The 55254-nt window shown below is 67.8% G+C and carries 56 protein-coding genes (1 of these 56 cut by a window edge); 37 read left to right on the top strand and 19 right to left on the bottom strand.

The window, feature by feature from the left end; genetic code table 11:
- The first annotated feature begins 99 nt into the window (after nt 1-99).
- The 5 genes from E3D03_RS08955 (at nt 100) to glmM (ending at nt 6647) form a co-directional block, all read left to right on the top strand.
- On the top strand, nt 100-2661 hold the full coding sequence (locus tag E3D03_RS08955; protein ID WP_263566673.1) for a pyruvate, phosphate dikinase: 2562 nt from the start codon (nt 100-102) through the stop codon (nt 2659-2661).
- Nucleotides 2662-2941: 280 nt separating this feature from the next.
- Nucleotides 2942-3415 carry a cell wall hydrolase gene (locus E3D03_RS08950; RefSeq protein ID WP_253879952.1) on the top strand — a complete coding sequence of 158 codons (474 nt, stop codon included), beginning with the start codon at nt 2942-2944 and terminating at the stop codon, nt 3413-3415.
- A 78-nt stretch (nt 3416-3493) separates the two neighbouring features.
- Nucleotides 3494-4276: a dihydroneopterin aldolase gene (locus E3D03_RS08945; RefSeq protein ID WP_263566672.1), complete on the top strand. Its 783-nt coding sequence runs from the start codon at nt 3494-3496 to the stop codon at nt 4274-4276.
- A gap of 59 nt (nt 4277-4335) precedes the next feature.
- Nucleotides 4336-5307 carry a dihydropteroate synthase gene (gene folP / locus E3D03_RS08940; protein WP_263566671.1) on the top strand — a complete coding sequence of 324 codons (972 nt, stop codon included), beginning with the start codon at nt 4336-4338 and terminating at the stop codon, nt 5305-5307.
- Nucleotides 5304-6647: a phosphoglucosamine mutase gene (gene glmM / locus E3D03_RS08935; RefSeq protein ID WP_263566670.1), complete on the top strand. Its 1344-nt coding sequence runs from the start codon at nt 5304-5306 to the stop codon at nt 6645-6647. The genes folP and glmM overlap by 4 nt, the downstream gene beginning before the upstream one ends.
- Before the next feature lie 141 nt (nt 6648-6788).
- Here glmM and E3D03_RS08930 read toward each other — a convergent pair whose 3' ends face one another.
- Genes E3D03_RS08930 through dksA form a run of 3 tightly spaced genes read right to left on the bottom strand, consistent with a single transcriptional unit; the run spans nt 6789 to nt 8930 of the window.
- Nucleotides 6789-7898 carry an FAD-dependent oxidoreductase gene (locus tag E3D03_RS08930; RefSeq protein WP_263566669.1) on the bottom strand — a complete coding sequence of 370 codons (1110 nt, stop codon included), beginning with the start codon at nt 7896-7898 and terminating at the stop codon, nt 6789-6791.
- The gene (locus E3D03_RS08925; protein WP_263566668.1) at nt 7895-8473 is read right to left on the bottom strand and encodes a DJ-1/PfpI family protein; all 579 of its coding nucleotides are present in this window, start codon (nt 8471-8473) and stop codon (nt 7895-7897) included. Before E3D03_RS08925 ends, E3D03_RS08930 begins: the two co-directional genes overlap by 4 nt.
- Before the next feature lie 34 nt (nt 8474-8507).
- On the bottom strand, nt 8508-8930 hold the full coding sequence (gene dksA, locus E3D03_RS08920) for an RNA polymerase-binding protein DksA (protein WP_017998592.1): 423 nt from the start codon (nt 8928-8930) through the stop codon (nt 8508-8510).
- A gap of 160 nt (nt 8931-9090) precedes the next feature.
- Between dksA and E3D03_RS08915 the strand changes: the two genes are divergently transcribed.
- Together E3D03_RS08915 and E3D03_RS08910 are read left to right on the top strand one after the other, a co-directional pair.
- On the top strand, nt 9091-9930 hold the full coding sequence (locus E3D03_RS08915) for an AAA family ATPase (RefSeq protein WP_263566667.1): 840 nt from the start codon (nt 9091-9093) through the stop codon (nt 9928-9930).
- Nucleotides 9931-9941: 11 nt separating this feature from the next.
- Nucleotides 9942-10385: a GNAT family N-acetyltransferase gene (locus E3D03_RS08910; RefSeq protein ID WP_263566666.1), complete on the top strand. Its 444-nt coding sequence runs from the start codon at nt 9942-9944 to the stop codon at nt 10383-10385.
- Nucleotides 10386-10406: 21 nt separating this feature from the next.
- On the opposite strand, the gene E3D03_RS08905 is transcribed toward E3D03_RS08910, so the two are convergent.
- A complete protein-coding gene (locus tag E3D03_RS08905) occupies nt 10407-11276 on the bottom strand; it encodes a LysR substrate-binding domain-containing protein (protein WP_263566665.1) in 870 nt (289 codons plus the stop codon).
- A 100-nt stretch (nt 11277-11376) separates the two neighbouring features.
- On the opposite strand from E3D03_RS08905, the gene E3D03_RS08900 reads away from it, so the two are divergent.
- A complete protein-coding gene (locus E3D03_RS08900; RefSeq protein ID WP_263566664.1) occupies nt 11377-11664 on the top strand; it encodes a DUF1127 domain-containing protein in 288 nt (95 codons plus the stop codon).
- A gap of 119 nt (nt 11665-11783) precedes the next feature.
- Here E3D03_RS08900 and E3D03_RS08895 read toward each other — a convergent pair whose 3' ends face one another.
- The 10 genes from E3D03_RS08895 to sucC form a co-directional block, all read right to left on the bottom strand.
- Nucleotides 11784-12278, bottom strand: a complete 495-nt coding sequence (locus E3D03_RS08895) for a lytic transglycosylase domain-containing protein (RefSeq protein ID WP_263566663.1) — start codon at nt 12276-12278, stop codon at nt 11784-11786.
- Nucleotides 12279-12422: 144 nt separating this feature from the next.
- Entirely contained in the window at nt 12423-13817 is a 1395-nt protein-coding gene (gene lpdA, locus E3D03_RS08890) for a dihydrolipoyl dehydrogenase (RefSeq protein WP_062561927.1), read from the bottom strand.
- A 42-nt stretch (nt 13818-13859) separates the two neighbouring features.
- A complete protein-coding gene (locus E3D03_RS08885) occupies nt 13860-14252 on the bottom strand; it encodes an MAPEG family protein (RefSeq protein ID WP_062561928.1) in 393 nt (130 codons plus the stop codon).
- The gene (locus tag E3D03_RS08880) at nt 14252-14509 is read right to left on the bottom strand and encodes a hypothetical protein (RefSeq protein WP_062561929.1); all 258 of its coding nucleotides are present in this window, start codon (nt 14507-14509) and stop codon (nt 14252-14254) included. Before E3D03_RS08880 ends, E3D03_RS08885 begins: the two co-directional genes overlap by 1 nt.
- A gap of 338 nt (nt 14510-14847) precedes the next feature.
- Complete coding sequence (gene odhB / locus E3D03_RS08875; protein WP_263566662.1) at nt 14848-16386, bottom strand: 2-oxoglutarate dehydrogenase complex dihydrolipoyllysine-residue succinyltransferase; 1539 nt, start codon at nt 16384-16386, stop codon at nt 14848-14850.
- Nucleotide 16387: 1 nt separating this feature from the next.
- On the bottom strand, nt 16388-19354 hold the full coding sequence (locus E3D03_RS08870) for a 2-oxoglutarate dehydrogenase E1 component (RefSeq protein ID WP_062561931.1): 2967 nt from the start codon (nt 19352-19354) through the stop codon (nt 16388-16390).
- A 20-nt stretch (nt 19355-19374) separates the two neighbouring features.
- Entirely contained in the window at nt 19375-20514 is a 1140-nt protein-coding gene (locus tag E3D03_RS08865; protein WP_263566661.1) for a glycosyltransferase family 2 protein, read from the bottom strand.
- 179 nt (nt 20515-20693) lie between these two features.
- Nucleotides 20694-21578, bottom strand: coding sequence for a succinate--CoA ligase subunit alpha (sucD, locus tag E3D03_RS08860; RefSeq protein ID WP_062561933.1), 885 nt, complete (start codon nt 21576-21578; stop codon nt 20694-20696).
- Between the two features lie 4 nt (nt 21579-21582).
- Nucleotides 21583-22104, bottom strand: coding sequence for a hypothetical protein (locus E3D03_RS08855; protein WP_263566660.1), 522 nt, complete (start codon nt 22102-22104; stop codon nt 21583-21585).
- A complete protein-coding gene (sucC, locus tag E3D03_RS08850) occupies nt 22104-23297 on the bottom strand; it encodes an ADP-forming succinate--CoA ligase subunit beta (RefSeq protein ID WP_263566659.1) in 1194 nt (397 codons plus the stop codon). The genes E3D03_RS08855 and sucC overlap by 1 nt, the downstream gene beginning before the upstream one ends.
- A 274-nt stretch (nt 23298-23571) precedes the next feature.
- On the opposite strand from sucC, the gene E3D03_RS08845 reads away from it, so the two are divergent.
- Nucleotides 23572-26031 carry a beta strand repeat-containing protein gene (locus tag E3D03_RS08845; protein ID WP_263566658.1) on the top strand — a complete coding sequence of 820 codons (2460 nt, stop codon included), beginning with the start codon at nt 23572-23574 and terminating at the stop codon, nt 26029-26031.
- Between the two features lie 60 nt (nt 26032-26091).
- On the opposite strand, the gene mdh is transcribed toward E3D03_RS08845, so the two are convergent.
- Entirely contained in the window at nt 26092-27054 is a 963-nt protein-coding gene (mdh, locus tag E3D03_RS08840; RefSeq protein WP_062561937.1) for a malate dehydrogenase, read from the bottom strand.
- 188 nt (nt 27055-27242) lie between these two features.
- Between mdh and E3D03_RS08835 the strand changes: the two genes are divergently transcribed.
- The 14 genes from E3D03_RS08835 (at nt 27243) to E3D03_RS08770 (ending at nt 36818) form a co-directional block, all read left to right on the top strand.
- Nucleotides 27243-27977, top strand: coding sequence for a sulfite exporter TauE/SafE family protein (locus E3D03_RS08835; protein ID WP_062561938.1), 735 nt, complete (start codon nt 27243-27245; stop codon nt 27975-27977).
- An 80-nt stretch (nt 27978-28057) separates the two neighbouring features.
- Nucleotides 28058-28897, top strand: coding sequence for an HpcH/HpaI aldolase/citrate lyase family protein (locus E3D03_RS08830; RefSeq protein WP_263566657.1), 840 nt, complete (start codon nt 28058-28060; stop codon nt 28895-28897).
- Nucleotides 28898-28938: 41 nt separating this feature from the next.
- Nucleotides 28939-29481 carry an NnrU family protein gene (locus tag E3D03_RS08825; RefSeq protein WP_263566656.1) on the top strand — a complete coding sequence of 181 codons (543 nt, stop codon included), beginning with the start codon at nt 28939-28941 and terminating at the stop codon, nt 29479-29481.
- Nucleotides 29482-29688: a DUF1737 domain-containing protein gene (locus E3D03_RS08820; protein ID WP_062561941.1), complete on the top strand. Its 207-nt coding sequence runs from the start codon at nt 29482-29484 to the stop codon at nt 29686-29688.
- Nucleotides 29685-30719 carry a MaoC family dehydratase gene (locus E3D03_RS08815; RefSeq protein WP_263566655.1) on the top strand — a complete coding sequence of 345 codons (1035 nt, stop codon included), beginning with the start codon at nt 29685-29687 and terminating at the stop codon, nt 30717-30719. The genes E3D03_RS08820 and E3D03_RS08815 overlap by 4 nt, the downstream gene beginning before the upstream one ends.
- A complete protein-coding gene (locus tag E3D03_RS08810; RefSeq protein WP_263566654.1) occupies nt 30716-31150 on the top strand; it encodes a hypothetical protein in 435 nt (144 codons plus the stop codon). Before E3D03_RS08815 ends, E3D03_RS08810 begins: the two co-directional genes overlap by 4 nt.
- Nucleotides 31151-31365: 215 nt before the next feature.
- Nucleotides 31366-31758 (top strand): succinate dehydrogenase, cytochrome b556 subunit, encoded by a 393-nt coding sequence (gene sdhC, locus E3D03_RS08805; RefSeq protein ID WP_017998571.1) that lies wholly within the window; start codon nt 31366-31368, stop codon nt 31756-31758.
- Between the two features lie 11 nt (nt 31759-31769).
- Entirely contained in the window at nt 31770-32159 is a 390-nt protein-coding gene (gene sdhD, locus E3D03_RS08800) for a succinate dehydrogenase, hydrophobic membrane anchor protein (protein ID WP_017998570.1), read from the top strand.
- 9 nt (nt 32160-32168) lie between these two features.
- On the top strand, nt 32169-33971 hold the full coding sequence (gene sdhA / locus E3D03_RS08795; RefSeq protein WP_263566653.1) for a succinate dehydrogenase flavoprotein subunit: 1803 nt from the start codon (nt 32169-32171) through the stop codon (nt 33969-33971).
- On the top strand, nt 33971-34324 hold the full coding sequence (locus E3D03_RS08790) for a hypothetical protein (RefSeq protein ID WP_062561946.1): 354 nt from the start codon (nt 33971-33973) through the stop codon (nt 34322-34324). The genes sdhA and E3D03_RS08790 overlap by 1 nt, the downstream gene beginning before the upstream one ends.
- Nucleotides 34324-34635, top strand: coding sequence for a hypothetical protein (locus E3D03_RS08785; protein WP_263566652.1), 312 nt, complete (start codon nt 34324-34326; stop codon nt 34633-34635). The genes E3D03_RS08790 and E3D03_RS08785 overlap by 1 nt, the downstream gene beginning before the upstream one ends.
- A 58-nt stretch (nt 34636-34693) precedes the next feature.
- Entirely contained in the window at nt 34694-35476 is a 783-nt protein-coding gene (locus E3D03_RS08780) for a succinate dehydrogenase iron-sulfur subunit (RefSeq protein ID WP_026155167.1), read from the top strand.
- 129 nt (nt 35477-35605) lie between these two features.
- Nucleotides 35606-35770 carry a hypothetical protein gene (locus tag E3D03_RS08775; protein ID WP_156429124.1) on the top strand — a complete coding sequence of 55 codons (165 nt, stop codon included), beginning with the start codon at nt 35606-35608 and terminating at the stop codon, nt 35768-35770.
- A 205-nt stretch (nt 35771-35975) separates the two neighbouring features.
- Nucleotides 35976-36818, top strand: coding sequence for an urea carboxylase-associated family protein (locus E3D03_RS08770; protein ID WP_263566651.1), 843 nt, complete (start codon nt 35976-35978; stop codon nt 36816-36818).
- On the opposite strand, the gene E3D03_RS08765 is transcribed toward E3D03_RS08770, so the two are convergent.
- Nucleotides 36808-37500 carry a metal-dependent hydrolase gene (locus E3D03_RS08765; RefSeq protein WP_263566650.1) on the bottom strand — a complete coding sequence of 231 codons (693 nt, stop codon included), beginning with the start codon at nt 37498-37500 and terminating at the stop codon, nt 36808-36810. The two genes, E3D03_RS08770 and E3D03_RS08765, sit on opposite strands and share 11 nt — an antisense overlap.
- Before the next feature lie 126 nt (nt 37501-37626).
- On the opposite strand from E3D03_RS08765, the gene gatC reads away from it, so the two are divergent.
- From gatC to E3D03_RS08745, 4 genes are read left to right on the top strand one after another with little or no spacing between them, the layout of a single operon-like run.
- Nucleotides 37627-37914: an Asp-tRNA(Asn)/Glu-tRNA(Gln) amidotransferase subunit GatC gene (gene gatC, locus E3D03_RS08760; protein WP_263566649.1), complete on the top strand. Its 288-nt coding sequence runs from the start codon at nt 37627-37629 to the stop codon at nt 37912-37914.
- Nucleotides 37911-39392, top strand: coding sequence for an Asp-tRNA(Asn)/Glu-tRNA(Gln) amidotransferase subunit GatA (gene gatA, locus E3D03_RS08755; RefSeq protein ID WP_263566648.1), 1482 nt, complete (start codon nt 37911-37913; stop codon nt 39390-39392). The genes gatC and gatA overlap by 4 nt, the downstream gene beginning before the upstream one ends.
- Before the next feature lie 23 nt (nt 39393-39415).
- Complete coding sequence (locus E3D03_RS08750) at nt 39416-39973, top strand: hypothetical protein (protein ID WP_263566647.1); 558 nt, start codon at nt 39416-39418, stop codon at nt 39971-39973.
- Complete coding sequence (locus E3D03_RS08745) at nt 39970-40668, top strand: N-acetylmuramoyl-L-alanine amidase (protein ID WP_263566646.1); 699 nt, start codon at nt 39970-39972, stop codon at nt 40666-40668. The genes E3D03_RS08750 and E3D03_RS08745 overlap by 4 nt, the downstream gene beginning before the upstream one ends.
- A 219-nt stretch (nt 40669-40887) precedes the next feature.
- Here the strand turns inward: E3D03_RS08745 and E3D03_RS08740 are convergent, their stop codons facing one another.
- A complete protein-coding gene (locus E3D03_RS08740; protein ID WP_263566645.1) occupies nt 40888-41664 on the bottom strand; it encodes a 23S rRNA (adenine(2030)-N(6))-methyltransferase RlmJ in 777 nt (258 codons plus the stop codon).
- 544 nt (nt 41665-42208) lie between these two features.
- Nucleotides 42209-42436 carry a DUF1127 domain-containing protein gene (locus E3D03_RS08735; RefSeq protein ID WP_062561955.1) on the bottom strand — a complete coding sequence of 76 codons (228 nt, stop codon included), beginning with the start codon at nt 42434-42436 and terminating at the stop codon, nt 42209-42211.
- Nucleotides 42437-42788: 352 nt separating this feature from the next.
- Here E3D03_RS08735 and E3D03_RS08730 point away from each other — a divergent pair, with 352 nt between their 5' ends.
- The 9 genes from E3D03_RS08730 to murD all read left to right on the top strand — a co-directional run bounded on the left by E3D03_RS08730 (nt 42789) and on the right by murD (nt 53642).
- Complete coding sequence (locus E3D03_RS08730) at nt 42789-43898, top strand: Mrp/NBP35 family ATP-binding protein (RefSeq protein ID WP_263566644.1); 1110 nt, start codon at nt 42789-42791, stop codon at nt 43896-43898.
- Nucleotides 43899-44538: 640 nt separating this feature from the next.
- On the top strand, nt 44539-45045 hold the full coding sequence (mraZ, locus tag E3D03_RS08725; RefSeq protein WP_062561957.1) for a division/cell wall cluster transcriptional repressor MraZ: 507 nt from the start codon (nt 44539-44541) through the stop codon (nt 45043-45045).
- On the top strand, nt 45046-46014 hold the full coding sequence (gene rsmH / locus E3D03_RS08720; protein WP_263566643.1) for a 16S rRNA (cytosine(1402)-N(4))-methyltransferase RsmH: 969 nt from the start codon (nt 45046-45048) through the stop codon (nt 46012-46014).
- Nucleotides 46014-46391 (top strand): cell division protein FtsL, encoded by a 378-nt coding sequence (locus E3D03_RS08715; RefSeq protein ID WP_263566642.1) that lies wholly within the window; start codon nt 46014-46016, stop codon nt 46389-46391. The genes rsmH and E3D03_RS08715 overlap by 1 nt, the downstream gene beginning before the upstream one ends.
- Entirely contained in the window at nt 46388-48199 is a 1812-nt protein-coding gene (locus E3D03_RS08710; protein WP_062561960.1) for a peptidoglycan D,D-transpeptidase FtsI family protein, read from the top strand. The genes E3D03_RS08715 and E3D03_RS08710 overlap by 4 nt, the downstream gene beginning before the upstream one ends.
- Before the next feature lie 29 nt (nt 48200-48228).
- Complete coding sequence (locus tag E3D03_RS08705; RefSeq protein WP_263566641.1) at nt 48229-49698, top strand: UDP-N-acetylmuramoyl-L-alanyl-D-glutamate--2,6-diaminopimelate ligase; 1470 nt, start codon at nt 48229-48231, stop codon at nt 49696-49698.
- Nucleotides 49695-51080 (top strand): UDP-N-acetylmuramoyl-tripeptide--D-alanyl-D-alanine ligase, encoded by a 1386-nt coding sequence (locus E3D03_RS08700; RefSeq protein WP_263566640.1) that lies wholly within the window; start codon nt 49695-49697, stop codon nt 51078-51080. Before E3D03_RS08705 ends, E3D03_RS08700 begins: the two co-directional genes overlap by 4 nt.
- Entirely contained in the window at nt 51080-52162 is a 1083-nt protein-coding gene (gene mraY, locus E3D03_RS08695; protein ID WP_263566639.1) for a phospho-N-acetylmuramoyl-pentapeptide-transferase, read from the top strand. The genes E3D03_RS08700 and mraY overlap by 1 nt, the downstream gene beginning before the upstream one ends.
- Nucleotides 52163-52241: 79 nt before the next feature.
- Nucleotides 52242-53642 (top strand): UDP-N-acetylmuramoyl-L-alanine--D-glutamate ligase, encoded by a 1401-nt coding sequence (murD, locus tag E3D03_RS08690; RefSeq protein WP_263566638.1) that lies wholly within the window; start codon nt 52242-52244, stop codon nt 53640-53642.
- Nucleotides 53643-53804: 162 nt separating this feature from the next.
- Here the strand turns inward: murD and E3D03_RS08685 are convergent, their stop codons facing one another.
- Nucleotides 53805-54965 carry an OmpP1/FadL family transporter gene (locus tag E3D03_RS08685; RefSeq protein WP_263566637.1) on the bottom strand — a complete coding sequence of 387 codons (1161 nt, stop codon included), beginning with the start codon at nt 54963-54965 and terminating at the stop codon, nt 53805-53807.
- Nucleotides 54966-55131: 166 nt separating this feature from the next.
- On the opposite strand from E3D03_RS08685, the gene E3D03_RS08680 reads away from it, so the two are divergent.
- A protein-coding gene (locus E3D03_RS08680) for a tellurium resistance protein (protein WP_263566636.1) crosses the window boundary here: on the top strand, nt 55132-55254 show its 5' portion. Its footprint extends 849 nt past the window's final position; 123 of the gene's 972 nt are visible here — the first part of the coding sequence; it begins with the start codon at nt 55132-55134; its stop codon lies off the right edge, out of view.

Raw genomic sequence — 55254 nt, 5'->3', positions numbered from 1 at the left:
CCCCATCGAGGGGCCGGCCAGGCGTGGGGGCAGCCCCCGGCCCTGCCCGCCGCTTCGCACTTGCAGCAAAGCCGGGGCCATGCCTAATGTGACGGCACCATGACCGCGCTGACCGACCCCGACTCCATCGTCGAAATCACCCCCTCGGCGGGGATCCAGACCGCGCGCCACGGCTGGCGCGCGAAATGCCTGCAGCGCCTGATCCGCATGGAGCTGCCGGTCCCGACCAGCTTTGCGCTCTCGGCCGATGCGGTGCGCGCCATCGCCGCCGGCCAGATGCCCGACCGCGGCCGGCTGGCGCAGATGATCGAGCGCGCCGACGGGCTGGTCAGCGTGCGGCCCTCGGCGCAGAACCCGGCCTGGGGCGGACCGGGCACGGTGCTGAACGTCGGCATCAACCACGCATGCCACGCCCGGCTGGCCGAAACCCGCGGCAAGGCCGCCGCCGACGCGCTGTATCTGGGCTTCGTGCAATCCTATGCCATCCATGTCGCGCGGCTCGATCCCGACATGTTCTCGGACGCGGACGAGGGGCTCGAAGCGGCGCTGCGTGCCTATGAGGCCGAGACCGACGAGGAGTTCCCGCAGGACCCGGCCCGGCAGCTGGCCGAGGTGCTGCGCAGCATGGCGCGGGCTTGGGACGGGCCGACGGCGCGGCTCTTGCGCCAGGCCAAGGGCGCGCCGCCCATGGCGCCGCTGGGGCTCGTGGTGCAGGACATGGCGCTGGCCATCGGGCCGGGCGTCACCGGCTCGGGCTCGATCCAGCTCGTGGACAACGTCACCGGCATGCCGCGCATCACCGGGCGTTTCCGCGGCCAGAGCCAGGGCCGCGCCCGGGGCGAGGGCGCCGAGACGCTGTATCTGACCCGCGACCCGCGCGGCCCCTCGCTGGAAGAGGCCGCGCCCGAGGTCTTTGCCGAGCTGATCCGCTTCGGCGTCGCGGCGCGCGAGCGGCTGCGCGAGGAGATGCAGATCGAATTCGTCGTCTCGGACAGCAGGCTCGCCATCATCGACGCGGTGCGGGTCAGCCGCAGTTCGCGTGCCAGCGTGCGCATCGCGGTCTCGCTGGCGCGCGACGGCATCATCCCGCCCGAGGAGGCGGTGATGCGGGTCGAGCCGCGGGCGCTGTCGGACCTGCTGCACCACCAGGTCGATCCGCGCGCGCCGCGCGACATCATCGCCCGCGGCATCAACGCCAGCCCCGGCGCCGCGACCGGCCGCATCGTCTTCACCGCCGCGAGCGCCCAGGACGCCGAGGCGCGGGGCGAGCGCGCGGTGCTGGTCCGGCGCGAGACCGTGCCGGAGGACATCCGCGGCATGCACGCCTCGGTCGCGGTGCTGACCGAGCGCGGCGGCATGACCAGCCATGCCGCGGTGATCGCCCGCGGCATCGGCCTGCCCTGCATCGTCGGCGCCAGCGGCATCTCGATCGACTCGCGCGCCCGCACCATGCAGGTCGGCCCCCGCACCTTCCGCGAGGGCGAGGAGATCACCATCGACGGCACCTCGGGCGAGGTGCTGGCCGGCGCGGCCGAGATGCTGGAACCGGCGCTGGACGACAGCTTCAGCCAGCTTCTGGAATGGGCCGACCAGCATTGCCGCATCAGGATCCGCGCCAATGCCGACACGCCCGAGGACGCCCGCACCGCGCGCATGTTCAACGCGCAGGGCATCGGGCTGTGCCGCACCGAGCATATGTTCTTCGACGACGAGCGCCTGCCGGCCATGCGCGAGATGATCTTCGCCGGAAAGCCCGAGGACCGCCGCCTGTCGCTGGAACGGCTGCTGCCGATGCAGCGCGGCGATTTCGCGGCGCTGTTCGAGATCATGGCCGGCCTGCCCGTCACCATCCGCCTGTTCGACCCGCCGCTGCACGAATTCCTGCCCCATGACCGCGAGGGCATGCGCGAGCTGGCCGAATCGCTGGACCTGCCGCTGTCGGACGTGACCCGGCGTGTCGAGGCGCTGTCCGAGTTCAATCCGATGCTGGGCATGCGCGGCGTGCGGCTGGGCATCACCGTGCCCGAGATCTATGACATGCAGGCCCGCGCCATCTTCGAGGCCACCATCGAGGCCAGCCGCAACGGCGCCCCGGTGGTGCCCGAGATCATGATCCCGCTGGTCAGCGCCCGGCGCGAGGTCGAGCTGGTCAAGACCCGCATCGACGCCGTCGCCGCCGCGGTCCGGAACGAGACCCGCCAGGACTTCGCCTATCGCCTGGGCGTGATGGTGGAAACGCCGCGCGCCGCGCTGCGCGCCGGCGACATCGCCGAACATGCCGCCTTCCTGTCCTTCGGCACCAACGACCTGACGCAGATGACCTATGGCCTGTCGCGCGACGACGCCGGCCGCTTCATGGGCATCTATGTCAACCAGGGCGTCTATGCCGAGGACCCCTTCCACATCCTGGACCAGGACGGCGTGGGCGAGTTGGTGGCCATCGGCGCCGAGCGCGCGCGCAGCCACAAGCCGGGCATCACCATCTCGGTCTGCGGCGAACATGGCGGCAACCCCGAATCAATCGCCTTTTGTCTGCGCGCCGGGGTGAACTACGTCTCGTGCTCGCCCTTCCGGGTGCCGGTGGCGCGGCTTGCGGCGGCGCAGGAGTCGATTCTGATGGCGCGCGAAACGGCCGAGTCGGAGTTCGATCGGCAGTCCTAAGACCGGCCGATTTTGGCCGGAATTCGCCCGTTAACCATTTTGCCGTCGGCGGGTTTCCGCCAAAATGCAGCAAATTCAATCGAATCTGCGCTGTCACGCGCATGTGGGCTTTCCCGCCCCGCCCGGTTTCGGGCCTTTGGCCGTCAGACACGGCCCCATCCCGGGGCCTCTCCGACGAAGCTGACCGGGCGCGGCCCGGACCGAAAACAGGACCAACATGTCGTTCAAAATGTCATGGCTGGCGCGCGTTTCCGTGTGTGTTGCCGTTCTTCTTTCGCCCGTGGCCGCCGTTCCGGCATTGGCCGACGCCCAGCACCAGGTCGCCTATGAGACCAAGACCGTGCGCACGGCCAGCGGCACCCATCAGATCAGCACCCGCGACCTGCAATGCCTGTCCGAGGCGCTGTATTTCGAGGCGCGCGGCGAAGGCACCGCCGGCCAGCAGGCCGTGGCCGAGGTGATCCTGAACCGCGTCGACCACCCGCGTTTCCCGAAATCGGTCTGCGGCGTGGTCAACCAGCGCGGCCAGTTCACCTATAACAAGAGCGCCCGCATCCGCGAGAAGGGCACCTTCGCCCGGGTCCAGAAGGTCGCCATGGCGGCCCTGGCCGGCGCGCCACGCACCCTGACCAACGGCGCGACCTATTTCCACGCCCGCGGCGTGCGCCCGTCCTGGACCAAGCGGTTCGAAAAGACCACGCGGATCGGCAGCCATACCTTCTATCGCTCGGATCGCCGGATGGCCTCGAACTGATACGCTGACGCGAATCTGCCACGCAAAGCGCGGCCCCGACCCTTGCGGCGGGGCCGTTTTCCTTTCATGGATAGGCGCATGGACCAGCCAGACCGCATCCACCTGCGCGATTACATCGTCTCGGCCGAGATCGGCGCCTTCCAGACCGAGCGCGGCCAGCGCCAGCGGCTGCGCTTCAACGTGGACGTGGACCTTGCCACCCATGTCGTGGGCGTGAACGACGAGGTCGACCGCATCCTCAGCTATGACATCCTGACCGGCGCGGTGGCGGCGGGGCTGGCGGACCGCCGCTATGACCTGCTGGAGACGCTGGCCGAAAAGATCGCGGCGCAGATCCTGGCGCATCCGCGCGCGGCGCAGGTCCGGGTCGCGGTGGAAAAGCTCGACCGCATCCCGGGCGCGCTGGGGGTGACGCTGGTGCGCCGCCAGGCCCGCGTCGCCGCCGAGGCGATCCAGGCGCCGATCCGCGTCATTTTCCACGGCGCCGAAGCGCCGCTGCCCGAGGGCGGCGTGGCGCTGGTGCCCGACGACCCCGGCCTGCCGCTGCCGCAGGGCGGCAATGCGCGCGAAATCGCGCTGCTGGCACTGGACCAGGCCGCCTGGGCGCTGGCGGGGCGGCTGGGGCTGACCGTGGCCGACAGCCGCACCGAGCTCGACTGGGCCGCGACCGAGGGCCGGGCCGTGGTCTGGGCGCCGGCGCGGATGCTGCGCGACGTGCCGGGCCTTGCGGCCGAACCCCAGGCCGCCGCGATCTGGCTGGCCGAGCGGCTGGGCGCCAGCCGGCTGGACTGGGCGCTGCCCGCGGGCACCGAGCCGCCGGCGCTGCCGGCCGGATTCGCCATCGCCTCGGGGCGGCTCTGACGCTTGGCGCTTGAATCGCCGCGACACCGGCGTAGGAACAGCGGCATGGGAACATGGGCATGAGCGACTATTTCCGACCGATCCCCTGCGAAACCGGGCGCTGGCCGCTGGCCGGCGGCTGGCTGCGCTTTTCGCAGTTCGAGCTTTTGCGCCGGGGTGCCGCGCCGCGCGTGGTGGACAGCGCGCCGCCCGAGGTGCTGGCCGCGCTGACCGCGCCGCGCGCCGATCTGCTGGGCCTGTCCCTGGACCGGCCGCGCATCATGGGCATCGTCAACGCGACGCCCGACAGTTTCTCGGACGGCGGCCGCTATGACGGGGCCGCGCAGGCCCGGCTGCTGGCCGAGCAGGGCGCCGAGATCCTGGACATCGGCGGCGAATCGACCCGCCCCGGCGCGCGCGAGGTGCCCGCGCGCGACGAGATCGCCCGGGTCGCGCCGGTGATCGCGGCGGCGCGCGGGCTGGCCGGGATCTCGGTCGATACACGGAAAGCGCGCGTGGCGCGGGCGGCCATCGCGGCGGGGGCGGGGCTGGTCAACGACGTCTCGGGCTTCGACTTCGACCCGGACATGGCGGCGGCGGTGGCCGAGGCCGGGGTGCCGGTCTGCATCATGCATGCCCAAGGCGTGCCCGAGACGATGCAGGACAATCCAACCTATGGCGATGTGCTGCTGGACGTCTATGACGCGCTCAGGGCACGGATCGCGCGGGCGCGCTCGGCGGGAATCCCCCTTGGCCGCATCGTGATCGATCCGGGCATTGGTTTCGGCAAGACCCAGGCGCATAATCTGGCCATCCTGCGGCGGATTTCCGTCTATCACGGCTTGGGTTGCGCCATTCTTCTGGGCGTCTCGCGCAAGCGCTTCATCGGCACGATCGGCGGGGCCGAGGTCGCGGCAGAGCGCATGCCCGGCACCTTGGCGGTGACGCTGGCCGGGGTCGCGCAGGGCATACAAATCCACCGCGTCCATGACGTGGCACAAACAAGGCAGGGCCTGGCGCTGTGGCGGGCCGTGACCGAGGGGGAAGCATGAGCAGGAAGCTTTTCGGCACCGACGGCGTCAGGGGCCGTGCCAATACCCATCCGATGACGGCCGAGATGGCGCTGCGCCTGGGCGCCGCCGCCGGCCGCTATTTCCGCCGCGGCGGGCAGGATCACCATCGCGTGGTCATCGGCAAGGACACCCGCCTGTCGAGCTATATGCTGGAGAACGCGCTGACCGCCGGGCTGACCAGCACGGGCATGAACGTGCTGCTGCTGGGCCCGGTGCCGACGCCGGCGGTGGGCTATCTGACGCGGTCGATGCGGGCGGACGTGGGCATCATGATCTCGGCCAGCCACAACCCGGCGCATGACAACGGCATCAAGTTCTTCGGCCCCGACGGCTTCAAGCTTTCCGACGAGGCCGAGGCCGAGATCGAGAGCATCGTCGCCGGCGAGATCGTCCCGGCGCAGCCGCAGAACATCGGCCGGGCCAAGCGCATCGACGACGGCCGCGGGCGCTATGTCGAATATGCCAAGACCACCTTCCCGGCCGGCCAGCGGCTGGAGGGGCTGAAGGTCGTGGTCGATTGCGCGCATGGCGCCGCCTATCGCGCCGCGCCGGACGTGCTGTGGGAACTGGGCGCCGAGGTGATCCCGCTGGGCGTGGCGCCCAACGGCCACAATATCAACGACGGCGTCGGCTCGACCCATCCCGAGGCGGCGGCGCGGGCGGTGCTGGAGCATGGCGCCGACATCGGCATCAGCCTGGACGGCGATGCCGACCGGGTGATGATCATCGACGAAAAGGGCCAGGTGGCCGATGGCGACCAGATCATGGCGCTGCTGGCCGGCCGCTGGGCCGAGCAGGGCCGGCTGCGCGGCGGCGCCCTGGTCGCGACGGTGATGTCGAACCTGGGGCTGGAGCGCTTCCTGCAGGGGCGCGGGTTGCGGCTGGAGCGCACCGCCGTCGGCGACCGCTATGTCGTCGAGCGCATGCGCGGCCAGGGTTTCAACCTGGGCGGCGAGCAGTCGGGCCATATCGTCATGACCGACTATGCCACCACCGGCGACGGGCTGATCGCCGGGCTGCAATTCCTGGCGGCGATGGCCGAAAGCGGCCGGCGGGCCTCGGACCTGGTGGCGCAGTTCGAGCCGGTGCCGCAGATGCTGAAGAACGTGCGCTATGCCGCCGGCGCCGATCCGCTGTCGGTCGAGGCGGTCCAGGCCGAGATCGCCCGCGCCGAGGCGCGGCTGGATGGCCAGGGCCGGGTGCTGATCCGCAAGTCCGGCACCGAGCCCTTGATCCGGGTCATGGCCGAGGCCGAGGACGAGACCGTGCTGCGCGAGGTCGTGGACGGCATCGTCGCAGCGGTCGAGAAGGCGGCCTGACGTCCCCATCCTGCGGCGGCGTCGCCCGTGGCATCGGCATTGGGTATTTGGAAAACAGAGAAGGCCGCGGTGGCGCGCGATCCGGGCCGTCGCGCGGGCGGCGGCCTTGCCTTTGGGTATTTGGACAACAAAGAAGACCGGTCAGAGCGCCGTCGGATCGTGGTCGTAGAGCCAGGCGAAACGCTCGATCAGCCGGGTCGGGGCCAGGCGGCTGACGGCGCGCAACCCGGCATGGGCCACGGCGCGGGTCGGGCCCTTGAGATGATAGTTGCGGGCATTGGCATTGGCGGCCTCGACGATGCGCTGGCAGCGCGGCTGGCGCAGCGCCTGGTAGCGGGCCAGCGCCGCTTGCTGGTCGGGGTCGGCGGCGAGGCAGGCGGCCAGGGTCCAGGCATCCTCGAGCGCCATGACCGCGCCCTGCGCCAGGAAGGGCAGCGTCGGGTGGGCGGCGTCGCCGATCAGCGCGCGGCTTCCGTCCTGCCAATGCGCCGCGACCGGATGGCGGAACAGGCCCCATTGCCCGACCTGCTCGACCCGCGCCAGCCAGCCCGGCACCGGGCCGCCGAAACGGGCGAAGGCGGCGCGCAGCTCGGCCGGGTCGCCGGGGATCGACCAGCCCTCGTCCTGCCAGTCGGGGCGCTCCAGCACCGCGACGATATTGCGCAGGCCCTGGCCCAGCGGATAGCTGACCAGATGCCGGCCCGGGCCCATGAAGACCTGCGCCATGGGCTGCGCATCGGCTTCGACCGGGATCAGCGCCCGCCATGCCGTCTGGCCGGTGAAGAAGGGCGTTTCGGGACCGTTCAGCAGCGGGCGCAGCCGGCTTTTCACCCCGTCGGCGCCGATCAGCAGCGCGGCGTCGGGCAGGGCGGTGACCTCGTGCCCCAGTTCGATACGGGCGCCGGCCTCGCGCGCGGCCTGTTCCAGCAGCTCGACCAGCCGGGCGCGGTGCACCAGGCGGAAACAGTCCTGCGGCCGATGGCGCGCCAGCTCCAGCCGCGCCACCGGGCGGCCGGTCGAATCGTTCAACTCGACCCGATCGGAGCGGGTCGAGATCGCCTCGAACCGCGGCCAGAGCCCCAGCGCCGCGAGCACCCGCACGCCATTGGGCGAGATCTGCAGCCCGGCGCCCACCTCGCGCAGGGCGCCGGCGCGTTCCAGCACGGTGACGGAAAAGCCGCGCTGCGCCAGCGCGCAGGCGGCGGTCAGGCCGGCGACGCCGGCGCCGATGATGGTGGCCTCGCGATTCACGGCCGCAGCTCGGCACCGGCAAGGGCGAGGAATTCGTCCAGCCTGTCCTGCGGCAGGCCGGCGGCGCGCAGCACCGCGGCGGCGAAGGTGATCGGCGCGGTGCCCGGCGCGGTGATGATCCCGCCGTCGGCCACGGCGCGGGGCTGGTCGCGGTAATGCGCGGCCTCGGCATAATCGGGCAGCCAGTGGCGCAGGAAGTCGAGCCCGTTCGAAGTATGCGCCCGGCCGGCGAGCAGACCGGCCCGGGCCAGCGCCAGCGTGCCGGCGCAGATGGCCGCGACCGCGTTGCCGCGCGCATGCGTACTCTGCAGCATGGCGGACAGATCCGGGGCATCGGGGCGGGTCCAGGCCTCGCTGCCGCAAAGCACCACGATTTCATCCGCGCGCGGCACGGCATCCGCCAGTCCCGCAACCGCCAGACCGCCCATCGAGCGGACGTCGCCGCCGCCCGGCGTGACATGGCGGCAGGACAGGTTGTAGAAGTCCCCGCCGACAGCGGCGATCAGCGGGGTTTCCCAATCGGCGAAGCCGTCGAGCACGACGATCATCACCGGCTTCAGGCCAGGATCCTGCATCCTTCGTCCTCCGGTTCCCGGGGGCGGCCGGCGGTTAGTCGTCGCGATGCACGCGCTCGCGCCGCTCGTGCTTTTCCTGGGCTTCCAGGGTCATGGTGGCGATGGGCCGTGCGTCCAGCCGCTTGAGGCTGATCGGCTCGCCGGTCATCTCGCAATAGCCGTATTCGCCGGTCTCGATGCGGCGCAGCGCGGCGTCGATCTTGCTGACCAGCTTGCGCTGGCGGTCGCGGGTGCGCAGCTCCAGCGAGCGGTCGGTTTCCTCGGAGGCGCGGTCGGCAAGGTCGGGGACATTGCGTGCGCTGTCCTGCAAGCCCTCCAGCGTTTCGGCGGATTGGTCCAGAAGTTCCTGCTTCCAGGCAATCAGCTTGCGGCGGAAATATTCAAGCTGCCGCTCGTTCATGAAAGGTTCGTCTTCGGCGGGGCGATAATCTTCGGGCAGAAAGGTCTGGGCTTTCATCGTTCCTCCGGAAGCCGGGCGCCTGTATGCCCGATCCTTGGCGCCCGCATAAAGGATGAAAGACCGATTGTCACTAGGCCATTCCGACAGGTTTCGCCCATCGCTTGCGCAGCGGCGGCGCGGTGGCTAGTTTCGCGGGACTTGCGCAAAGGACAGGCGGATGCAGTTTACCTCGACCGAGACCTATGTGGCGCCGCCGGATCTGGCCATGGCGGTGAATGCGGCGATCACGCTGGAGCGGCCGCTGCTGGTCAAGGGCGAGCCCGGCACCGGCAAGACCGAACTGGCCCGGCAGGTCGCCGCCAGCCTGGGCCTGCCGATGCTGGAGTGGAACGTCAAGTCGACCACGCGGGCGCAGCAGGGGCTTTACGAATACGACGCCGTTTCGCGTCTGCGCGACAGCCAGCTGGGCGAGGCGCGCGTCCACGACATCGCCAACTACATCCGCAAGGGCAAGCTGTGGCAGGCCTTCGAGGCGACCGGCAAGGTCGTGCTGCTGATCGACGAGATCGACAAGGCCGACATCGAGTTTCCGAACGACCTGCTCCAGGAACTCGACCGCATGGAGTTCCATGTCTACGAGACCGGCGAGACGGTGGTGGCCCGGCACCGGCCGGTGGTCATCATCACCTCGAACAATGAAAAGGAGCTGCCGGACGCCTTCCTGCGGCGCTGCTTCTTCCACTATATCCGCTTTCCTGGCGCCGAGACGCTGAAGAAGATCGTCGCGGTGCATCATCCCGGGCTGAAGCCGCGCCTGCTGGACGAGGCACTGCGCCAGTTCTTCGACCTGCGCGAGGTGCAGGGGCTGAAGAAGAAGCCCTCGACCAGCGAGCTTCTGGACTGGCTGAAGCTGATCCTGGCCGAGGACCTGTCGCCCGAGGATCTGGCCCGTCCGGCGGGCGAGATGCTGCCCAGGCTGCACGGCGCGCTCTTGAAGAACGAACAGGACGTGGCGCTGTTCGAGCGGCTGGCCTTCATGGCCCGCCGGCAACGCTGAAAGGGGCGGCGATGATCCGCGACCTGCGCCCCGAGGACCGGCCGGAGTGGCAGCGGCTCTACCAGGGTTACCAGGCGTTCTACGGCTTTCACGACCGCCCGGCCGGGTTCTATGACAAGGCCTTTGCGCGGCTGTTGTCGGGCAAGGCCGGGGATTTCCACGGGCTGGTCCATGCCGATGGCGCGCGGCTCCTGGGGCTGGTGCATTACGTCTTTCACCCGAACCTTTGGCGGGACGAGGGCGTGTGCTATCTGCAGGACCTGTTCACCGACCCGCAGGCGCGCGGCCGGGGCGTGGCGCGCGGGCTGATCGAGGCGGTCTATGCGGCGGCGGATGCGCGGGGCGTGTCCTTCGTCTATTGGCTGACGGCCGAGGACAACTACGCGGGGCGGATGCTTTACGACCGGGTGGCGCAACGCTCGCCCTTCATCCGGTATCAGCGGCGCCTGGGATAGGAGGGCTTGCGCCCTTGGCGGTCATTCGTGCCGGCCAAAGCTCTCGCGCACATGATCCGCAAAAGCCTGCGCCGCCGAGCCGATATCGGGGTTTTTCTGAAGCCTCAGCTGATAGGAACCGATCGCGCCGAAGCCGTCCCTATCCGTCAGTCGGCGCTGTTCGTCCACCAGGCTGACCGGCAGCGGCGCGATCGCCAGGTCGGCCATGACTGCCGCCAGCTGGCCGGCAGCGGCCTCTGACGTATAGGCGATCCTGTAGCGGCGACCGCCCTTGTCGAGCGCGGCCAGGGCCGCAGCCCGCCAGGGACATCCATGCGAGGACAGGGCGAGCGGGACAGGAGTCCTCGAGAACGCCATGCCGTCGCGGGCACCGACCCAGACGAGGGGCTCCGAATGAATGACCTCTCCCGGCGCCGGGTCGGATTGGGCCGAGACGGTGAGGATCATGTCGATCTCTGCCGCCTCGAACCGCCGGGCCAGGTTCACGCTGGTCGAGAGAAAGACCTCGACCTCGACAAGGGGATGGGTCGCGGCAAAGCGTGACGGGATCGCAGGAAGGTAGCGCACGCCAAAATCGTCGGGGGCGCCGAACCGGACCCGTCCTTCAAGCTGCGGCACCCGAAAGCGGGACAGAGCCTCGTCATTGATGCGCAGGATGTCCTTGGCATGCACGAGAAATGCCTCGCCGTCCGCGGTCAGCGTCACATGGCGCGGGTGCCGGACAAACAGGGCGCGGCCCAGCTGATCCTCGAGCCGCCTGATCTGCATGCTGACCGCCGAGGGGGTCCTGAACACCCGTTTCGCCGCGACGGTGAAGTTCCCGGTCTCGGAGATGGTCGCGAATGTCTTCAGAAGGTCGGTCTCAAGAAGGTTGTTCTGTTGCGGTTGCATGGCGCCATCGCGATCAATTTTCCTGAACGATACACTAAGAACTATGCGCTGTATTGAAGAATATCGCCATGGCACCCTGGCCCGAACAAGGGAGGTCAGGATGGCCAAGGAAACATGCACCATGAACCCGCCCTCACGAAGCCGGTGGATCGGGACTAGCTTGCGCGCCGTGATGGCACGGCTGCGGGATCGGTTTGAAACCTATCGTCAGGACCGGGAGAGGCGCGATGCGTTCCTGAACTTGCTTCGCCTGGACGACCAGATTCTGGACGATATCGGCGTGACCCGGGCAGAGGTCGCATGCGCCGCCCGCCTGCCGCTTCGTTTGAATGCGTCAGATGCGCTGGCAGCCAAGGCCCATGCACGACGGAAGGGGTGGATCGGCTAGCGCAGGACGAACCCGGCGTTGGCAGGTTGCAGGGGTCGATTGTGTTCCGAAGCGCGCATCGCAACCCGCAACGAAAAAGCCCGCCTTGCGGCGGGCCCAGTCGGTCGGTCGGGCTGCATTCAGCGCAGGCCGGTTTCTTCCAGCAGGCCCTTCTTCTTGGCCTCGTAGTAATAGCCGCGCGAATACCATTTCACCGCGTTGTCGTAATTGCCGCCGGCGACCATATAGGCGCCGCGCAGGTATTTGACGCCGTATTTCAGATTGGTCTCGGCATCCAGCAGGCCCGAGGCGCTGCCCTGATAGCCCATGCCGCGCGCGGTGGCGGGCAGCATCTGCATCAGCCCGTAATAGGGGCCGTTGCGGGCGCCGGGGCGGTGGCGCGATTCGCGGATGATGACGCGATGCACCAGATCGACGGGAACCTGGTATTCGGAGGCGTATTTGTTGATCAGGCGGCGCAGTTCCGGCGTTTCGTTGGCGTGCAGGCCGACGGTCTCGGCGGCGGTGGCGCGCGGTTCGACCAGATAGCGGCGGTCGGGATCGACCCGGTTGTCGCCGCAGGCGCTGACGGCCAAGACGCCGCTCAGGACCAGCAGTCCGATGATGGATTTCATCACTGTCCTCGAATTATCGTTGCCGACAGGCTTAGCCGCAGGCAGGCAATTCGTGGAATCAAAAGAAAGGGCCGCCCGGTGCGGGGCGGCCGATGGGCGAAAACTCGCCGTCGCCTTTTGCGTGTATCGGTGGAAATCCGCCGATCAGGCGTGGATCGCGCCGTCGCCGCAGGCCAAGGCCGCCTCGCGCACCGCTTCCGAGCAGGTCGGATGCGCGTGGCAGGTCAGCGCGATGTCTTGGGCCGAGGCGCCGAATTCCATCGCCACGCAGACCTCGTGGATCATCTCGCCGGCGTTCGGGCCGATGATGTGGCAGCCCAGAACCCGGTCGGTCTCGGCATCGGCGATCAGCTTGACGAAGCCGTCGGCCTGGAACAGCGCCTTGGCGCGGGCATTGCCCATGAAGGGGAACTTGCCGACCTTGATCTTGCGGCCGGTTTCCTTGGCGGCTTCCTCGGTCAGGCCGACGCTGGCGACCTCGGGCGTGGTGTAGATCACGCCGGGGATCACGTCATAGTTCACATGGCCGTGCTTGCCGGCGATGACCTCGGCCACCGCCATGCCCTCGTCCTCGGCCTTGTGGGCCAGCATCGGGCCGGGCACCGCGTCGCCGATGGCATAGATGCCCTTGACGCTGGTCTGCCAATGCTGGTCGATCTGGACGAAGCCGCGATCGGTCAGCGCCACGCCCACCGCGTCGAGGCCGAGGCCCGCGACATAGGGCCGGCGGCCGGTGGCGACCAGAACGCATTCGGCCTTGATCTCGTGCTTGCTGTCGTCCTTGCGCAGCGTGTATTCGACCTCGGCCAGGCCGTCCTCGACCTCGACCTCGGACACGGCGGCGCCAAGGACGAATTTCAACCCCTGCTTGGCCAGGATCTTCTGGAACTGCTTCTGCACCTCGCCGTCCATGCCGGGGGTGATGACGTCCAGGAATTCGACCACCGTCACCTCGGCACCAAGCCGGGCATAGACCGAGCCGAGCTCGAGCCCGATGACGCCGGCGCCGATCACCACCATCGACTTCGGGATCTTCGGCAGCGCCAGCGCGCCGGTGGAATCGACCACCACGCCGGCGGCATTGTCAACCTCGACCCCCTTCAGGCTGGCGGGTTCCGAGCCGGTGGCGATGACGATGTTCTTCGTCTCATGGGTGGTGTCGCCGACCTTGACCTTGCCGGGCGCCTCGATGCTGGCCCAGCCCTTCAGCCAGTCGATCTTGTTCTTCTTGAACAGGAATTCGATGCCCTTGGTGTTGCCGCCGACCGTCTCGGCCTTGTAGCCCTGCATCTTGTCCCAATCGACCTCGACATGGGCGTTCACCAGGCCCATCCTGGCGAAGTTCTCATGCGTCTCGTGCAGCATGTGGCTGGCGTGCAAGAGCGCCTTGGACGGGATGCAGCCGACGTTCAGGCAGGTTCCGCCCAGCGTCTCGCGCCCCTCGACGCAGGCGACCTTCAGGCCCAGCTGGGCGGCGCGGATCGCACAGACATAGCCGCCGGGGCCGGCGCCGATCACGATCAGGTCATAGGTGGACATTCAGGTCTCCTTGTTCCCGGCGCCGCTTCGCGCCGGTGCGGTTCATGTGAACAGGCTGGTGACGATCATCACCATGGTGGCGATAAATCCGACCGCCCAGATCAGCGAGCGCCAGGGCGACCAGCCGAAGGCATAGGCGGGGACGTAAAACATGCGCGCCAGCAGGTAGAGCCAGGCGCAAAGCGTGGTCAGGGCATTGCCGGCATCCGAGAGCATCACCAGCAGCACGGCGATGGTGAAGAGGATCAGCCCCTGGAAATGGTTGTCGACCGCGCGGCGCAGCCGCCCGGTCAGGACCGAGAATTCGGGCTGCGTGTCGCGGGGGCTGGCGTTCCAGCGCGCCCCCACGTCGCGGTTCATCGAGGCGGCGGCAACCCCGATCTGCGCCGCCTGCAGCAGCGCAGCCAGGGCCAGCGCGGTGGTCTCGGCCGCCATCAGGCGGTCTCGACCAGGTGGAAGGCGGTGCCGGTGACGCCGGCCTGCGAATTGAACACCCCGGCCGCGCCGTCCAGATAGGTCTTGGCCGCCTGGGCGTCGCCGATGTTGAACAGCGCCCAGGCGCTGGTATCGCTTTCGCGCCACAATTGCAGCAGCGACAACCCGTTGTTGCCGCGATCCTCGGCGTCATTGTCGAAGGCGGTCTTGAAGGCGGCGTAGTTCGCGACCTCGTAATGGGCGATCATCTGGGTCATGGTTCGGCTCCTGGCGTGAGGCGGGCGGGCCGGCACCCCGCGGGAAAGAACGAGACGGACCGGGCGCTGGCCCGTGCTGCGCCGGTCGCAAGAGCAACGATCCGGGGCGGCCTCGGGTTGCCATGGCCGGGGATGCAACGGGCTGCGCGCGTTGCCGTGCGCAACAAGGGCCGCACGATGCGGGTTTCGCCCAGCAATTGCCGGGATTTGCGCCGTGACAGCCGTGCAGCGGGCGTACACCGCCCGTACACAGCCCGTGCACCGCAGGATGCACAGGCGGGATGCGCGCGCCCGGTCCCGGCGCGGCCGAGAGAGAAGGATGCGCGCATCGCCATGGATCACAGATCCATCAGCAGGCGGCGCGGATCCTCCAGCGCCTCTTTCACCCGCACCAGGAAGGTCACGGCGCCCTTGCCGTCCACGATGCGGTGGTCGTAGCTCAGCGCCAGATACATCATCGGGCGGATGGTGATCTGGCCGTCCACGACGACCGGGCGGTCCTGGATCTTGTGCATGCCCAGGATGCCCGACTGCGGCGGGTTCAGGATCGGCGAGGACATCAGCGAGCCATAGACGCCGCCGTTCGAGATGGTGAAGGTGCCGCCCTGCATCTCGGCCATGGTCAGCTTGCCGTCGCGGCCCTTGGCGCCCAGCTCGGCGATTTCCTTCTCGATCTGGGCGAAGCTCTTGCGGTCGGCGTCGCGCAGCACCGGCACCACCAGCCCGTTCGGCGTGCCGACGGCGACGCCCATGTGGACGAAATGCTTGTAGACCACGTCGCCGCCGTCGATCTCGGCATTGACCTCGGGCACTTCCTTCAGGGCGTGGCAGCAGGCCTTCACGAAGAAGGACATGAAGCCCAGCTTGACCTTGTGCTTCTTCTCGAACTGGTCCTTGTATTCGTTGCGCAGGTCCATGATCGCCTTCATGTCCGCCTCGTTATACGTGGTCAGCATGGCGGCGGTGTTCTGGGCGTCCTTCAGCCGGCGGGCGATGGTGGCGCGCAGCCGGGTCATCTTGACCCGCTCCTCGCGCGCCGCATCCTCGGCCGAGCTGGGCGAGCGCGGCGCCTGGGCGGGGGCGGGGGCCGCCGCCGGCGCGGTGCCGGCGCGGGCCACGTCCTCTTTCATCACCCGGCCGTCGCGGCCGCTGCCGGTGACGGCATCGCGCGAGATCCCGGCCTCGGCCATGGCCTTCTTGGCCGCGGGCGCGTCCTCGATGTCGCGGGGCTTCGGCGTCTCGGGGCCGGCGCCGGGCGATTCCACCGCGGCGGCCTTCTTCGCCTCGGGCTCGGCCTTGGCGGGGGCGGCCGCACCGGCGGCGCCTTCGGTGATGATGGCCAGGCGCGCACCGGCGTCCACCGTCATGCCCTCGGGCGCCAGGATCTCGGCCAGCACGCCCGAGGCGGGGGCGGGCACCTCGACCGAGACCTTGTCGGTTTCCAGCTCGCACAGCATCTCGTCCTGGGTGACGCTGTCGCCGGCCTTCTTGAACCAGGTCGCGACCGTGGCTTCGGTCACGCTTTCGCCCAGGGTGGGCACCATCACGTCCACGGATTTTCCGCTCATCTTTTTCTGTCCTTCCTGGGCGTTGGTGCCCGTATCTGCCTTGGGCAACATTTCCTCGGGGCCTGCATCGCCCTGTTCCATGATCTGCGCGAGCAGGGCGTTGGGCGCGACCACCGCGCCCTCGGGCGCGACGATCTCGGCCAGCTTGCCGGCGACGGGCGAGGGCACCTCGACCGTCACCTTGTCGGTTTCCAGCTCGCACAGCATCTCATCGACGGCGACGCGGTCGCCCGGTTTCTTGAACCAGGTCGCCACCGTCGCCTCCGAGACCGATTCCCCCAAAGTGGGGACGCGGAGTTCCACAGCCATCTTATCCACCGACCGTGATGGCTTCGCCGACCAGCGCCTCCTGCTCGGCCTTGTGGCGCGAGGCGAGACCGGTCGCGGGCGAGGCCGAGGCGGCGCGGCCGACATAGCGCGCGCGGCCATGCGTGGCGCCGATGCGCGACAGCACCCATTCGATGTTCGGCTCGACGAAGCTCCAGCCGCCCATGTTCTTGGGCTCTTCCTGGCACCAGACCACCTCGGCGGTCTTGAACCGTTCCAGCTCCTTCGACATGGCCTGGGCCGGGAAGGGATAGAACTGTTCCAGCCGCAGGATATAGACGTCGTCGGCGCCGGCCGCATCGCGGGCCTGCAAGAGGTCGTAATAGACCTTGCCAGAGCAGACCACCACGCGGCGGATCTCATTGTCGGGCTTCAGGGTCAGCTGCGAATTGCCGCGCTCGGCATCGTCCCAGAGCACGCGGTGGAAGTTCGAGCCGGTGGTGAACTCCTCGGCCGTCGAGACCGCCAGCGGATGGCGCAGCAGCGATTTCGGCGTCATCATCATCAGCGGCTTGCGGAACGGACGCTTCAGCTGCCGGCGCAGGATGTGGAAATAGTTCGCCGGCGTGGTGCAGTTCGCCACGATCCAGTTATCCTCGGCCGACATCTGCAGCCAGCGCTCCAGCCGGGCCGAGCTGTGCTCCGGGCCCTGGCCTTCGTAGCCATGCGGCATCAGCACCACCAGGCCCGACATGCGCAGCCATTTCTTCTCGCCCGAGTTGATGAACTGGTCGAACATGATCTGCGCGCCATTGGCGAAATCGCCGAACTGGGCTTCCCACAGGGTCAGCGTGTTGGGCTCGGCCAGCGAATAGCCGTATTCGAAGCCCAGCACCGCATATTCCGACAGCATCGAGTCGGTGACCTCATAGCGCGCCTGCCCGCCGCGGATGTGGTTCAGCGGATAGTAACGCTCTTCGGTGGCCTGGTCGATGAAGGCGGAATGGCGCTGCGAGAAGGTGCCGCGCGTCGAGTCCTGGCCCGACAGCCGCACCGGATGGCCCTCGACCAGCAGCGAGCCATAGGCAAGCGCCTCGCCCGTGGCCCAGTCGAAGCCCTTGCCGGTCTCGAACATCTGCTTCTTGGCTTCCAGCAGCCGGCCGACGGTCTTGTGCAGCTCGAACCCGTCCGGCACGCGGGTCAGCGCGGTGCCGATCTCGGCCATGGTCTCGGGGGCGATGCCGGTCTGGCCGGCGTTGTATTCCTCGCCTTCGGCGGCCAGGCCCGACCACTTGCCGTCCAGCCAGTCGGCCTTGTTCGGCTTGAAGTTCTTGCCGACCTCGAACTCGTCGTTCAGATGCGCCTGGAAGGCGGCCTTCATTTCCTCGATCTCGCCCTCGGGCACCAGCCCGTCGGCGACCAGCCGGTCGGTGTAAAGCTGCAAGGTGGTCTTGTGGCCCTTGATCGACTTGTACATCGCCGGGTTGGTGAACATCGGCTCGTCGCCTTCGTTGTGACCGAAGCGGCGATAGCAGAAGATGTCGATTACCACGTCCTTGTGGAACTTCTGCCGGAACTCGGTCGCGACGCGGGCGGCATGGACCACCGCCTCGGGGTCGTCGCCATTGACGTGGAAGATCGGCGCCTCGACCATCAGCGCGATATCGGTCGGATAGGGCGAGGTGCGGCTGAAATGCGGCGCCGTGGTAAAGCCGATCTGGTTGTTCACCACGATATGGATGGTGCCGCCGGTGCGGTGGCCGCGGATGCCCGAAAGCTGGAAGCATTCCGCGACGATGCCCTGGCCGGCGAAAGCCGCGTCGCCATGCAAGAGGATCGGCAGCACGGCCGAGCGATGCGCCTGGTCTGACAGCTGGTCCTGCTTGGCGCGGACCTTGCCCAGCACCACCGGGTTCACCGCCTCGAGGTGGCTGGGGTTCGCGGTCAGCGACAGGTGCACGGTATTGTCGTCGAAGGTGCGGTCCGAACTGGCGCCGAGGTGGTATTTCACGTCGCCCGAGCCGTCCACGTCCTCGGGCTTGTAGCTGCCGCCTTGGAATTCGTGGAAGATGGCGCGATAGGGCTTGTTCAGCACATTGGCCAGAACCGACAGCCGGCCGCGGTGCGGCATGCCGAAGACCACCTCCTTGACGCCAAGCGCGCCGCCGCGCTTGATGATCTGCTCCATGGCCGGGATCAACGCCTCGCCGCCGTCAAGGCCGAAGCGTTTGGTGCCCATGTACTTGACATGCAGGAACTTCTCGAAGCCCTCGGCCTCGACCAGCTTGTTCAGGATGGCGCGGCGGCCTTCGCGGGTAAAGGCGATTTCCTTGCCATAACCCTCGATGCGTTCCTTCAGCCAGGCGGCCTGCTCGGGGTCCGAGATATGCATGAACTGCAGCGCGAAGGTGCCGCAATAGGTGCGCCGCATCAGGTCGGTGATCTGCCGGACCGAGGCGATCTGCATGCCCAGCACATTGTCGATGAAGATCGGCCGGTCCAGGTCGGCGTCCGAAAAACCGTAGGTCTTGGGGTCCAGCTCGCCATCGCCGGGGACCTCGCGCATGCCAAGCGGATCCAGGTCGGCATGCAGATGGCCGCGGATGCGGAAGGCGCGGATCAGCATGATGGCGCGCACGCTGTCCAGCACGGCGCGCTTCAGCTGCTCGTCGGTCAGGCTGACGCCCTTTTCGCCGGCCTTGGCGGCGATCTTGTCCAGCGCGGCCTTGGCCTCGGACTTGGACGACATCGGCCATTCGCCGGTCAGCGCCGAGGTCAGCTCGTCCGACGGCATCGGCGGCCAGTCGCGGCGTTGCCAGCTTGCGCCCTTGGCCTCGCGCGTGACGGTGGCTTCCTCGTCGCCGAGGCTGCGGAAGAAGGCGTCCCAGGCCTGATCGACCGCCGCCGGATCCTGGGCCCAGCGGCCATAGAGCTGCTCGACATAGGCGGCGTTATGGCCTTGCAGGAAACTGGAATCGTGGAAGGCCGAGTTGGGAGATTGATCGTTCATGGCATTGCCTCCGGGAAATCCTATCGGTTGGCGCCCTGGTCCAGGGCGTCCTTGGTCTTGTGGCCGTGGCTGGCCCGCGTGCCGGCCATCAGCGTTGTCTGTCGATCCTGATACCATTGCGGCAGGCCGGCGCGCGGCTGGCGCAGCAGGGCCGGGAGTTGCCGCCCGGCCAGCAGGGCGCCGCGCAGCTGCGGCAGATCCCAGCGCCCGCCCGCCAGGTCCTTGGGCAGCTCGGCCAGCACCATGCGCAGATACCACAGCGCATAGCGGGCGAAATCGCGGCCCTGCCGGTCCGAATTGCGGCGGATGAAATAGGCGATGTTCAGAAGCGCCAGGGCGGTATTCACCCGGCGCCGGTCGCGGCCGGCCGCCGCCTCGAGGTGGTGGATCGGCGCGTCGGGGGCAAAGGCCAGGATCCCGTGCCGGCCGAAGCGATAGCTCGCGTCCAGGTCCTCGGCGATGGCGCTGCCGACCAGCCCGTCGTCGAAGGGCTCGGCCAGCGCCACGGAACGGCGCAGGGTCAGGGCGAAGCCGGTGATGAAATCCACGCGAGCCAGCCCCTCGGGCAGGCTCGCGTCGCCGTGCCAGCGCCGTTCGGGCCGGTCGTAGCCGACAAAGCGCTGGTCGGCCGGGATCATCAGCAGGTGGCGCAGCGCCAGGTCGAGGCCGCGCGAGCGCCGGTTCGCGACCAGGGCGCCGGCGCGGTTGGTCGCCTTGATCGCGGCACCCGGCTGCGGCGCCCGGTCCAGGGGCGTGTTGCAGCAGGAGATCGCCACGATCCGGCCGCGGGCATCGGCGCGGTAATGCGCCATGATCCGCGCCGCCGCCTGGCGGTGCAGCATGGCGTCATCGTCGATCAGGAACAGGATGTCGGCGCCGGCCAAGGCGATGCCTTGGTTGCGCTGCGCGGTCAGCGACTTGCGATGGGCGGGCACATAGGTCAGCGGGCAGGGGCCGGTCTCGGCGATCACCGCCTCGACGCCGGCGCGGTTCTGCTGCCAGTCGTCGCTGGCATCGACGATGACGATCTCGGCCGGCGGTTCGGTGGAGGTCAGCGCATGGCGCACGCAGTCGCAGAGCATGGCGCCGCGATTGTAGGTCGAGACGCACAGCGCCCAGCTTTCGGCGCGCTGCGGGTCGGGGGCAGGCGCGGGGGTCATCCTCGCCTCCCGCAGGGGACGGGCCGGGACGCCGCCGCGCGACAGGGCCGGGCCTGGGCGGGTCGAAAGGCGATCTGGCGACGGGGGCGGTCCACTCTGGCACCTGGCTTGGATGGTTTCGGCGCGGCCCCCGCAAGGTAGGCAGGGACCACGCCTAAGTCAAAAACCCTACGAAGACGTTACCGGCCGAGAGCCTTCAGCACGGCTTCGCCCAGACCGGCAGGGCTGTCGGCGACGATGATCCCGGCCGATTTCATGGCCTCGATCTTGGATTCCGCGTCGCCCTTGCCGCCCGAGACGATGGCGCCGGCATGGCCCATGCGGCGGCCCTTCGGCGCGGTGCGCCCGGCGATGAAGCCGGCGGTCGGCTTCCACTTGCCCTTGCGCTTCTGCTCGGCCAGGAACTCGGCGGCCTCTTCCTCGGCGGAACCGCCGATCTCGCCGATCATGATGATCGACTCGGTCTCGGGGTCGTCCAGGAACATGCGCAGCACGTCGATATGCTCCATGCCCTTGATCGGGTCGCCGCCGATGCCGACGGCCGAGGACTGGCCCAGGCCCACGTCCGAAGTCTGCTTCACCGCCTCATAGGTCAGCGTGCCGGAACGCGACACGACGCCGACCGAGCCGCGCTTGAAGATGCTGCCGGGCATGATGCCGATCTTGCATTCGTCGGGCGTCATGATGCCGGGGCAGTTCGGCCCGATCAGCAGCGATTTCGAGCCTTGCAGTGCGCGCTTGACCTTCATCATGTCGAGGACCGGGATGCCCTCGGTGATGGCGACGATCAGCGGGATCTCGGCGTCGATGGCTTCCAGGATCGAATCGGCCGCGAAGGGCGGCGGCACATAGATCGCGGTCGCATTGGCGCCGGTTTTCGCCACGGCCTCGTGGACCGAGTTGAAGACCGGCAGGCCCAGGTGTTCGCTGCCGCCTTTGCCGGGGGTCACGCCGCCGACCATCTTGGTGCCGTAGGCGATCGCCTGTTCGGTGTGGAACGTGCCTTGCGAGCCGGTGATGCCCTGGCAGATGACTTTGGTGTCTTTGTTGACGAGAACGGCCATTAGCTCATACCCTTGCATTCATTTCTGCGACGTGACCGGCCACAGCATTCAAGTAGCTGTAAGCCATGCCCCATGGCGAAATGTGCTTCGTTTCGTTGCGATCCGACTCGGCTTCGATGTGAGTGACGACCCATTCGTGACCGGCATCGTTGAAGATTTCGGTATCGCGCTGCATGATGAAAGTGCGTAATTTTCTGGCGTGAAGAATGATGTTCGTCGCTTGGAATAGAGACCGTTCTTCATTGTAGTCCTGCGGACGCGCAATGAAGCGCCACCTGCCGCCTTCAATTTCGATACCGCGGATATCATAAATTTCTAGTGCCCGCCGTGCGTGAATTGAGAAGCTAGTGGTTCGGTCCATGATCTGCGCCCCTAGTTCTTCCGCAATTTCAGTGTTGGGAAGATAGGATGTTCCGCTAAGAGCAATGAGAGAAATCGCATCTCGCATTGCGGCTTTGTGAGCCAACGCTGCTGCGTTGGCTCGATCAAAGCCAAAATAACGGCCGGGCAGATCAGCGATTTGCATCAGCCCTTCACCGCCTTCACGATCTTCTGCGCCGCATCCGACAGGTCGTCGGCGGCGATCACGTTCAGGCCGGATTTCGAGATGATCTCCTTGCCCAGCTCGACGTTGGTGCCTTCCAGGCGCACGACCAGCGGGACTTGCAACCCGACTTCCTTCACCGCGGCGATGATGCCCTCGGCGATGATGTCGCAGCGCATGATGCCGCCGAAGATATTGACCAGGATGCCCTTCACGTTCGGGTCCGAGGTGATGATCTTGAACGCCTCGGTGACCTTTTCCTTGGTGGCGCCGCCGCCGACGTCAAGGAAGTTCGCGGGCTCGGCGCCGAACAGCTTGATGATGTCCATGGTCGCCATGGCAAGGCCCGCGCCGTTCACCATGCAGCCGATCTCGCCGTCCAGCGCGATATAGTTCAGGTCGAACTTGGAGGCGGCCAGCTCTTTCGGGTCTTCCTCGGTCTCGTCGCGCAGCGCCATGATGTCGGGCTGGCGATAGAGCGCGTTGTTGTCGAAGCCCATCTTGGCGTCCAGCGCCTTGAGGTTGCCTTCCTTGGTCACGATCAGCGGGTTGATCTCCAGCATCTCCATGTCCTTCTCGATGAACATGCGATACAGATTGCGGATCAGCGCCACGCATTGCTTGACTTGGCCGCCGGTCAGACCCAGCGCGAAGGCCACGCGGCGGCCGTGGAAGTCCGAGAGCCCCGAGGCCGGATCGACCGAGAAGCTGACGATCTTTTCCGGGGTCGAGGCCGCGACTTCCTCGATGTCCATGCCGCCCTCGGTCGAGGCGACGAAGCTCACGCGCGAGGTCTGGCGGTCGACCAGCAGCGCCAGATACAGCTCGCGCTCGATGTCGCTGCCGTCCTCGATATAGATGCGGTTGACCTGCTTGCCGGACTCGCCGGTCTGGTGCGTGACCAGGGTGCGGCCCAGCATCTGCCGGGTCAGTTCCTCGGCCTCGGCCACGGATTTCGCCAGGCGGACGCCGCCTTTTTCACCGGCGGCCGCTTCCTTGAAATGGCCCTTGCCGCGGCCGCCGGCGTGGATCTGCGCCTTGACGACCCAAAGCGGCCCGTCCAGCTCGCCCGCGGCGGATTTCGCCTCGTCGGCCTTGACGACGACGCGGCCGTCCGAGACCGGGGCGCCGTATTGGCGCAGCAGCGCCTTGGCCTGGTATTCGTGGATGTTCATCTGAGTTCCCCCGCATTAGTCGGTTGGCCGGGCTTGTGGCACATCCGCGCCGGCCTCCAAAGCACTATGCGCCGGGATTTGCAGAAAACCCGCCGCTTTTGCGGGTTTGTGATCACAGCCGTTCAGGCTGTGATCGCAAAAGCCCGGACCGTTACCGCAAGCAGGATCGGAGCGGTCGCGGTTGCCCCTGCGTCAACCCGCTTTTGCTTTGACTTTGCCGCTGCCGGCGCCAGAACTGACCGGGCGAAATTTCTGGAAACGCAGGATTTGAAACATGGCGGATTATCCGACGAACGACAACGATACGTTGCGGGGTACCGAATCGTCCGAGACGATCGACGGCCTGGCGGGCAATGACACGATCTATGGCTATGGCGGCAACGACACGTTGATCGGCGGCACGGGCAACGACGTCTTCGCGATCGGCGGCACCGGACCGGGCACGGATTTCTTCAACGGCGGCGAGGGTGCCGACCAGATCCGGCTCTATTCCGACCTGACGGTGTCGAGCCTGCTGCTGGATGCGGCGCATCTTTCCAGCACCGAGACGCTGAACTTCTATGGCTATGATATCGAGGGCACCGGCGGCAACGATGTCTTCGACATCAGCGGCATCACCTATACCGGCAGCTATGACCGCATCTATATGAATGACGGCAATGACAGCTTCACCGGCTACCTGGGCAACGACAATGTCGATGGCGGTTCGGGCAATGACACGCTGCGCGGCGGGGCGGGCAACGACACGCTGATCGGCGGCTCGGGCGACGATTCGCTCGTTGGCGGCAGCGGCAGCGACGTGTTCTATATCGGCGGTACCGATTTCGGCCGCGATATCTTTGCCGGCGGCGATGGCGCCGACGAGATCCGCATGGTCTCGGACGTGACGGTCTCGAGCCTGCAACTGACCTCGGCCAACGTGCTCAGCACCGAGACGCTGAACTTCTATGGCTATGACATCGAAGGCACGGGCGGCGCGGACAGTTTCAACATCAGCGGCATCACCTACGCCAGCAGCTACGGCCGCATCTATATATATGACGGCAATGACAGCTTCATCGGCTATCAGGGCAACGACAATGTCGATGGCGGTTCGGGCAACGATACGCTGCGCGGCGGGGCTGGCAATGACACGCTGATCGGCGGCTCGGGCAACGATTCGCTGGAGGGTGGCAGCGGCAGCGACGTGTTCTATATCGGCGGCACGGAATTCGGTCGCGACGTCTTCAACGGCGGCGACGGCGCCGACGAGATCCGCATGGTCTCGGACGTGACGGTGTCGAGCCTGCAGCTGACCTCGGCCAACGTCCTCAGCACCGAGACGCTGAACTTCTATGGCTACGATATCGAAGGCACGGGCGGCGCGGACAATTTCAACATCAGCGGCATCACCTACGCCAGCAGCTATGGCCGCATCTATATGTATGACGGCAATGACGTATTCACCGGCTATCGCGGCAACGACAACGTGGATGGTGGTTCCGGCAATGACACGCTGAACGGCGGCGCCGGCAACGACACCCTGATCGGCGGATCGGGCAACGACCGGCTGGTCGGGGATAGCGGCGACGACGTCTTCTATCTCTGGGGCACCGATATCGGCCAGGACACCTTTTTCGGGGGCGACGGCGGCGACCAGATCCGGCTGGTGGGCGATCTGACCGTCTCGCGCCTGATCCTGACGGCCGATACCGCCAAGAGCATCGAGACGCTGAACTTCTATGGCTATGACATCGAAGGCACCGGCGGCGCCGACGTCATCAACATCAGCGGCGTGGGTGGGGCCAGCAGCTATGACTGGATCGAGTTGAACGACGGCAACGACCTGTTCATCGGCCACCGCGGCGACGATTATGTGCGCGGCGGGGCGGGCAGCGACTCGCTGAACGGTGGGGCGGGCAATGACCGGCTGGACGGCGGCGCCGGCGTCGACCTGGCCGCCTATGGCGCGGCGACCGGCGGCGTGAGGGTGAACCTGTCGCTGACCACGGCTCAGGTCATCGGCGGCGGGCAGGGCACCGACACCCTGCTCAACATCGAGAACGTGAACGGTTCGGCCTTCGCCGACGTGCTGACCGGCAACGGCGCGGCCAATGTGCTGTTCGGCGCTGCGGGCAACGACCTGCTTGTCGGTGGTGCCGGCAACGACGTGCTGAACGGCGGGCTGGGCGTCGATACCGCCGGCTATGGCGGTGCCAGCGCCGGGGTCACTGTCAACCTGGCGTTGACTGCGGCGCAGTTCATCGGCGGCGGGCAGGGCTCCGACCGGCTGAACAGCATCGAGAACGTGAACGGCTCGAATTTCGCCGACCGGCTGCTGGGCAATGCCGCGAACAACGTGCTGAATGGCGCCGGCGGCAACGACCGGCTGGAAGGGCAGGGCGGCAACGACACGCTGAACGGTGGCATCGGCGCCGATACCCTTCTGGGCGGGCTCGGCAACGACGTGCTGAACGGCGGCGTGGGCAACGACCTGCTGAACGGCGGCGCCGGGGCCGATGCCTTCGTCTTTGCCGTCAACAACGGCGCCGACCGCATTGCCGATTGGCAGGACGGCATCGACCGCATCCGCATCGTCTCGGGCAACTGGCAGGGTGAGCGTTACGACAGCTTCGACGACCTCGACATCCGCCAGACCGGGGCAGGGGCGGAGGTCAGCTTCGGCGGCACCACCATCACGCTGGCCGGCGTGCAGGCCGGGGTGCTGAACGCCGGAGATTTCGTCTTCGTCTGAGCCAAGAAAAAACCCCGCGGCTGCGTGCCGCGGGGTTTCCCGTTTGCCGAAGGGCGCCGATCAGGCCAGCGAGGCGTCGATGCCCTTGCAGGCCGCGACCAGACCCTTGACCGCGTCGACCGACTTGTCGAACATCGCCTGCTCGTCCTTGTTCAGCTCGATGTCGATGACCTTCTCGATGCCGCCGGCGCCGATCACGGTCGGCACGCCGACATAGAGGCCGTTCAACCCATAGGCGCCGTCCACATAGGCGGCGCAGGGCAGCACGCGCTTCTGATCCTTCAGATAGGCTTCCGCCATCTCGATGGCCGAGGTGGCCGGGGCGTAGAAGGCCGAGCCGGTCTTCAGCAGGCCGACGATCTCGGCGCCGCCGTCGCGGGTGCGCTGCACGATGGCGTCCAGCTTTTCCTGCGTGGTCCAGCCCATCTTGACCAGGTCGGGCAGCGGGATGCCGGCGACGGTCGAATAGCGGGCCAGCGGCACCATGGTGTCGCCATGGCCGCCCAGCACGAAGGCGGTCACGTCGCGCATCGAGACGCCGAATTCCAGCGACAGGAAGTGGCGGAAGCGCGCCGAATCGAGCACGCCGGCCATGCCGACGACCTTTTCGGCCGGCAGGCCGCTGAACTCGCGCAGCGCCCAGACCATCGCGTCCAGCGGGTTGGTGATGCAGATCACGAAGGCGTTCGGGGCATATTGCTTGATGCCTTCGCCGACCGATTTCATCACCTTCAGGTTGATGCCCAGAAGGTCGTCGCGCGACATGCCGGGTTTGCGCGGCACGCCGGCGGTCACGATGCAGACGTCGGCGCCGGCGATGTCGGCATAGTCATTCGCGCCCTTCATCACGGCGTCGAAACCCTCGGACGGGCCCGATTGCGCGATGTCCAGCGCCTTGCCCTGAGGCGTGCCCTCGGCAATGTCGAACAGGACGACATCGCCCAGTTCCTTCATCGCGGCCAGATGCGCCAGCGTGCCGCCGATCTGCCCCGCACCGATGAGTGCGATCTTGGGTCGGGCCATGAGTCAACCTCCGATTTCCATGATGGTTTCGCGGGGTGGGGTAGTCCCTTGGAATGGGAATCGCAAGCCATCTTGGCGCGCGAGCAAGAAGATTGCGCGCTGTCAACCGCTAACATGCCGAAACGGTCCCCGGCGTTGCCAAGGTCGGCGGGCTGGCGTAACCGGGACCGGGGATACCGGAGACGCGCATGGATCTGCTGGGTTGGGTGCTGGCGGCGGTGGCCGCCTTTTCGATCGGCCTGGCCAAGGGCGGGCTGTCGATGGTGGGCACGATCTCGGTGCCGCTGATGGCGCTGGTGATGTCGCCGGTGCAGGCGGCGGGGATCCTGCTGCCGGTCTATGTCGTCTCGGACATCGGCGGGCTGATCGCCTTTCGCCGCGATTTCGACGCGAGGGTGCTGGCGACGGTGGTGCCGGGCGCGATCACCGGCATCGGCCTGGGCTGGGCCACGGCGCATCTGGTCGACGACCGCCAGGTTGGCCTGATCGTCGGCGTGATCGGCATGGCCTTCGCGCTGAACGCTCTGCTGCGGCGCGGCGCGGGCGGGGCGGCGCGGGCGCCGGATCGGCTGCGCGGCGGGCTCTGGGGCACGGTCTCGGGCTATACCAGCTTTGTCAGCCATTCCGGCGCCGCGCCCTATCAGGTCTATGCCCAACCGCTGCACATGCCGCCGCTGACCTATGCCGGCACCACGACGATCTTCTTTGCCATCTGCAATGCGGTGAAGCTGATTCCCTATGCCATGCTGGGCCAGTTGTCGCTGCACAACCTGGCGATCTCGGCCGGGCTGATGCTGCCGGGCATCCTGGGCGTGCTGGCGGGGCTGTGGCTGGTCAGGCGCATGTCGCCGCAGGTTTTCTATGGGTTCATCACCTGGGCGCTGATGATCGTTTCGGCAAAACTGATCTGGGACGGGCTCTGACGCCGCGCTGCGGCAAAACAGCTCTTGCGATTCGGATCGTTTGCGGGCAGTTTCGCGCAAGATTATTACGCGAGGCGCCGATGACCCGTCCCTATCGCTCAGTTCTCTACATCCCCGCGGCCAATGCCCGCGCCATGGACAAGGCCCGCACGCTGCCGGCGGATGCGATCATATTCGACCTCGAGGACGCGGTGGCGCCCGGTGAAAAGCCGGCGGCGCGCGAGATGCTGAAACAGGCGCTGCAGACGGATTACGGCGCCCGCGCCCGGATCGTGCGCATCAACGGGCTGGATACCGAATGGGGCCAGGATGACGCCCGCGCCTTTGCCAGCGGCGCCGATGCGGTGCTGATCCCCAAGGTCAGCCGCCCCGAGGATCTGGACCGCGTGGCCGCGCTGGTGTCCGAAACCCCGTTCTGGGCGATGATGGAGACGCCGGCCGGGATGCTGAACGCCGGCGCCATCGCCGCCCATCCCCGCTTGGCCGGCATGGTCATGGGCACCAACGACCTGGCCAAGGACCTGGGCAGCCGCTTCCGCCCCGACCGCCTGCCGATGATGGCGGGCCTCGGCCTGTGCCTGCTGGCCGCCCGCGCGCATGGCCGGGTGATCGTCGATGGCGTCTACAATACCTTCAAGGACGACGACGGCCTGCGTGCCGAATGCGAGCAGGGCCGCGACATGGGCTTCGACGGCAAGACCCTGATCCACCCCGCCCAGGTCGAGATCGCCAATGCCGTCTTCGCGCCCAGCGGGGACGAGATCGACCTGGCCCGGCGCCAGATCGAGGCCTTCGACGCCGCCTCGGCGCAGGGCAAGGGCGTGGCCGTGGTCGACGGCCGCATCGTCGAGAACCTGCATGTCGCCACCGCGCGCGGCACGCTGGCCAAGGCCGAGGCCATTGCGCGTCTGGCCAGCTAGGTCCAACCTGCGCCGGATACATCCAGCAAGGGGAAAGCCAGATGTTGATCCTGATCCTTGGCGTGGCCCTGTGGTGGGCGGCGCATCTCTCGAAGCGGCTGGCGCCGGGCCTGCGCGCCCGGCTGGGGCGCGGCGGCGTAGCCGGGCTGCTGGCGCTGTCGGTGGTTCTGATGATCTTCGGCTATCGCCTGGCGGACGGGCCCTGGTGGTGGGGCGCTTCGGCGCCGCTCAAGGGCATCAACAACCTGCTGGTGCTGGTGGGTTTCTACCTGTTCGCGGCCGCCGGCATGAAGACCCGCATCACCGCGCGCATCCGCCATCCGCAGCTGACCGGCTTTGCGCTCTGGGCCTTTGCGCATCTGCTGCCGAACGGCGACCTGCCCAGCTTTGTCCTGTTCGGCGGGCTGCTGGTCTGGGCGCTGGTCGAGATGGCGGTGATCAACCGGGCCCAGCCGGTCTGGACCCCGCCCGCCGGCCCGTTCCCGGTCCGCAAGGAAGTCATGGCCGCCGTCGGCGCCGTTCTGGTCCTGCTGGTGGTCGGGCTGATCCACCGCTGGCTGGGCTACAACCCCTTTGGAGGCTGAATGCCCAAGATCTATCGCCTGCTGACCGAGGAGGACACCTCGGCCTTCTGCCACAAGGTCAGCGCCGCCCTGTCCAAGGGCTGGGAGCTTTATGGCAGCCCGTCCTATGGCTTTGATGCCGCCAGCGGAAAGATGCGCTGCGCCCAGGCCGTGACCAAGGACATCGCCGACGACTATCACCCCGAGATGAAGCTGGGACAACAATGAGCAAGACCAATCCGGGCCGTTTCTTCGAGGATTACCGCATCGGCCAGGTGATCCGCCACGCCGTCCCCCGCACCGTGGCCGAGGGCGAGCGCGCGCTGTATCACGCGCTTTATCCGGCGCGACATGCGCTGTATTCCTCGGACGATTTCGCCGCCGATTGCGGGCTGGAAGGCTCGCCGCTGGACGACCTGATCGCCTTTCACACCGTCTTTGGCAAGACGGTGCCGGATGTCAGTCTGAACGCCATCGCGAACCTGGGCTATGCCGAGGGCCGCTGGCTGCGGCCGGTCTGGCCGGGCGACACGCTGCGCTCGGAATCCGAGGTGATCGGGCTCAAGGAGAACTCGAACGGCAAGTCCGGCGTGGTCTGGGTCCGCACCCGCGGCATCAACCAGGTCGGCGCGGTGGTGCTGGACTATGTGCGTTGGGTCATGGTGCGCAAGCGCGATGCCGCCAGCCCGGCGCCCGATGCGGTGGTGCCGGACCTGGCCAAGGTCGTGGCCGCCGCGGATCTGGTGGTGCCCGAGGGGCTGGATTTCAGCCGCTACGATTTCGAGCTGGCCGGCGAGCCGCATCGCTGGGGCGACTATGCCCTGGGCGAGATCATCGACCATGTCGATGGCGTCACCATCGAGGAGGCCGAGCATATGCTGGCCACGCGCCTGTGGCAGAACACCGCCAAGGTGCATTTCGACGTCACCGCGCGCGAGGACGGCCGCCGGCTGATCTATGGCGGCCATGTCATCAGCATGGCCCGGGCGCTGTCCTTCAACGGGCTCGCCAATGCGCAGATGATCGTGGCGCTGAACGGCGGCGCCCATGCCAACCCCTGCTTTGCCGGCGACACCGTGCGGGCCTGGTCCGAGGTGCTGGACAAGGCCGAGACCCCGGCGCCGGGCGTCGGTGCCCTCCGGCTGCGGCTGGTGGCGCAAAAGGGCGCGGCCGGCGATCACGCGCTGAAGGACGAACAGGGCAAATACGCCCCGAACGTGTTGCTGGATCTGGACTATTGGGCGCTGATCCCGACATGAGACCGGCGGCGCTTGCTCTTCTGACGCTGGCATGGGCCGGGCAGGCGCTGGCGCAGACCCCGCCCTGCGCCCTGAACGGGCTCGCGCCGCTGGCCGTGCAGGACGAGGCCAAGGCCGCCTTCCTGGCCGGCCGCTACGATGCATTCTATCGCCTTGCTACGCCGCTGGTCCCCGAGGCGAAGGAGCGTTACGGCGCGGTGATCGGCAAGCTGCCCGTGCTGCTGCCCTCGGGCTTCGCCGATTGCTCGACCATCCTGCGGCGGCAGGATCCGGGCGGAATGACGCAGGAAATCAGTCTGTTCCGGCTGAAGCCGCCCGGCACCGGCGTGCTTGCCCTGCTGCTGGCCACCGCCCCCGTCGGCGGCAAGGATCAGATCATATTCTTCAGTTTCAACGAGAAAATTACTCAGGTTCTTGAGGATTTGCGGTGAGACGGGAGGTGATACCGCTAGCAGAATCGCGCATGTGATCACATGGGGCAAGTGCGTGATCACAAAGGCCGAAAATTTGTGATATTCGCCCTTTCATCTGGCCTCGCCCCGTGACAGATGCGACAAAACCACTAGAAGCAGACCCAATTTCTCGGCCAGCCCTCGCCGCCAGCCGCTTGTCGCGCCGAGGGCCCCTGAACGCAGGAGAGCGCATCATGGCTGACGTCAACCGGGGCAACCGGCCGCTGTCACCGCATCTGCAGGTCTATCGCCTGCCACTCGCCGCCATCACCTCGATCATGACGCGGATCACCGGCCATGCGCTGGTGGCCGGGATCCTGCTGATCGTCTGGTGGCTGGTCGCCGCCGTCACCTCGCCGGGCGCCTTCGCCTGCGCCGACTGGGTGGTCCGGTCCTGGCTGGGCTTCATCATCCTGACCGGCTCGATGTGGGCGCTGTGGTACCACCTGCTCGCCGGGCTGCGCCACCTGTTCTACGACGCCGGCCGCGGGCTGGAGATCCAGACGGCGCAGAAATCCAGCCAGGCGATCATCGCCGGCTCGGTCGTGCTGGCCGTGCTGACGCTGATCATCTTCTTCGTGTTCTAAGGGGGCCGGACATGCGCTACATTACCCCGCTGAAAGCCGCCGAGGGCCTGGGTTCCGCCCATGAGGGCACCCAGCACCATTGGGCCATGACCGTTTCCGCCGTCGCGCTGACCGTGCTGACGCCGCTGTTCATGATCGTCGTCGCCCGCGCCATCGGCCTGCCGCATCCCGAGCTGGTCGCCTATTTCGGCCGGCCGCTGCCGGCGCTGATCACCGCGCTGTTCGTCATCGTGGGCATGGTGCATTTCATCAAGGGCACCCGCATCATGATCGACGACTATTTCCACGGCGGCGTGCGCAAGGGCGCGATCATCTTCTCCGTCATCTTCGGCTGGGCGGTCATCGCCTGCGCCGTCTACGCGCTGGCCCGCATGGGTCTGGGCGCGATCGTCGTGCTTTGAGGTTCCGCCATGGCTGATTACAAGATCCAGACACATGATTACGATGTCGTGGTGGTCGGCGCCGGCGGCGCGGGCCTGCGCGCGACGCTGGGCATGGCCGAGCAGGGGCTGCGCACCGCCTGCGTGACCAAGGTCTTCCCGACCCGCTCGCACACGGTCGCGGCGCAGGGCGGCATCGCCGCCAGCCTGTCGAACATGGGCCCCGACAACTGGCAGTGGCACATGTATGACACCGTCAAGGGCTCGGACTGGCTGGGCGACACCGACGCCATGGAATACCTGGCGCGCGAGGCCCCGAAGGCAGTCTATGAGCTGGAGCATTACGGCGTCCCGTTCAGTCGCACCGAAGAGGGCAAGATCTACCAGCGTCCCTTCGGCGGCCACACCACCGAATTCGGCGAAGGCCCGCCGGTGCAGCGCACCTGCGCCGCCGCCGACCGCACCGGCCACGCCATCCTGCACACGCTCTATGGCCAGTCGCTGAAGGAAAAGGCCGAGTTCTTCATCGAATATTTCGCGCTGGACCTGGTGATCACCGACGGCGCCTGCACCGGCGTGGTGTGCTGGAAGCTGGACGACGGCACCATGCATGTCTTCAACGCCAAGATGGTGGTGCTGGCGACCGGCGGCTATGGCCGGGCCTATTTCAGCGCCACCTCGGCCCATACCTGCACCGGCGACGGCGGCGGCATGGTGGCGCGCGCGGGCCTGCCCTTGCAGGACATGGAATTCGTGCAGTTCCACCCGACCGGCATCTATGGCTCGGGCTGCCTGATCACCGAGGGCGCGCGCGGCGAAGGCGGCTACCTGACCAACTCGGAAGGCGAGCGCTTCATGGAACGCTATGCCCCGACCTACAAGGACCTGGCCTCGCGCGACGTGGTGTCGCGCTGCATCACGCTGGAGATCCGCGAGGGCCGCGGCGTGGGCGAGCACAAGGACCACATGTTCCTGAACCTGCAGCACCTGCCGCCGGAAAGCCTGGCCGAACGCCTGCCGGGGATCAGCGAATCCGCCCGCATCTTCGCAGGCGTGGACGTGACGCGCGAGCCGATCCCGATCCTGCCGACGGTGCATTACAACATGGGCGGCATCCCGACCAACTATTGGGGCGAGGTGCTGAACCCGACCGAGGAGAACCCGGACGCGGTCTTCCCCGGCCTGATGGCGGTGGGCGAGGCCGGCTGCGCCTCGGTCCATGGCGCGAACCGCCTGGGCTCGAACTCGCTGATCGACCTCGTGGTCTTCGGCCGGGCGGCGGCGATCCGCGCGGCCGAGGTGGTCGACCGCGCCGCGCCGATCCCGCTGATGAACAAGCCGGCGGTGGACGCGATCCTCGACCGTTTCGACCGTATCCGCAACGCCAACGGTTCGGTGCCGACGGCCGAGCTGCGGCTGGAAATGCAGCGCACCATGCAGGCCGACGCGGCGGTGTTCCGCACCGACAAAACCCTGGCCGAGGGCGCCCAGAAGATGGAGGCGATCGCCGCCAAGCTGAACGACGTCAAGGTCACCGACCGCAGCCTGATCTGGAACAGCGACCTGATGGAAACGCTGGAGCTGACCAACCTGATGCCGAACGCGCTGGCCACCATCGTCGCCGCCGAGGCGCGCAAGGAAAGCCGTGGCGCGCATGCGCATGAGGACTGGCCCGAGCGGGATGATGCCAACTGGCGCAAGCACTCGCTTGCCTGGGTCGAAGGCAACCATGTTAGACTGGCCTATCGGCCCGTTCATCTGGACCCCCTGACCACCCAGGACGAGGGCGGGATCGACCTGAAAAAGATCGCACCCAAAGCGAGGGTTTATTGATGCGTCTTCCTCTGATCCTGACCATGGCCGCGCTGGCCGTTTCCGGCTGCGTGGTCCAGAACCCCGGCATGGCGCCGGGGCCTGCGCCGCTGCCGCCGGTGGCGGGGCCGTCGCCGGATGCGGCCATCCGCTCCTCGGCCCGCGTGGTCGTGAACCGCGAGATGGCCCGGCGCCTGCCCGGCGCCAATGTCGCGCCCTATACCGATTGCGTGATGTCGAACGCGACCACGGCCGAACTGGCCAGCATCGCCGACAGCGCCAATGCCAGCGGCGCGGTCGCGGCCATCGTCGGCCGTCCGGCGACCTCGCAATGCATCGCCGGCGCCGCAGCCGCGGCCAAGCGGACCGCCTGATGCGGCGCGGCGCGCAGATGCTGCTGGTCCCGGCCCTGCTGCTGGGCCTGGCGGCCTGCGCGCCGATCCCGGTCGAGCAGGCCGAGCGCGCCTGCCTGGCCGATGCCCGCGACGCCACCGGCCCGCGCACCGAGATGGGCATCGGCGTCGGCTCGCATGGCGTGCGCGGCGGCTTCGTCCAGATCGGCGTGTCCTCGGACTATATCATGGGCCGCGATCCGTCGCAGGTGTTCCAGGAATGCGTCCAGCGCCGCTCGGGCCAGATGCCCACACGGCCGCTTTACGAACAACCGGGCTGGCGGGCGCGCTGACGCCCCCGGCCGCTCTGACCCGAACCGCACCGGCGGTCTGACCACCAGGAGTTACCCAATGGTCCAACTTACCCTTCCCAAGAACAGCCGCATGCGGGTCGGCAAGACCTGGCCGAAGCCGGCGGGCGCCAAGAATGTCCGCCGCTTCAACATCTATCGCTGGGACCCGGACACTGGGGAAAACCCGCGCATCGACACCTATTTCATCGACCTGGACAAATGCGGGCCGATGGTTCTGGACGCGCTGATCAAGATCAAGAACGAGATCGACCCGACCCTGACCTTCCGCCGCTCCTGCCGCGAGGGGATCTGCGGCTCTTGCGCGATGAACATCGACGGCGGCAACCGCCTCGCCTGCATCTTCGGCATCGACGAGGTCAAGGGCAAGGACGTCAACATCTATCCGCTGCCGCATATGCCGGTGGTCAAGGACCTGATCCCCGACCTGACGCATTTCTATGCCCAGCACGCCTCGGTCCAGCCCTATCTGATCACCGAGACGCCGACCCCGGACAAGGAATGGCGCCAGTCGATCGAGGACCGCAAGAAGCTGGACGGCCTCTATGAATGCGTGATGTGTGCCTCGTGCTCGACCTCCTGCCCGAGCTACTGGTGGAACGGCGACCGCTACCTAGGCCCGGCGGCGCTGCTGCACGCCTATCGCTGGATCATCGATTCGCGCGACGAGGCGACGGGGCATCGGCTCGACAGCCTGGAAGACCCGTTCAAGCTGTATCGCTGCCACACGATCATGAACTGCACCAACACCTGCCCCAAGGGGTTGAACCCGGCCAAGGCCATCGCCTCGATCAAGCACATGATGGTCGACCGCATCGTCTGACCTGCACGGGGAACATAGCCGGTATACCACGGCGCACCAGTTACGCCGCGTCGCAGAGGTTTATTTTTCTGCAGCGCGGCGTTATCTTTTTCGACGGGGAGAATGCAATGATCGACCCGGAGACTACAGATGAAAACCCAAGTCGAAACCAGCAAGAAGCCGGCCAAACTGTCCGTCCTGCAAGCCAAGACCAGGACCGACGTGCAGGGGCTGGCGGTCCTGGAACAGATGTTCGGTTACTTCAGCTTTGATCCGATGCCGCTGGAAGCTGCCGAGCCTCGTCTCGCCGCCTGAGAACGGGCGCTGGCCCTTCGGGGCCTCTCAGCGCGGCTTTGCGGCCGCGCTTTCGTCTGTCCGGCCCCTGCCGCACCGCAGCAGGAGTATTTGGAAAACAGTGAAGGCGATGGGCTTCACCGTTTCCCAAATACTCATCCGGCCGCGCGCCCTGTCGCCGGGGCGGCGCTTGCGCGGGGACGGCTTCCGGGCTTAGCATCCGGCCATGAACCAGAACATTCCCCAGGACGCCGCCGAACGCCGGGCCATCGCGCCGGTCATCTGCTATCCGAACGATACCCTGCCCGATCCCGATCTGCCCGGGCTGGCCGAGGCGCGGCGCCTGGCGCGCAAGACTGGCGAATGCCTGGTGCCGCCGCGCGAGGCGCGCTGTTTCCGCGTGCCGGCCGGGCATTTCTTTCGCGTGACCAGCGTCGAGGGGCCGCAGGTCGGCGACCTGAACCTGTGGTCCGCCGCCGATCCGCGCGAGCGGTTCTATTCCGGCAAGACCCGCGCCCTGCATGGCACGCATCTGACGCGGGGCGACCGGCTGTGGTCCGTGTTTCCCTGGCTGCGGCCGATGGCCACGGTGGTCGAGGATACGCTGGAATGGTATGGCATCGACGAGCATGGCGGCTCGGTCCATGACGTGATCGGCACGCGCTGCGACCCCTATACCCACCACCTGCTGAGCGGTGGGCAGGATTACCACCATTGCTGCCACTCGAACCTGACCCATGCGCTGATGGACGCATTGGGCCTGGACCGCGCGGCGGCCGAGCCGCTGGTGCATGACGTGCTGAACGTCTTCATGTGCACCGGCTTCACCCGCGACACCGGGCAATATTTCATGAAGGCGAGCCCGGTGCGGCCGGGCGACTGCATCGAATTCCATGCCGAGATCGACCTGATCGGCGGCCTTTCCGCCTGTCCCGGCGGCGATTGCAGCGCCGAGCATTCCAGCGACGCCGCCCGCTGCCACCCCCTGCTGGTCGAGATCTTTGCGCCGCAGGGGCCGGCCGCACGGCCAGAGCCCGCCCCCAGCGGCTATCGCTGGCCTAGAGACTGATCGGCACCATCACCTCGGGCTCGATCACCTGCACGCCGGGCAGGCCGCGCTTCAGCGGCTCGGCATCCTGCGCCAGCAGCGGGAAAGTCTTGTAATGGCAGGGGATCACGGTCTTGAAGTCGAAATACTTCCGCGCCGCCCAGGCCGCGCGGTCCATGTCCATGGTGAAATGCCCCCCCGCCGACAGGATGCCGATGTCGGGCTGGTGATATTCGCCCATCCAGCCCATGTCGGCCATGATGTCGGTATCGCCCGAGACATAGATGACATGGCCCTCGCCCGCGATCATGTAGCCCGATTCGTGGCCGGCATAGACCGGACCCTCGCTGCCCTCGATCGAGGAGGAGTGGCTGGCGTTCACCATCGTCACCCTGGCCCCGCCCAGGTCGACGGTGCCGCCCTTGTTGTAGCCGATGCCCTCGATCCCCTGATGCGTCTGCCAGGTCGAGATCAGGTCGTAGATGCCGGCGACCGGGATCTTCAGCTCTTTCGCGATGGCCAGCGTGTCGCCGGTATGGTCGCCATGGCCATGCGTGATCAGGATATGGGTCGCCCCGGCGACGGCCTCGGCGCGCTTTTCGTCCGGGAACATCGGGTTGCCCGACAGCCAGGGGTCGATCAGGATCACCGCCTGCTCGATTTCAAGCCGAAAGCCGGAATGGCCAAGCCAGGTCAGTTTCATGCGCGGGCTCCTTCTGCTACGTCGGCGCATCCTGCCAAGCCGCCGCCCGCGCGTAAAGTTCCGCCGCGCGGCGCTTGCCCCCTTCGGGTCGCGGCGGTAAACCCGCCCCAAGCGAAAGGAGCCCCCATGGCGATCACCGAGGACGAGGCCCGCAAGGTCGCGCATCTGGCGCGGATTGCGGTCAAGGACGCCGACCTGCCCGCATTGGCGCAGGAGCTGAACGGCATCCTGCATTTCATGGAACAGCTGAACGAGGTCGATGTCGCCGGCGTCGAGCCGATGACCGGCGTCGAGCCGATGCGGCTGAAGCGGCGCGAGGACATCGTCACCGACGGCGAGATCCAGGCGCTGATCCTGAAAAACGCCCCCGACGCGCGCGAGGGCTTCTTTGCCGTGCCGAAGGTGGTGGAATGAGCGATCTGAACCGGCTGACCATTGCGAGCGCCCGCGACGGGCTGCGCAAGGGCGATTTCACCAGCCTCGAACTGACCGAGGCCTGCCTTTCGGCCATCGAGGCGGCGGGGGCGCTGAACGCCTTTGTCCACAACACCCCCGAGCGTGCGCGCCAGATGGCCGCCGCCGCCGACAGCCGCATCGCGGCGGGCGAGGCGCCGGCGATGTGCGGCATTCCGCTGGGCATCAAGGACCTGTTCTGCACCAAGGACGTGCCTTCGCAGGCGGCGAGCCGGATCCTCGACGGCTTCCTGCCGCAATATGAATCGACGGTGACGCAGAACTTGTGGGACGCGGGCGCGGTCATGCTGGGCAAGCTCAGCATGGACGAATTCGCCATGGGCTCCTCGAACGAAAGCGCCTGCTACGGGCCGGTGGTCAACCCGTGGAAGGTCGACGACCGGCAGCTGACGCCGGGCGGCTCCTCGGGCGGCTCGGCGGCGGCGGTGGCGGCGGACCTGTGCCTGGCCGCGACCGGCACCGATACCGGCGGCTCGATCCGCCAGCCGGCGGCCTTTACCGGCACGGTCGGGCTGAAGCCGACCTATGGCCGCGTCAGCCGCTGGGGCGTGATCGCCTTTGCCAGCTCGCTGGACCAGGCCGGGCCGATGACCAAGACCGTGCGCGATGCGGCGATCATGCTGGGCGCCATGGCCTCGGTCGATGCCAAGGATTCGACCAGCGCCGAGCGCGCGGTGCCGGATTACGAGGCGGCGCTGACCGGCGATATCCGCGGCAAGAAGATCGGCATTCCGCGCGAATACCGCGTCGAGGGGCTCTCGGCCGAGATCGACGCGCTTTGGCACAAGGCGACCGAGATGCTGCGCGATGCCGGCGCAGAAGTTGTAGACATCAGCTTACCGCATACAAAATATGCGCTGCCGGCCTATTATGTCATCGCCCCGGCCGAGGCGTCTTCGAACCTCGCGCGCTATGACGGCGTGCGCTACGGCCGCCGCGCAAAGCTGGGCGCGGGCGACGGCGTGGTCGAGATGTATGAAAAGACCCGCGCCGAGGGTTTCGGCCCCGAGGTGCAGCGCCGCATCATGATCGGCACCTATGTGCTGTCGGCGGGGTTCTATGATGCCTATTACAACCGCGCCCGCAAGGTGCGCGCGCTGATCAAGCGCGACTTCGACCAGGCCTTCACGGCGGGCGTCGACGCCATCCTGACCCCGGCCACCCCCAGCGCCGCCTTCGGCCTGGGCGAGATGGCTGGCAAGGACCCGGTCGAGATGTATCTCAACGACGTCTTCACCGTGACGGTCAACCTGGCCGGGCTGCCCGGGATCTCGGTCCCGGTCGGGCTGGACCGGCAGGGCCTGCCGCTGGGTATGCAGCTGATCGGCCGGCCCTGGGACGAGGGCAACCTGTTGAACCTTGCACAAAGCCTCGAATCTGCGGCAGGCTTCACGGCGAAACCCTCGCGCTGGTGGTGACCGGCCTTTCACGGGAGAACGCGATGCGGAACCTGTCCCTGGCTCTTGTCCCGCTGCTGGCGCTGGCCGCCTGCGGCGAGAACACCGGCTGGAATCCGAATTACAGCGGCATGCACAACGGCTCGGCCTATGCGGATTACCTGCAGAAGCGCGAGGTCGCCCTGCATGGCCGGGGACCGGTGCCGGACGCGATTCCGGTGCAATTGCCGGCCAAGGCGCCGACCGCCGCGGACATTGCCGGCGTGCCGGCGAAACAGCCCGGCACGGTGACCGTGACGACCCGGCCGGTGGCGACCCGGCCCGTGACGGCGGCGGCGGTTACGGCCAGCGGCGCAACGCCGGTGCTGGTGCGCTATGCGCATCAGGAAAGCCAGAGCCCGGGCCAGACCAAATACCCGCGCGCGGGCGTTTCGGCCAATGCGGCGGCGCGGGCCTGCCTGGCGTTCCCCAGCGTGAACGCGGCGCAGACCGCCTTCATCGCGGCGGGCGGGCCGGTGATCGACCCGCGCGGGCTGGACCCGGATGGGGACGGTTTCGTCTGCGGCTGGGATCCGCGCCCCTATCGCCAACCCCGGCTTTGAGCCTGTCGCCCAATCACGGGGACCGGCGCGGGCAGATCCCGTCGCTGGTGGTGCTGCATTACACCGGCATGGCGGATGGCGCCTCGGCCCGCGCCCGGCTCTGCGACCCCGAGGCCGAGGTCAGCGCGCATTGGCTGATCCATGAGGACGGGCGGGTCGAAGCGCTGGTGCCCGAAAACCGCCGCGCCTGGCACGCCGGCGCCGGCAGTTGGCGGGGCCTGGACGATGTGAACTCGCGCAGCATCGGCATCGAGCTGGTCAATCCCGGCGACCGGCCCTTTCCCGAGCCGCAGATGGCGGCGCTGGAGCACTTGCTGCGCGGCATCATGGCGCGCTGGGACATCGGCCCCGAGGGCGTGATCGCGCATTCCGACATGGCGCCCGACCGCAAGATCGACCCCGGCCCACGCTTCGACTGGCGCCGGCTGGGTTTGCAGGGGCTGGCGCTGTGGCCTTTCGAACCCGGTGCGGACCGACCGCTGGCCGAGAGCCTGGCCCGGATCGGCTATTCCTTGGGGCCGGAGACGCTGGCGGCGTTTCGTTTGCGGTTCCGGCCTTGGGCGGAAGGGCCGGAGGATGAAGCGGATCGAAGGACAGCGGCGAGGCTGGGAGAGGCACTTACAGATGACGGCAATAGCCCATATCGGGGCAATATGGCTTGTGAGGTATGGAGTGCGCCGTTGGTTCGTAGGTGACAGCGGGTTCAGGCACTTTTCGCCGCGATGCTCATTGTCACCGGGCTGTTTGATTTGATGGCGCCCGCGATATTTGACGGGGATTGTTCAAGGTGAGGCGCCGCCGTCCCTCGTGATTTTCGCGTTCGGAAGTTCCAACGCAGGGTTGGCCGGAGCATGGCTTGCGCTGCGAATTGCACTCTGGGCCTACGACGCTCGGGCGGCAGCTTAGCTACCGCGTTACAGCGCCGCGAACACTCCGCCAAGCCGCCCCGCCTCCTCCTCCAGCCCATAAGGCGGATTGATGACGACCATGCCCGAGCCGACCATGCCATGCCCCGGCCGGGCCGGCGGGAAGCGGACCTCGGACAGCAGCGCCTCGGGGTGGCCGCGCAGCAGGGCCTGGACCATCGGGCGCTGGCGGCCGTCCAGCAGCAGCGGATACCACAGCGCGATGACGCCGACGTTCCATTTGCGCGCGAGCCTGGCGATGTGGCGCGGGACGGAGTCGTAATCGGCCTTCACCTCATAGCTCGGGTCGATCAGCAGGAGCCCGCGCCGCGGTGTCGGCGGGCAGAGCGCATTGGCCATCTGGAAGCCGTCCTGCCGGTGCAGATGCGCGAAGCCGGCGACGCGGGCCAGCGCCGCATGCTCGGCCGGGTGCAGCTCGGCCAGGTGCGCCTCGTCTTCGGGGCGCAGGAAGTGGCGCGCAATCAGCGGCGAGCCGGGATAGGCATGCGGGCCGTGCAGGGCGCGGATTTGCTCCAGCGCCTGGCGCAGCGGGTGGTTCTCGGGCAGCCAGTCCTGCGCCAGGGCGCGGGTGATGCCGGCAGCGGCCTCGCCCGTGCGGGCCGATTCGGGGCCGGAGAGATCATAGAGCCCGCGCCCGGCGTGGGTTTCCAGATAGCTCAGCGGCTTCGGCTTGGCGGTCAGGTAGTCCAGCATCGACGCCAGCAGCGCGTGCTTGTGCAGGTCGGCCAGGTTCCCGGCGTGATAGGCGTGCTGATAGGACAACATGATCCCCTCCTATAACCCGACCCCGCAAATGAAAAGCGGCGGCGCCCAGGGAGGAGGAGGGGGCACCGCCGCGCAACGCTGGCCCAGGGAGGAGGAGGGGCCGCGTATGGGGTGCGGCAATGGCAGGGAGGAGGAGGCCATTACCGCGTGCATCCGGTCCCAGGGAGGAGGAGGGGACCGTCGCATCCGAACCCGCCTTGCGGCGGAAGTTTTGGGCGGCACCTCCAGGGAGGAGGAGGGAGGCGCCGCCGGAACAGCCAGGCCCAGGGAGGAGGAGGGGCCGGACCGTATCGGTTTGGCGGCGCCCCAGGGAGGAGGAGGGGGCGGCCGCCGGAACCGCGAAACCCAGGGAGGAGGAGGGGTTTCGCCGTATGGGGTGGCGGCATCCCCAGGGAGGAGGAGGGGGAGCCGCCTTAAGAGCAAGACCCAGGGAGGAGGAGGGGTCTTACCTTATCTGAGCGGCGGCATCCTCTAGGGAGGAGGAGGGAGGATGCCGCCTGAACCCGGACCCAAGGGAGGAGGAGTGGGTCGGGTGTCGGAATTCTTACTTCGCGCCCCAGGCGGCTTCGTAGGCCACGCTGCGGATCGAGCCACGGTTCAGGCCCAGGTCGGCCAGGTCGCGGTTCGACAGTTGGTTCAGTTCGCGCAGGGTCTGGCGATACAGCGCCCGGCGGGCCATATTGTCGCGGACATTGGCCACGAAGGTCGCGATCGCGCCGTGACCGGCGACATTGCGGTGCGAACCGCTATGGATCAGATCGAGAACAGCCATTTCATACACTCTTTCGTCTTGCGGATGGCGCGTTGAGGTTCGCTTGCTTTCGCTTTGCGGTGATCCCCGGTGCGCTGTTGGAGCTAACATGGCCCGTTTGCTGCGCTTGCACAATGGACGAAGACGCCATGCTGCTATGCAGAAACGGCATGGCTGTTTCGGGAACCCTGTTGCAAATCGTTAATATTTCGTGAGTTTTCGTGATCCCAAGCGCCGCCTGCATGGGATAACCGACTTCTCCGGTCGTATTTTACCCGAGGTCACAGCGACTTAGCCGGGATGCGCGTTTGTCGCGCCTTGCCGAGCCTGTCGCGAATTGCCATGCTGCGGGCGCTGCAATTGGGGGCCTGCCATGACCATTTCACGGGAACGTGTGCTCGAGGAACTTTCGCGGATCGCGATTCCCGGGGGCGGAACCCTGGTTTCGCGCGACATGGTGCGGGCCCTGAACGTCGAATCGGGCATCGTGCGATTCGTCATCGAGGCCTCGGACCCCACGCTGGCCCGCGCGCTGGCCCCGGTCGAGGCCGAGGCGCAGCGGCTGCTTTCGGCGCTGCCGGGGGTCGAGAAGGTGCAGATCGTCACCACCGCCCCCGCCGGGCCGCGCGGCGCCGCGCCGCAGGTGACGGCGCGCTCGGGCCCGCCGGGGTCGCCGGCGCCCAGCCTGAAGATCGGCCGGCATCCGACGCCGCAGGCCGGCCCGGCGCCGGTCAGCGGCGTGGCGCGGATCCTGGCCATCGGCTCGGGCAAGGGTGGGGTCGGGAAGTCGACGCTGACCTCGAACCTCGCCGTGGCGCTGGCGCGCAAGGGGCGCCGCGTCGGGCTGCTGGATGCGGATATATATGGTCCCTCGCAGCCGCGCATGCTGGGGCTGACCGGGCAGCGCCCGAAAAGCGACGGCGACATGATCGAGCCGCTGCACGCGCATGGCGTCACCACCATGTCGCTGGGCCTGATGATGAAGGAAGGCGAGGCGGTGGTCTGGCGCGGTCCCATGCTGATGGGCGCGCTGCAACAGATGCTGAACCAGGTGAAATGGGGCGAGCTCGACGTGCTTCTGGTCGACCTGCCGCCCGGCACCGGCGACGTGCAGTTGTCGCTATGCCAGAAGGCGCAGGTCACCGGGGCGATCATCGTCTCGACGCCGCAGGACGTGGCGCTGATCGACGCCCGCCGCGCCATCGACATGTTCGACAAGCTCAAGACGCCGGTGCTGGGGCTGGTGGAAAACATGTCCACCTATATCTGCCCGAACTGCGGGCACGAGGCGCATCTTTTCGGCCATGGCGGCGTCGCGGCCGAGGCGGCGAAGCTGAACCTGCCCTTCCTGGGCGAGATTCCCCTGAACCTCGACGTGCGGCTGGCGGGCGACGCCGGCACGCCGGTCGCGGCCGGGGACGGGCCGGTGGCCGAATCCTTTGCCCGGTTGGCCGACCGGCTGATCGGCGGCGGCATGGCCTGATCCCCGGCCCGTTCGGCGGGTCTGGGAAAGCATGGGAACGGGCGCCGGGAATGCACGGGACAGGCGCAGTTTCCGAATCACCGCCGCGTGATGCTCCGTGATTCTGCCGCTCCTTTCCGATTCCCGGCCGGCCCAGGCCGGCTGACAGGGCGCCCTTCGGGGGCGCCCATGTCGATTCCGGGAATTGCTGGGATTTATTTGCCACAGCCCGAGGATGCACCAGATCTTGTGGTTAACGGCGGCTGGGCCGCGATACCTTCCCTGCACTCCACCAAGGTATGAAATTGTTCGCCGGCTGTTCACGCGCGGATGCCCGCTTGCTGCCCTGGTCGGTCCAAACAAATCCATTGCGTCCCATAAATTCCCATGCCATCCCTTTGCTCACGGAGACGGGCTACAGGGGCACCAAGACCCCAAGGCGACAAGCAGGCTTCATACAGGCACCCGCTTCCGAAAAATGGCCTCTGCGACGCGCGAGCAGCACCTCCCCCAGGTGGCGTGAAACGCAGGGCACGATCCCCGAAACTACGGGGCCCAGAGATGGGAACGAGGGCGGCGGATCGGGCAGTGGCAGCAGCCCGATCCGCCCTTTCCTTTTCGGGAGACCGGAAAGGTCGGACAGTGAAAGGAGGGCGCGCCCTTGGCACGCCGGTTCAGAGGGTCGGAAGAGGTCAAGGTGGACGCGAAGGGCCGCGTTTCCATCCCGGCCAAGTTCCGTCGCGTCTTTGAATCCTCCGATCCCGACTGGCAGGCCGGCAAGCGCGCGCAACTGGTCATCGTCTATGGCACCCGCGACTGGAACTGGCTGCAGCTTTTCACCATCGACGCCATGGAAGAGATCGAGGACGGCATCGCCCGCATGCCGCGCGGCTCGGCCGCCCGCAACCTTCTGGAAAACATCTATCAGGGCCATGCCGACGAGGCCGAGATCGACGGCGACGGCCGGCTGGTCCTGCCGCAGAAGCTGCGCGAGAAGATCGGCCTGACCGACAGCGCCTTCTTCATCTCGGCCGGCGACAGCCTGAAGGTCTGGACCCCCGAGGCCTATGCCGAGGAAGAGCGCGCGCTGGAGGCCCGCGTGCCGGAGCTGGAGCCGGGCGCCGACCCGCTGTCGCTGCTGGCTCTTGCCGCAAGGGACGAGGGTTAGATGGCGTCCGACCCGCATATCCCCGTCCTGCTTGGCCCGCTGTTGCGGGCCGTTGCGCCTGTTGAGGGCACCTGGGTCGACGGCACCTTCGGCGCCGGCGGCTATGCCCGCGGCCTGCTGGCCCAAGGCGCGGCGCGGGTCATCGGCATCGACCGCGATCCCAGCGTGTTCCGCATGGCCGAGGCCTGGGCCGGCGAATACGGCGACCGGCTGCGGCTGGTTCAGGGCACCTTCTCGGATCTCGACACGCTGGCCGACGGGCCGGTCGACGGCGTGGTGCTGGACCTGGGCGTCAGCTCGATGCAGCTCGACCAGCCCGAGCGCGGGTTCTCGTTCCTGCGCGACGGGCCCTTGGACATGCGCATGGGCGGCGACGGGCCGACGGCGGCCGATCTGCTGAACACCGCGCCCGAGCAGGTCATCGCCGACGTGCTTTACCTTTACGGCGAGGAGCGCGCCTCGCGCCGCATCGCCAAGGCCATCGTGGCGGCGCGGCCGCTGAGCCGCACCGGGCAGCTTTCCGATATCGTCGCCGGCTGCCTGCCGCGCGCCAAGCCGGGGCAAAGCCACCCCTCGACCCGCGCCTTCCAGGCGATCCGCATCTGGGTCAACGACGAATTCGGCCAGCTCGTCGCCGGGCTTGCGGCGGCAGAGCGCGCGCTGCGGCCGGGCGGCAAGCTGGCCGTGGTCAGCTTTCATTCGCTCGAGGACCGCATCGTCAAGCGCTTCATGCAGGCGCGCTCGAACAGCGCCGGCGGCGGCAGCCGCCATGCGCCCGAGACCCGGCGGACCGAGGCCGCCTTCACGCTGCCCTTCCGCCGCGCCATCGGCGCGGACGAGCAGGAGCTGGCGGTGAACCCGCGCTCGCGCTCGGCCCTGCTGCGGGTCGGCATCCGCACCACGGCGCCGGCCGGCCGCGTCGATCCCGAATCGCTGGGGCTGCCCCGTCTCGACGAAAGGGGGGCGTGATGCGCTCGGTGCTTTATCTGCTCACCACGCTGGTCGTCATGGGCCTGGCCTTCTGGGCCTATCGCGAGAATTACCGCACCCAGGCCGCGATCGGCGAAATGTCCGAGATCCAGCGCCAGATCGGCCATCTGCGCGAGGAGCTGGGCGTGATGCGCGCGGAATGGGCGTTCCTGAACCGGCCCGAGCGGCTGCGCCAGCTGGTGAACCTGAATTTCGACAAGCTGAAGCTGGTGCCCTTCGGCTCGGACCAGTTCGTCGACGTGGGCCAGGTCGCCTTTCCGACGCCCAAGGCGCCCGCGCCGCCGCCCGGCGCAGACATGCCCATCGAACGTCCCGCCGGCTATCCGCCGCGCCGTCCACAGGAGAGCACGCCATGATCCGCACCCCGCTGCGCCCGCTGGCCCGCATCCTTCGCGCCCGCGAAAAGGGCGAGAACCCCGACGCCATCGAGGCCGAGAACCGCGCCCAGCGTCATGCCGAGATCCAGGAAAGGGCGCGCGGCAGCGCACGGACCCGGCTGTTCTTCATGTCCTGCGCCTTTGCGGCGGCGTTTTGCACCGTGGGCCTGAAGATGGGCGTGCTGGCCTCGTCCCACCCGGCCGAGCCGCGGGTGCAGACCTCGGGCGCGCAGATCATCTCGCAGCGCGCCGACATCACCGACCGCCACGGCCGGGTGCTGGCGACGAACCTGCTGACGCATTCGCTCTATGCCCATCCGCATCAGATGGTGGACCCGCAGGGCGCGGCCAAGGCGCTGGTCGGGATCTTTCCCGACCTGAGCCTGGAGCGGCTGCAGAAGGATTTCACCGGCAAGCGCACCTTCGTCTGGATCAAGAAGAAGATCAGCCCCGAGCAGATGCAGGCCGTCCACGACATCGGCGAGCCGGGCCTGCTGTTCGGCCCGCGCGAGATGCGGCTTTATCCGAACGGCCATATCGCCAGCCATATCCTGGGCGGCGCCACCTTTGGCAAGGAGGGCGTGGCCGACGCCGAGGTCGTCGGCGTTGCCGGCGTCGAAAAGGCCTTCGACCGCTGGCTGCGCGACCCGGCCAATGACGGCGCGCCGCTGAGCCTGTCGCTGGACCTGACCGTTCAGGCGGCGATGGAGGAGGTGCTGGGCAACGGCATGAAGGTCATGAACGCCAAGGGTGCCACCGGCATCCTGATGGAGGTCAAGACCGGCGAGATCGTGGCCATGGCCAGCCTGCCCGATTTCGACCCGAACGACCGGCCGCGGCCGCTGCTCAAGGGCGATCCCTCGGACAGCCCGCTGTTCAACCGCGCGGTGCAGGGCCAGTATGAACTGGGCTCGACCTTCAAGATCTTCCCGGTGGCGCAGGCCATCGACCTGAAGCTGGTCAGCCCGACGACGATGATCAACGGCAAGTCGCCGCTGCGTATCGGCAAATATCTGATCAGCGAATTCAACGGCCACCAGTATGGCGCGCAGATCTCGGTCGCCGACATCATCGCCAAGTCGTCGAACGTCGGCACGGTGCGCGTGGCGCAGCTTCTGGGACCCGAGCGGCAGAAGGATTTCCTGGAGCGGCTGGGCCTGTTCGAGCCGACGCCCATCGAGATGAGCGAGGCGCCGACCGGCAAGCCCTTGGTGCCGACGCGCTGGCCCGCCGTGACCTCGGCCACGGTGGCCTTCGGCCACGGGCTGGCGGCCAGCCCGCTGCACCTGGCCTCGGCCTATGCCACCATCGCCAATGGCGGCAAGCGCGTGCGCCCGACGCTGATCCACGACCGCTCGCGCCGCGAGGGCGAGCAGGTGCTGTCGGAATCCGCCGCCCATACCGCGATGCAGCTTCTGCGCCAGGTGGTGACGCGCGGCACCGCGCGCTCGGCCAATGTCGAGGGCTACGAGGTCGCCGGCAAGACCGGCACCGCCGACAAGCCGCGCCCGACCGGCGGTTATTACAAGAACAAGGTGGTGGCGACCTTTGCCTCGGCCTTCCCGGCCAGCGATCCGCGCTATGTGCTGGTGGTGACGCTGGACGAGCCCTCGGCCGGGCTGGCCGGCGGCGGCGAAAGCCGCACGGCGGGCATGACCGTGGCCCCTGTCGCGGGCGAGATGATCCGCCGCGTCGCGCCGCTTCTGGGCCTGCGTCCCAGCACCGAAACCCAGTTGCCGACGGTTGAACGGCCTTTGCCGGATGGGCTAAAGCTCGTCTCGAATTGATGAACGGGGGTTTCGTGGCGGATCGGGCGATGCGGCTGTCCCTTCTGGGGCTGAGGGGGGACAAGGGGCGCGACCCCGAGGTGACGGGCATGGCCGTCGATTCGCGGCAGGTGAAACCGGGCTTCCTGTTCGCGGCGCTGCCGGGCTCGGCGACGCATGGCGGCGAATTCATCCAATATGCGCTGCGCCAAGGCGCCGGCGCGGTGCTGACCGACCGCAAGGGCGCCGAGATCGCCGCGGCCGAACTGGCCGGCTCGGATGCGGCGCTGGTGGTGGCCGAGGATCCGCGCGCCGCGCTGGCCGGCGCTGCCGCGCTGTGGTTCGCAGCCCAGCCGGAAACCATGGTCGCGGTCACCGGCACCTCGGGCAAGACCTCGGTCGCCACCTTCACCCGGCAGATCTGGCAGGCGCTGGGCCACAAGGCGATCAGCCTGGGCACCATGGGCGTGCAGGGCGACTATCAGGCCAAGCTGGCCCATACCACGCCCGAGCCCATCACCCTGCACCGCGTGCTGGCCGAGGCCGCCGCCGAGGGCGTCACCCATGCCGCGATGGAGGCGTCGAGCCACGGGCTTGACCAGCGCCGGCTGGACGGGGTGCGGCTCAAGGCCGGCGCCTTCACCAATTTCAGCCAGGACCACCTGGACTATCACAAGAACTTCGACGAGTATTTCGCCGCCAAGGCCTTGCTTTTCAACCATATCCTGGACGAAGGCTCTGCTGCGGTGGTCAATGTCGACGACCCGCGCGGCCGACAGATGGCGCAGATCGCGCGCGAGCGGGGTCTGGCCCTGACCACCATCGGCCAGGCCGAGGGTGCCGACCTGCGTATCCTGGGCCAGCGCTATGATGCGACCGGGCAGGACCTGCGCTTTTCCTGGCACGGCCAGGCGCATCTGGTCCGGCTGGCGCTGATCGGCGGCTTCCAGGCCGAGAACGTGCTGGCCGCCGCCGGCCTCGCCATCGCCGCCGGCGACGAGCCCGCCCGGGTGATCGAGACCCTGCCGGGCCTGACCACCGTGCGCGGCCGCATGGAACTGGCCGCGGTGCGCGACAATGGCGCGGCGGTCTTTGTCGATTACAGCCACAAGCCCGGGGCGCTGGCCTCGGCCCTGCAATCGCTGCGGCCGCATGTCATGGGGCGCATCGTCGTGGTCTTCGGTGCCGGCGGCGACCGCGACCGGCTCAAGCGCCCCTTGATGGGCGAGGCGGCGCGCGCCTTTGCCGACGTGGTCTATGTCACCGACGACAACCCGCGCTCGGAGGATCCGGCCGCGATCCGTGCCGAGGTCATGGCCGGCGCCGGCCCCGATGCGGTCGAGATCGGCGACCGCGCCGAGGCGATCCTGCGCGGCGTCGATGCCCTGCAACCCGGCGACGCGCTGCTGATCGCCGGCAAGGGCCACGAGACCGGCCAGATCATCGGCAGCGACGTCTATCCCTTCGACGATGCGGAACAAGCCTCGGTCGCCGTCGCCGCGCTGGATGGCAAGATATGACGCTCTGGACCTCTGACGCCGCCGCGCGGGCCACCGGCGGCCGCGCCACCCGCGGTTTTGCGATCACGGGCGTGTCCATCGACACCCGCACCCTGCAGCCCGGCGACCTGTTCGTGGCGCTGAAGGATGTGCGCGACGGCCATGACTTCGTCGCCCAGGCGCTGGACAAGGGCGCCGCAGCGGCGCTGGTCAGCCGCATCCCCGAGGGCGTGGCCGAGGACGCGCCGCTGCTGGTCGTCCCCGACGTGCTGGCCGCGCTGGAATCGCTGGGCCGGGCCGGCCGCGCCCGGATGCGGGGCAGGGTCATCGCCATCACCGGCTCGGTCGGCAAGACCTCGACCAAGGAAATGGCCCGCATCGCGCTGAGCGGCCAAGGCGTGATCCACGCCGCCGAGGCCAGCTACAACAACCACTGGGGCGTGCCGCTGACGCTGGCGCGGATGCCGGAGAACACCGATTTCGCCATCATCGAGATCGGCATGAACCACCCCGGCGAGATCGCGCCGCTGGCCCGCCTCGCCCGCCCGCATGTCGCGATGATCACCACGGTCGCAGCGGCGCATCTGGAGGCCTTCGGCGCCATCGACGGCATCGCCCGCGAAAAGGGCGCGATCTTTGCCGGTCTTGAACCCGCCGGCCATGCCATCATCCCCGAGGATCTGGCGGTGACGCAGATCCTGCGCGACTGCGCCGATGCGGCGGGCGCGCTGGTGATCGGTTTCGGCCAGCATGGCATGGCGAAGCCGGTCAAGGCCGAGACCGTGGACGGCGCCACCCGGGTCCGCGCCCGCATCCTGGGCGAGATGCTGGATTTCACCCTCGCCACCGCCGGCACGCATTTCGTGATGAACGCGGTCGGCGTGCTGGCCGCGCTGTCGGCCGCCGGCGCCGATCTGGCCGCGGCGGCGCAGCATCTTGCGGACTGGAACCCGCCGCTGGGCCGGGGCGCGGTCGAGGATCTGGCCGGCCTCCGGTTGATCGACGACGCCTATAACTCGAACCCGACCTCGCTCTCGGCCGGCCTCGCGACGCTGGCGCGGCTGACCGGCGGGCGGCGGGTGGCGATCCTGGGCGACATGCTGGAACTGGGCCCCGAGGAGATCGCCATGCATGCCGGCATGGCGCAGGACCCCTCGATCCCGGCGGTCGATCTGGTCCATACCGCCGGCCCGCGCATGCGGGCGCTGCACGAGGCGCTGCCGGAAAGCCGCCGCGGGGTGCATGCCGAGACCGCCGCCGAACTGGCCCTGCGCATCGGCGATCTGGTCGCGACCGGCGATATCGTGCTTGTGAAGGGCTCCAAATCCTCGCGGGTCTCGACTGTGGTTGACGCGCTGCGGCGGACGCGCCAAAGCACGGCGCCTGGCGAAAGGACAGCGTAATGCTCTATTGGCTCACGAACCTCTCCGACGGCGGGGATTTTTTCAACCTTTTCAGATATATTACCTTTCGCGCCGGCGGCGCCTTCTTCACCGCGCTGGTCTTCGGCTTCTTCTTCGGCCGGCCGCTGATCGACCTTCTGCGCCGCAAGCAGAAAAAGGGCCAGCCGATCCGCGACGACGGCCCGCAAAGCCACCTCTCCAAGGCCGGCACGCCGACCATGGGCGGGCTGCTGATCCTCGCGGCGCTGACGCTCGGCACGCTGCTTTGGGCGCGGCTCGACAATGGCTATGTCTGGATCGTGCTCTTGGTGACGCTGGGCTTTGCCGCCATCGGCTTTGCCGATGATTACGCCAAGGTCACGAAACAGCACCACGCCGGGCTCTCGGGTCGGGTCCGGCTGCTGATCGGCCTCTGCATCGCGACCGCCGCCGGTGCCGCCGCCGCCTGGCTGCACCCGGCCGCGCTCAGCGGCGAACTGGCGCTGCCCTTCTTCAAGAACGCGCTGATCAACCTGTCGATCCTCTACGTGCCCTTCACCGTCATCGTGATCCTCGGCGCCGCCAATGCGGTGAACCTCACCGACGGCCTCGACGGGCTCGCCATCATGCCGGTGATGATCGCCGCCGCGACCTTCGCGGTGATCGCCTATATGGTCGGCAACGCCAAATTCGCCAATTACCTCGGCGTGCATTTCGTCCCCGGCACCGGTGAGCTTGCGGTCTTTGTCGCCGCGCTGATCGGCGGCGGCCTGGGTTTTCTGTGGTATAACGCCCCGCCGGCCGCGGTGTTCATGGGCGACACCGGCAGCCTGGCGCTCGGCGGCGCGCTCGGCGCCATCGCCGTGGTCACCAAGCACGAGATCGTGCTGGCCATCGTCGGCGGCCTCTTCGTGGTCGAGGCGCTGTCGGTGATCATCCAGGTGCTCTACTTCAAGCGCACCGGCAAGCGCGTGTTCCTGATGGCTCCCATCCACCACCATTTCGAGAAGAAGGGCTGGGGCGAGGCGCAGATCGTCATCCGCTTCTGGATCATCGCCCTGATCCTCGCGCTGATCGGGCTTGCCACGCTCAAGCTGCGCTGATCCTTCTTTGTTTCAGAAATACCCTCGGGGGGTCCGGGGGGCGAAGCGCCCCCGGCCTTCCTCCAGCGAAGGCAGAACCATGATCCCCGTCCAAGGCGTCCAGAACCAGACCATCGCCGTGCTCGGCCTCGGCCGCTCGGGCCGCGCCACCGCCGCCGCCCTGACCGAGGGCGGCGCCCATGTCGTCGTCTGGGACGACGGCGCCGACACCCGCGACCAGGCCGCCGCCGACGGCATGAGCGTGCTCGACCTGACGCGCGAGGCGAATTGGGACGGCGTCAGCGCGCTCATTACCAGCCCCGGCATCCCGCATCTCTATCCGAAACCGCACCCGGTCATCGCCATGGCTTACGCGCTCGGCGTGCCGGTCGACAATGACATCGGCCTGTTCTTCCGCAGCTTCGCCACAAGCGACTGGGAAGGCTACGACATCACGCCGCGCGTCATCGCCATCACCGGCTCGAACGGCAAATCCACCACCACGGCGCTGATCCACCATATCCTGCGCGAGGCCGGCCGCCCGACCCAGCTTGGCGGCAATATCGGCACCGGGGTGCTGTCGCTCGACCCCGCCCATGACGGCGAGGTGGTGGTGCTGGAGCTTTCCAGCTACCAGACCGACCTGGCCCGGGCGCTGACACCCGATGTCGCGGTCTTCACCAATCTCTCGCCCGATCACCTGGACCGCCACGGCGGTCCCGGCGGCTATTTCGCCGCCAAGCGCCGGCTCTTCGCCGAGGGCGGCCCCGACCGCGCCGTGATCGGCGTCGATGAGATCGAGGGCCGCTATCTGGCCGACCAGCTCGCCATGGCGCCCTCGGACGACCGGGTGATCCGCATCTCCTCTGGGCAAAAGCTGGAGCGCTTCGGCTGGTCGGTCTTTGCCCGCAAGGGCTATCTCGCCGAATGGCGCAAGGGCCGCCAGGTCGCCGCGATCGACCTGCGCGCGGTCACGGGCCTGCCGGGCGAGCACAACCACCAGAATGCCTGCGCCGCCTATGCCGCGACCCGCGCCCTGGGGCTCGCCCCGCGCGAGATCGAGCGCGCCTTCCACAGCTTCCAAGGCCTGCCGCACCGCAGCCAGCGCGTGGCCGAGATCGACGGCGTGGCCTGGGTGAACGACAGCAAGGCCACCAATGTCGATGCTGCCGCCAAGGCGCTGACGGCTTTCCGCAACATCCGCTGGATCGCCGGCGGCATGGGCAAGGACGGCGGCATCGAGGCGCTGCAACCCTGCCTCGGCCATGTGGTCAAGGCCTATCTGATCGGCCATTCCGCGCGCGATTTCGCGCTGCAACTCGGCCAGACCCCGCATGAGGTGCTGGAGACCATGGACCAGGCCGTGGCCCGCGCCGCGGCCGAGGCGCAGCCCGGCGACACCGTGCTGCTCGCCCCCGCGGCGGCCAGTTTCGACCAATACCCGAACTTCGAAAAGCGCGGCGAGCATTTCACCGCCCTGGTCAAGGCCCTGCAGGGCTGAGATCGCGCCCGCGGCACGGCCGCAGGGGTATTTGGAAAACAGAGAAAGCAGGCGATTTCACCGTTTCCCAAATACTCGAATCCCAGCTGGCCACGCCCAGCGGCCGGGCCAATGAAAAGGCCCCGGGCGCAACCGGGGCCTTCTGCATCATGCCGGCAGGGATCAGAAGGAATAGCCGATCCGCACGCCAATCCCCCAGACCTCGCTGTCGTCCATGTCGGCGACCTCGCGCTTGGCGCCGCTGGGACCGACGCCCAGGGTCGCATCGCCCAGCTTGGTATAGTTGATGCCGGTGGTGATCTTGATGTTGTCCATCGTATAGATCGCCGCCACCGTCACCGCCTTGCGGCCGTTCACCGGCGCCAGGGGTGAGACCGTGTCGCCCTCGCTCGGCTCATAGAGGAACGAGACCGAGCCCGACCAGTTGTCGGTGAACTTGCGGCCGACGCCCAGCGTATAGGTGGTGGTGTCCTCGACCTCGACCAGCTCGGCCCCCGTCTGTGTCGGAAAGACGAAGTTATCGACCTTGAACTCGGACCATTTCACCCAGCGGATCGAGCCAAAAACCAGGGTATCGGCCGCGACGCCGGTTTGACCCTCTAGTGTCCAACTGCGCGGGGTCTTGACCTCATAGCTGTCGTTGCCGACCGGAACCGTGCCGACGCCAGGGATCGTGAAGGTCTCCTTCATCCCGAAATCATGCTCGATGGGCGAATTATAGGTCAAGGAGACCCGCGCCGCGATCTCGGGCATCTCATAAGCGACGCCCGCGACCCAGCCAACTCCCCATGCGCTGTCGATGTCGAGGTCATAGCCCGATACTCCTGGCGGGTCATCCGGACCGGTCGGCACGGGCGGGCCACCATATCCCTCGCCGCGCAGGCTGAGACTGCCCTTGGCATGCGAGCCGCGGATCCCGCCGTGCACCGAGAAGTTGTTGTCGAACTTGTAGCGCAGCAGGGCGGTATAGGTGGTCGAGTTGACCTCGACCGCGGTGCCGCCCAGGACCGGGGAATTCGCGCCCGGATACAGGATGTCGGCGCCGAAGGGCTGCTCGACGATGATGGCGCCGGACAGGTTCGGCGTGAACTGGTGCTTGTAGGCCAGGCCAAAGAAGCCATAGCCCTGCGCGACGTCGCCGGTGGCGAAGCCGGCGACATCCGTGCCCTTCACGCTGGGATTGACGCCGCCGAAGCTCAGCTCGGCATAGTTGCCGTTCTCGAACAGCGGCGCCAGCGATTGCGGCGCACGCTCGATCCCGCCGGCAAGGACGGGCGCGGCGCTGGCCAGCAGGGCGCCGATGCCGGTGACGATCCTATTCATGAAATTCCTCCCCTTGAACCGGCCCTTGCAGAACCGCTGGGTCCAGCCTGCGACACGCGCGGCGGTTGCGTCAATCGGCTGACCCCCATGACGCGGCGTTCCGACGCAGGCGGCGCCTCTGGCGTGGCGCGGCCGCAACGATATGACGGCATGACAGGAGGTTCTCATGCGTTTCGCCCCCCTTCGCACCGCTCCGCCCGGGCTTTTCCGCCGCGTGCCGCCCGCGATCTTTCCGCCGCTTCTGGGCGGGCTTGGGCTGGCCCTCGCGTGGCGCGCGGCCACGCTGCGC

Source organism: Paracoccus sp. DMF, assembly GCF_004407025.1.
Classification (GTDB): domain Bacteria; phylum Pseudomonadota; class Alphaproteobacteria; order Rhodobacterales; family Rhodobacteraceae; genus Paracoccus; species Paracoccus aminovorans_B.
Note: the sequence above shows the minus strand (reverse complement) of the source record. Positions and strands in the feature narration are given on the sequence as shown.

What these genes read in the sequence shown, in the direction of transcription:
- E3D03_RS08955 (WP_263566673.1), top strand. Translation starts at nt 100, where the DNA reads ATGACCGCGCTGACCGACCCCGACTCCATCGTCGAAATCACCCCCTCG.
- E3D03_RS08945 (WP_263566672.1), top strand. Translation starts at nt 3,494, where the DNA reads ATGGACCAGCCAGACCGCATCCACCTGCGCGATTACATCGTCTCGGCC.
- folP (WP_263566671.1), top strand. Translation starts at nt 4,336, where the DNA reads ATGAGCGACTATTTCCGACCGATCCCCTGCGAAACCGGGCGCTGGCCG.
- glmM (WP_263566670.1), top strand. Translation starts at nt 5,304, where the DNA reads ATGAGCAGGAAGCTTTTCGGCACCGACGGCGTCAGGGGCCGTGCCAAT.
- E3D03_RS08925 (WP_263566668.1), bottom strand. Translation starts at nt 8,473, where the DNA reads ATGCAGGATCCTGGCCTGAAGCCGGTGATGATCGTCGTGCTCGACGGC.
- dksA (WP_017998592.1), bottom strand. Translation starts at nt 8,930, where the DNA reads ATGAAAGCCCAGACCTTTCTGCCCGAAGATTATCGCCCCGCCGAAGAC.
- E3D03_RS08915 (WP_263566667.1), top strand. Translation starts at nt 9,091, where the DNA reads ATGCAGTTTACCTCGACCGAGACCTATGTGGCGCCGCCGGATCTGGCC.
- E3D03_RS08910 (WP_263566666.1), top strand. Translation starts at nt 9,942, where the DNA reads ATGATCCGCGACCTGCGCCCCGAGGACCGGCCGGAGTGGCAGCGGCTC.
- E3D03_RS08905 (WP_263566665.1), bottom strand. Translation starts at nt 11,276, where the DNA reads ATGCAACCGCAACAGAACAACCTTCTTGAGACCGACCTTCTGAAGACA.
- E3D03_RS08900 (WP_263566664.1), top strand. Translation starts at nt 11,377, where the DNA reads ATGGCCAAGGAAACATGCACCATGAACCCGCCCTCACGAAGCCGGTGG.
- E3D03_RS08895 (WP_263566663.1), bottom strand. Translation starts at nt 12,278, where the DNA reads ATGAAATCCATCATCGGACTGCTGGTCCTGAGCGGCGTCTTGGCCGTC.
- lpdA (WP_062561927.1), bottom strand. Translation starts at nt 13,817, where the DNA reads ATGTCCACCTATGACCTGATCGTGATCGGCGCCGGCCCCGGCGGCTAT.
- E3D03_RS08885 (WP_062561928.1), bottom strand. Translation starts at nt 14,252, where the DNA reads ATGGCGGCCGAGACCACCGCGCTGGCCCTGGCTGCGCTGCTGCAGGCG.
- E3D03_RS08880 (WP_062561929.1), bottom strand. Translation starts at nt 14,509, where the DNA reads ATGACCCAGATGATCGCCCATTACGAGGTCGCGAACTACGCCGCCTTC.
- odhB (WP_263566662.1), bottom strand. Translation starts at nt 16,386, where the DNA reads ATGGCTGTGGAACTCCGCGTCCCCACTTTGGGGGAATCGGTCTCGGAG.
- E3D03_RS08870 (WP_062561931.1), bottom strand. Translation starts at nt 19,354, where the DNA reads ATGAACGATCAATCTCCCAACTCGGCCTTCCACGATTCCAGTTTCCTG.
- E3D03_RS08865 (WP_263566661.1), bottom strand. Translation starts at nt 20,514, where the DNA reads ATGACCCCCGCGCCTGCCCCCGACCCGCAGCGCGCCGAAAGCTGGGCG.
- sucD (WP_062561933.1), bottom strand. Translation starts at nt 21,578, where the DNA reads ATGGCCGTTCTCGTCAACAAAGACACCAAAGTCATCTGCCAGGGCATC.
- E3D03_RS08855 (WP_263566660.1), bottom strand. Translation starts at nt 22,104, where the DNA reads ATGCAAATCGCTGATCTGCCCGGCCGTTATTTTGGCTTTGATCGAGCC.
- sucC (WP_263566659.1), bottom strand. Translation starts at nt 23,297, where the DNA reads ATGAACATCCACGAATACCAGGCCAAGGCGCTGCTGCGCCAATACGGC.
- E3D03_RS08845 (WP_263566658.1), top strand. Translation starts at nt 23,572, where the DNA reads ATGGCGGATTATCCGACGAACGACAACGATACGTTGCGGGGTACCGAA.
- mdh (WP_062561937.1), bottom strand. Translation starts at nt 27,054, where the DNA reads ATGGCCCGACCCAAGATCGCACTCATCGGTGCGGGGCAGATCGGCGGC.
- E3D03_RS08835 (WP_062561938.1), top strand. Translation starts at nt 27,243, where the DNA reads ATGGATCTGCTGGGTTGGGTGCTGGCGGCGGTGGCCGCCTTTTCGATC.
- E3D03_RS08830 (WP_263566657.1), top strand. Translation starts at nt 28,058, where the DNA reads ATGACCCGTCCCTATCGCTCAGTTCTCTACATCCCCGCGGCCAATGCC.
- E3D03_RS08825 (WP_263566656.1), top strand. Translation starts at nt 28,939, where the DNA reads ATGTTGATCCTGATCCTTGGCGTGGCCCTGTGGTGGGCGGCGCATCTC.
- E3D03_RS08820 (WP_062561941.1), top strand. Translation starts at nt 29,482, where the DNA reads ATGCCCAAGATCTATCGCCTGCTGACCGAGGAGGACACCTCGGCCTTC.
- E3D03_RS08815 (WP_263566655.1), top strand. Translation starts at nt 29,685, where the DNA reads ATGAGCAAGACCAATCCGGGCCGTTTCTTCGAGGATTACCGCATCGGC.
- E3D03_RS08810 (WP_263566654.1), top strand. Translation starts at nt 30,716, where the DNA reads ATGAGACCGGCGGCGCTTGCTCTTCTGACGCTGGCATGGGCCGGGCAG.
- sdhC (WP_017998571.1), top strand. Translation starts at nt 31,366, where the DNA reads ATGGCTGACGTCAACCGGGGCAACCGGCCGCTGTCACCGCATCTGCAG.
- sdhD (WP_017998570.1), top strand. Translation starts at nt 31,770, where the DNA reads ATGCGCTACATTACCCCGCTGAAAGCCGCCGAGGGCCTGGGTTCCGCC.
- sdhA (WP_263566653.1), top strand. Translation starts at nt 32,169, where the DNA reads ATGGCTGATTACAAGATCCAGACACATGATTACGATGTCGTGGTGGTC.
- E3D03_RS08790 (WP_062561946.1), top strand. Translation starts at nt 33,971, where the DNA reads ATGCGTCTTCCTCTGATCCTGACCATGGCCGCGCTGGCCGTTTCCGGC.
- E3D03_RS08785 (WP_263566652.1), top strand. Translation starts at nt 34,324, where the DNA reads ATGCGGCGCGGCGCGCAGATGCTGCTGGTCCCGGCCCTGCTGCTGGGC.
- E3D03_RS08780 (WP_026155167.1), top strand. Translation starts at nt 34,694, where the DNA reads ATGGTCCAACTTACCCTTCCCAAGAACAGCCGCATGCGGGTCGGCAAG.
- E3D03_RS08775 (WP_156429124.1), top strand. Translation starts at nt 35,606, where the DNA reads ATGAAAACCCAAGTCGAAACCAGCAAGAAGCCGGCCAAACTGTCCGTC.
- E3D03_RS08770 (WP_263566651.1), top strand. Translation starts at nt 35,976, where the DNA reads ATGAACCAGAACATTCCCCAGGACGCCGCCGAACGCCGGGCCATCGCG.
- E3D03_RS08765 (WP_263566650.1), bottom strand. Translation starts at nt 37,500, where the DNA reads ATGAAACTGACCTGGCTTGGCCATTCCGGCTTTCGGCTTGAAATCGAG.
- gatC (WP_263566649.1), top strand. Translation starts at nt 37,627, where the DNA reads ATGGCGATCACCGAGGACGAGGCCCGCAAGGTCGCGCATCTGGCGCGG.
- gatA (WP_263566648.1), top strand. Translation starts at nt 37,911, where the DNA reads ATGAGCGATCTGAACCGGCTGACCATTGCGAGCGCCCGCGACGGGCTG.
- E3D03_RS08750 (WP_263566647.1), top strand. Translation starts at nt 39,416, where the DNA reads ATGCGGAACCTGTCCCTGGCTCTTGTCCCGCTGCTGGCGCTGGCCGCC.
- E3D03_RS08740 (WP_263566645.1), bottom strand. Translation starts at nt 41,664, where the DNA reads ATGTTGTCCTATCAGCACGCCTATCACGCCGGGAACCTGGCCGACCTG.
- E3D03_RS08735 (WP_062561955.1), bottom strand. Translation starts at nt 42,436, where the DNA reads ATGGCTGTTCTCGATCTGATCCATAGCGGTTCGCACCGCAATGTCGCC.
- E3D03_RS08730 (WP_263566644.1), top strand. Translation starts at nt 42,789, where the DNA reads ATGACCATTTCACGGGAACGTGTGCTCGAGGAACTTTCGCGGATCGCG.
- rsmH (WP_263566643.1), top strand. Translation starts at nt 45,046, where the DNA reads ATGGCGTCCGACCCGCATATCCCCGTCCTGCTTGGCCCGCTGTTGCGG.
- E3D03_RS08715 (WP_263566642.1), top strand. Translation starts at nt 46,014, where the DNA reads ATGCGCTCGGTGCTTTATCTGCTCACCACGCTGGTCGTCATGGGCCTG.
- E3D03_RS08710 (WP_062561960.1), top strand. Translation starts at nt 46,388, where the DNA reads ATGATCCGCACCCCGCTGCGCCCGCTGGCCCGCATCCTTCGCGCCCGC.
- E3D03_RS08705 (WP_263566641.1), top strand. Translation starts at nt 48,229, where the DNA reads ATGCGGCTGTCCCTTCTGGGGCTGAGGGGGGACAAGGGGCGCGACCCC.
- E3D03_RS08700 (WP_263566640.1), top strand. Translation starts at nt 49,695, where the DNA reads ATGACGCTCTGGACCTCTGACGCCGCCGCGCGGGCCACCGGCGGCCGC.
- mraY (WP_263566639.1), top strand. Translation starts at nt 51,080, where the DNA reads ATGCTCTATTGGCTCACGAACCTCTCCGACGGCGGGGATTTTTTCAAC.
- murD (WP_263566638.1), top strand. Translation starts at nt 52,242, where the DNA reads ATGATCCCCGTCCAAGGCGTCCAGAACCAGACCATCGCCGTGCTCGGC.
- E3D03_RS08685 (WP_263566637.1), bottom strand. Translation starts at nt 54,965, where the DNA reads ATGAATAGGATCGTCACCGGCATCGGCGCCCTGCTGGCCAGCGCCGCG.